60 protein-coding genes, 1 tRNA gene and 1 other RNA gene (1 of these 62 only partly in view) are annotated in these 55215 nt (G+C 58.7%); 15 read left to right on the top strand and 47 right to left on the bottom strand.

All coding sequences use genetic code 11. The features are described from left to right. From ACM62Q_RS04600 to ACM62Q_RS04580, 5 genes are all read left to right on the top strand, one after another. On the top strand, positions 1 to 357 hold the 3' portion of the coding sequence (locus ACM62Q_RS04600) for a malonic semialdehyde reductase (RefSeq protein ID WP_415034040.1). Its footprint begins 234 nt before the window's first position; the window shows 357 of its 591 coding nt (coding positions 235-591); its start codon lies beyond the left edge, outside the window; it ends in the stop codon at positions 355 to 357. A gap of 184 nt (positions 358 to 541) precedes the next feature. After that, positions 542 to 838 carry a DNA-binding protein gene (locus tag ACM62Q_RS04595; RefSeq protein ID WP_415034038.1) on the top strand — a complete coding sequence of 99 codons (297 nt, stop codon included), beginning with the start codon at positions 542 to 544 and terminating at the stop codon, positions 836 to 838. A gap of 1 nt (position 839) precedes the next feature. After that, positions 840 to 1163: a helix-turn-helix domain-containing protein gene (locus ACM62Q_RS04590; RefSeq protein WP_415034036.1), complete on the top strand. Its 324-nt coding sequence runs from the start codon at positions 840 to 842 to the stop codon at positions 1161 to 1163. Positions 1164 to 1386: 223 nt separating this feature from the next. Further along, the gene (locus ACM62Q_RS04585; protein WP_415034034.1) at positions 1387 to 4215 is read left to right on the top strand and encodes a valine--tRNA ligase; all 2829 of its coding nucleotides are present in this window, start codon (positions 1387 to 1389) and stop codon (positions 4213 to 4215) included. A gap of 3 nt (positions 4216 to 4218) precedes the next feature. Beyond that, entirely contained in the window at positions 4219 to 4707 is a 489-nt protein-coding gene (locus tag ACM62Q_RS04580; RefSeq protein WP_415034032.1) for a hypothetical protein, read from the top strand. An 88-nt stretch (positions 4708 to 4795) separates the two neighbouring features. Here the strand turns inward: ACM62Q_RS04580 and ACM62Q_RS04575 are convergent, their stop codons facing one another. The 5 genes from ACM62Q_RS04575 to ACM62Q_RS04555 form a co-directional block, all read right to left on the bottom strand. After that, positions 4796 to 5272: an RES family NAD+ phosphorylase gene (locus ACM62Q_RS04575; protein WP_415034070.1), complete on the bottom strand. Its 477-nt coding sequence runs from the start codon at positions 5270 to 5272 to the stop codon at positions 4796 to 4798. Beyond that, positions 5272 to 5724, bottom strand: a complete 453-nt coding sequence (locus tag ACM62Q_RS04570) for an antitoxin Xre/MbcA/ParS toxin-binding domain-containing protein (RefSeq protein ID WP_415034030.1) — start codon at positions 5722 to 5724, stop codon at positions 5272 to 5274. The genes ACM62Q_RS04575 and ACM62Q_RS04570 overlap by 1 nt, the downstream gene beginning before the upstream one ends. 78 nt (positions 5725 to 5802) lie before the next feature. Next, complete coding sequence (gene pabB, locus ACM62Q_RS04565; protein WP_415034028.1) at positions 5803 to 7452, bottom strand: aminodeoxychorismate synthase component I; 1650 nt, start codon at positions 7450 to 7452, stop codon at positions 5803 to 5805. Positions 7453 to 7556: 104 nt separating this feature from the next. Further along, positions 7557 to 7784 (bottom strand): sulfurtransferase TusA family protein, encoded by a 228-nt coding sequence (locus ACM62Q_RS04560; RefSeq protein WP_415034026.1) that lies wholly within the window; start codon positions 7782 to 7784, stop codon positions 7557 to 7559. A 233-nt stretch (positions 7785 to 8017) separates the two neighbouring features. Continuing rightward, a complete protein-coding gene (locus ACM62Q_RS04555; RefSeq protein WP_415034024.1) occupies positions 8018 to 9511 on the bottom strand; it encodes a M48 family metalloprotease in 1494 nt (497 codons plus the stop codon). A gap of 100 nt (positions 9512 to 9611) precedes the next feature. Here ACM62Q_RS04555 and moaC point away from each other — a divergent pair, with 100 nt between their 5' ends. The 4 genes from moaC to ACM62Q_RS04535 all read left to right on the top strand — a co-directional run bounded on the left by moaC (position 9612) and on the right by ACM62Q_RS04535 (position 12672). After that, complete coding sequence (moaC, locus tag ACM62Q_RS04550) at positions 9612 to 10106, top strand: cyclic pyranopterin monophosphate synthase MoaC (protein WP_415034022.1); 495 nt, start codon at positions 9612 to 9614, stop codon at positions 10104 to 10106. Positions 10107 to 10275: 169 nt separating this feature from the next. Then, positions 10276 to 10740: a thiosulfate oxidation carrier protein SoxY gene (locus ACM62Q_RS04545; protein WP_415034020.1), complete on the top strand. Its 465-nt coding sequence runs from the start codon at positions 10276 to 10278 to the stop codon at positions 10738 to 10740. A 10-nt stretch (positions 10741 to 10750) separates the two neighbouring features. Further along, on the top strand, positions 10751 to 11062 hold the full coding sequence (gene soxZ, locus ACM62Q_RS04540) for a thiosulfate oxidation carrier complex protein SoxZ (protein ID WP_415034018.1): 312 nt from the start codon (positions 10751 to 10753) through the stop codon (positions 11060 to 11062). Positions 11063 to 11250: 188 nt separating this feature from the next. Further along, positions 11251 to 12672: a transglycosylase SLT domain-containing protein gene (locus ACM62Q_RS04535; RefSeq protein WP_415034016.1), complete on the top strand. Its 1422-nt coding sequence runs from the start codon at positions 11251 to 11253 to the stop codon at positions 12670 to 12672. Between the two features lie 137 nt (positions 12673 to 12809). Here the strand turns inward: ACM62Q_RS04535 and ACM62Q_RS04530 are convergent, their stop codons facing one another. The 4 genes from ACM62Q_RS04530 to ACM62Q_RS04515 all read right to left on the bottom strand — a co-directional run bounded on the left by ACM62Q_RS04530 (position 12810) and on the right by ACM62Q_RS04515 (position 16694). Further along, positions 12810 to 13283, bottom strand: a complete 474-nt coding sequence (locus ACM62Q_RS04530) for a copper chaperone PCu(A)C (RefSeq protein WP_415034014.1) — start codon at positions 13281 to 13283, stop codon at positions 12810 to 12812. 10 nt (positions 13284 to 13293) lie between these two features. Then, complete coding sequence (locus ACM62Q_RS04525) at positions 13294 to 13896, bottom strand: SCO family protein (protein WP_415034012.1); 603 nt, start codon at positions 13894 to 13896, stop codon at positions 13294 to 13296. Then, complete coding sequence (locus ACM62Q_RS04520) at positions 13886 to 14356, bottom strand: hypothetical protein (RefSeq protein ID WP_415034010.1); 471 nt, start codon at positions 14354 to 14356, stop codon at positions 13886 to 13888. The genes ACM62Q_RS04525 and ACM62Q_RS04520 overlap by 11 nt, the downstream gene beginning before the upstream one ends. Positions 14357 to 14477: 121 nt before the next feature. Then, entirely contained in the window at positions 14478 to 16694 is a 2217-nt protein-coding gene (locus ACM62Q_RS04515) for a RelA/SpoT family protein (RefSeq protein ID WP_415034008.1), read from the bottom strand. 60 nt (positions 16695 to 16754) lie between these two features. Here ACM62Q_RS04515 and ACM62Q_RS04510 point away from each other — a divergent pair, with 60 nt between their 5' ends. Both ACM62Q_RS04510 and ACM62Q_RS04505 read left to right on the top strand, forming a co-directional pair. Next, positions 16755 to 17639: a DMT family transporter gene (locus ACM62Q_RS04510; protein WP_415034006.1), complete on the top strand. Its 885-nt coding sequence runs from the start codon at positions 16755 to 16757 to the stop codon at positions 17637 to 17639. After that, positions 17636 to 18430 carry a zinc-dependent peptidase gene (locus ACM62Q_RS04505; RefSeq protein ID WP_415034004.1) on the top strand — a complete coding sequence of 265 codons (795 nt, stop codon included), beginning with the start codon at positions 17636 to 17638 and terminating at the stop codon, positions 18428 to 18430. The genes ACM62Q_RS04510 and ACM62Q_RS04505 overlap by 4 nt, the downstream gene beginning before the upstream one ends. A 33-nt stretch (positions 18431 to 18463) precedes the next feature. On the opposite strand, the gene speE is transcribed toward ACM62Q_RS04505, so the two are convergent. From speE to ACM62Q_RS04490, 3 genes are all read right to left on the bottom strand, one after another. Next, positions 18464 to 19405, bottom strand: a complete 942-nt coding sequence (gene speE / locus ACM62Q_RS04500) for a polyamine aminopropyltransferase (RefSeq protein WP_415034002.1) — start codon at positions 19403 to 19405, stop codon at positions 18464 to 18466. Then, positions 19405 to 19818 (bottom strand): adenosylmethionine decarboxylase, encoded by a 414-nt coding sequence (speD, locus tag ACM62Q_RS04495; protein WP_415034000.1) that lies wholly within the window; start codon positions 19816 to 19818, stop codon positions 19405 to 19407. The genes speE and speD overlap by 1 nt, the downstream gene beginning before the upstream one ends. Before the next feature lie 289 nt (positions 19819 to 20107). After that, on the bottom strand, positions 20108 to 20884 hold the full coding sequence (locus tag ACM62Q_RS04490; protein ID WP_415033998.1) for a ferredoxin--NADP reductase: 777 nt from the start codon (positions 20882 to 20884) through the stop codon (positions 20108 to 20110). Positions 20885 to 20963: 79 nt separating this feature from the next. Here ACM62Q_RS04490 and ACM62Q_RS04485 point away from each other — a divergent pair, with 79 nt between their 5' ends. After that, a complete protein-coding gene (locus ACM62Q_RS04485; RefSeq protein WP_415033996.1) occupies positions 20964 to 21911 on the top strand; it encodes a LysR substrate-binding domain-containing protein in 948 nt (315 codons plus the stop codon). A gap of 37 nt (positions 21912 to 21948) precedes the next feature. On the opposite strand, the gene ACM62Q_RS04480 is transcribed toward ACM62Q_RS04485, so the two are convergent. Next, positions 21949 to 22713 (bottom strand): RNA methyltransferase, encoded by a 765-nt coding sequence (locus tag ACM62Q_RS04480; RefSeq protein WP_415033994.1) that lies wholly within the window; start codon positions 22711 to 22713, stop codon positions 21949 to 21951. Positions 22714 to 22785: 72 nt separating this feature from the next. Here ACM62Q_RS04480 and ACM62Q_RS04475 point away from each other — a divergent pair, with 72 nt between their 5' ends. Continuing rightward, positions 22786 to 23598, top strand: coding sequence for an inositol monophosphatase family protein (locus ACM62Q_RS04475; RefSeq protein ID WP_415033992.1), 813 nt, complete (start codon positions 22786 to 22788; stop codon positions 23596 to 23598). A gap of 39 nt (positions 23599 to 23637) precedes the next feature. On the opposite strand, the gene ACM62Q_RS04470 is transcribed toward ACM62Q_RS04475, so the two are convergent. After that, positions 23638 to 24348, bottom strand: a complete 711-nt coding sequence (locus tag ACM62Q_RS04470; protein WP_415033990.1) for a putative metalloprotease CJM1_0395 family protein — start codon at positions 24346 to 24348, stop codon at positions 23638 to 23640. A gap of 156 nt (positions 24349 to 24504) precedes the next feature. Between ACM62Q_RS04470 and ACM62Q_RS04465 the strand changes: the two genes are divergently transcribed. Then, the gene (locus tag ACM62Q_RS04465) at positions 24505 to 24807 is read left to right on the top strand and encodes a DUF3579 domain-containing protein (RefSeq protein WP_415033988.1); all 303 of its coding nucleotides are present in this window, start codon (positions 24505 to 24507) and stop codon (positions 24805 to 24807) included. 189 nt (positions 24808 to 24996) lie between these two features. On the opposite strand, the gene ACM62Q_RS04460 is transcribed toward ACM62Q_RS04465, so the two are convergent. From ACM62Q_RS04460 to rlmE, 31 genes are all read right to left on the bottom strand, one after another. Then, on the bottom strand, positions 24997 to 25359 hold the full coding sequence (locus ACM62Q_RS04460) for a sirohydrochlorin chelatase (RefSeq protein ID WP_415033986.1): 363 nt from the start codon (positions 25357 to 25359) through the stop codon (positions 24997 to 24999). Between the two features lie 3 nt (positions 25360 to 25362). Continuing rightward, positions 25363 to 25770: a ClpXP protease specificity-enhancing factor gene (locus tag ACM62Q_RS04455; protein ID WP_415033984.1), complete on the bottom strand. Its 408-nt coding sequence runs from the start codon at positions 25768 to 25770 to the stop codon at positions 25363 to 25365. Between the two features lie 4 nt (positions 25771 to 25774). After that, on the bottom strand, positions 25775 to 26371 hold the full coding sequence (locus ACM62Q_RS04450; RefSeq protein WP_415033982.1) for a glutathione S-transferase N-terminal domain-containing protein: 597 nt from the start codon (positions 26369 to 26371) through the stop codon (positions 25775 to 25777). 82 nt (positions 26372 to 26453) lie between these two features. Beyond that, positions 26454 to 27173, bottom strand: coding sequence for a cytochrome c1 (locus ACM62Q_RS04445; RefSeq protein ID WP_415033980.1), 720 nt, complete (start codon positions 27171 to 27173; stop codon positions 26454 to 26456). A gap of 13 nt (positions 27174 to 27186) precedes the next feature. Continuing rightward, positions 27187 to 28488, bottom strand: a complete 1302-nt coding sequence (locus ACM62Q_RS04440) for a cytochrome b (RefSeq protein WP_415033978.1) — start codon at positions 28486 to 28488, stop codon at positions 27187 to 27189. A 2-nt stretch (positions 28489 to 28490) separates the two neighbouring features. Next, the gene (petA, locus tag ACM62Q_RS04435) at positions 28491 to 29090 is read right to left on the bottom strand and encodes a ubiquinol-cytochrome c reductase iron-sulfur subunit (RefSeq protein ID WP_415033976.1); all 600 of its coding nucleotides are present in this window, start codon (positions 29088 to 29090) and stop codon (positions 28491 to 28493) included. A gap of 89 nt (positions 29091 to 29179) precedes the next feature. Next, positions 29180 to 29782 (bottom strand): recombination mediator RecR, encoded by a 603-nt coding sequence (recR, locus tag ACM62Q_RS04430; RefSeq protein WP_415033974.1) that lies wholly within the window; start codon positions 29780 to 29782, stop codon positions 29180 to 29182. 1 nt (position 29783) lies between these two features. Then, positions 29784 to 30107, bottom strand: a complete 324-nt coding sequence (locus ACM62Q_RS04425; RefSeq protein WP_415033972.1) for a YbaB/EbfC family nucleoid-associated protein — start codon at positions 30105 to 30107, stop codon at positions 29784 to 29786. 12 nt (positions 30108 to 30119) lie between these two features. After that, the gene (gene dnaX, locus ACM62Q_RS04420) at positions 30120 to 31868 is read right to left on the bottom strand and encodes a DNA polymerase III subunit gamma/tau (RefSeq protein WP_415033970.1); all 1749 of its coding nucleotides are present in this window, start codon (positions 31866 to 31868) and stop codon (positions 30120 to 30122) included. Positions 31869 to 31895: 27 nt separating this feature from the next. After that, positions 31896 to 31994, bottom strand: an RNA gene (gene ffs, locus ACM62Q_RS04415) — signal recognition particle sRNA small type. A gap of 143 nt (positions 31995 to 32137) precedes the next feature. Then, positions 32138 to 33616, bottom strand: coding sequence for an NADH-quinone oxidoreductase subunit NuoN (gene nuoN / locus ACM62Q_RS04410; protein ID WP_415033968.1), 1479 nt, complete (start codon positions 33614 to 33616; stop codon positions 32138 to 32140). Positions 33617 to 33628: 12 nt separating this feature from the next. Further along, positions 33629 to 35113 carry an NADH-quinone oxidoreductase subunit M gene (locus tag ACM62Q_RS04405; RefSeq protein WP_415033966.1) on the bottom strand — a complete coding sequence of 495 codons (1485 nt, stop codon included), beginning with the start codon at positions 35111 to 35113 and terminating at the stop codon, positions 33629 to 33631. A 32-nt stretch (positions 35114 to 35145) separates the two neighbouring features. Continuing rightward, positions 35146 to 37173 carry an NADH-quinone oxidoreductase subunit L gene (nuoL, locus tag ACM62Q_RS04400; RefSeq protein WP_415033964.1) on the bottom strand — a complete coding sequence of 676 codons (2028 nt, stop codon included), beginning with the start codon at positions 37171 to 37173 and terminating at the stop codon, positions 35146 to 35148. A 2-nt stretch (positions 37174 to 37175) separates the two neighbouring features. Then, the gene (gene nuoK, locus ACM62Q_RS04395; RefSeq protein WP_415034068.1) at positions 37176 to 37484 is read right to left on the bottom strand and encodes an NADH-quinone oxidoreductase subunit NuoK; all 309 of its coding nucleotides are present in this window, start codon (positions 37482 to 37484) and stop codon (positions 37176 to 37178) included. 15 nt (positions 37485 to 37499) lie between these two features. Further along, positions 37500 to 38099, bottom strand: a complete 600-nt coding sequence (locus tag ACM62Q_RS04390) for an NADH-quinone oxidoreductase subunit J (RefSeq protein ID WP_415033962.1) — start codon at positions 38097 to 38099, stop codon at positions 37500 to 37502. Between the two features lie 12 nt (positions 38100 to 38111). Further along, positions 38112 to 38600, bottom strand: a complete 489-nt coding sequence (nuoI, locus tag ACM62Q_RS04385; RefSeq protein WP_415033960.1) for an NADH-quinone oxidoreductase subunit NuoI — start codon at positions 38598 to 38600, stop codon at positions 38112 to 38114. Between the two features lie 10 nt (positions 38601 to 38610). Beyond that, on the bottom strand, positions 38611 to 39657 hold the full coding sequence (gene nuoH / locus ACM62Q_RS04380; RefSeq protein ID WP_415033958.1) for an NADH-quinone oxidoreductase subunit NuoH: 1047 nt from the start codon (positions 39655 to 39657) through the stop codon (positions 38611 to 38613). Further along, positions 39658 to 41994 carry an NADH-quinone oxidoreductase subunit NuoG gene (nuoG, locus tag ACM62Q_RS04375; protein WP_415033956.1) on the bottom strand — a complete coding sequence of 779 codons (2337 nt, stop codon included), beginning with the start codon at positions 41992 to 41994 and terminating at the stop codon, positions 39658 to 39660. It lies immediately after the preceding gene. 40 nt (positions 41995 to 42034) lie between these two features. Continuing rightward, positions 42035 to 43363, bottom strand: a complete 1329-nt coding sequence (gene nuoF / locus ACM62Q_RS04370) for an NADH-quinone oxidoreductase subunit NuoF (protein ID WP_415033954.1) — start codon at positions 43361 to 43363, stop codon at positions 42035 to 42037. Beyond that, on the bottom strand, positions 43363 to 43836 hold the full coding sequence (nuoE, locus tag ACM62Q_RS04365) for an NADH-quinone oxidoreductase subunit NuoE (protein WP_415033952.1): 474 nt from the start codon (positions 43834 to 43836) through the stop codon (positions 43363 to 43365). The genes nuoF and nuoE overlap by 1 nt, the downstream gene beginning before the upstream one ends. Continuing rightward, positions 43836 to 45089 (bottom strand): NADH-quinone oxidoreductase subunit D, encoded by a 1254-nt coding sequence (locus ACM62Q_RS04360; RefSeq protein ID WP_415033950.1) that lies wholly within the window; start codon positions 45087 to 45089, stop codon positions 43836 to 43838. Before ACM62Q_RS04360 ends, nuoE begins: the two co-directional genes overlap by 1 nt. Then, positions 45082 to 45687, bottom strand: coding sequence for an NADH-quinone oxidoreductase subunit C (locus ACM62Q_RS04355; RefSeq protein ID WP_415033948.1), 606 nt, complete (start codon positions 45685 to 45687; stop codon positions 45082 to 45084). The genes ACM62Q_RS04360 and ACM62Q_RS04355 overlap by 8 nt, the downstream gene beginning before the upstream one ends. Positions 45688 to 45705: 18 nt before the next feature. Further along, entirely contained in the window at positions 45706 to 46182 is a 477-nt protein-coding gene (locus ACM62Q_RS04350) for a NuoB/complex I 20 kDa subunit family protein (RefSeq protein WP_415033946.1), read from the bottom strand. 9 nt (positions 46183 to 46191) lie between these two features. Beyond that, positions 46192 to 46566 (bottom strand): NADH-quinone oxidoreductase subunit A, encoded by a 375-nt coding sequence (locus ACM62Q_RS04345; protein ID WP_415033944.1) that lies wholly within the window; start codon positions 46564 to 46566, stop codon positions 46192 to 46194. A gap of 58 nt (positions 46567 to 46624) precedes the next feature. Continuing rightward, positions 46625 to 46709 (bottom strand) — tRNA-Leu (locus ACM62Q_RS04340). Between the two features lie 76 nt (positions 46710 to 46785). Next, entirely contained in the window at positions 46786 to 47148 is a 363-nt protein-coding gene (gene secG, locus ACM62Q_RS04335) for a preprotein translocase subunit SecG (RefSeq protein ID WP_415033942.1), read from the bottom strand. A 17-nt stretch (positions 47149 to 47165) separates the two neighbouring features. Beyond that, positions 47166 to 47933, bottom strand: a complete 768-nt coding sequence (gene tpiA / locus ACM62Q_RS04330) for a triose-phosphate isomerase (protein WP_415033940.1) — start codon at positions 47931 to 47933, stop codon at positions 47166 to 47168. An 80-nt stretch (positions 47934 to 48013) separates the two neighbouring features. Continuing rightward, complete coding sequence (gene glmM / locus ACM62Q_RS04325; protein ID WP_415033938.1) at positions 48014 to 49369, bottom strand: phosphoglucosamine mutase; 1356 nt, start codon at positions 49367 to 49369, stop codon at positions 48014 to 48016. Between the two features lie 34 nt (positions 49370 to 49403). After that, entirely contained in the window at positions 49404 to 50231 is an 828-nt protein-coding gene (folP, locus tag ACM62Q_RS04320; RefSeq protein ID WP_415033937.1) for a dihydropteroate synthase, read from the bottom strand. Positions 50232 to 50273: 42 nt separating this feature from the next. Then, positions 50274 to 52154, bottom strand: a complete 1881-nt coding sequence (gene ftsH, locus ACM62Q_RS04315) for an ATP-dependent zinc metalloprotease FtsH (RefSeq protein WP_415033935.1) — start codon at positions 52152 to 52154, stop codon at positions 50274 to 50276. Positions 52155 to 52207: 53 nt separating this feature from the next. Beyond that, a complete protein-coding gene (rlmE, locus tag ACM62Q_RS04310; protein ID WP_415033933.1) occupies positions 52208 to 52825 on the bottom strand; it encodes a 23S rRNA (uridine(2552)-2'-O)-methyltransferase RlmE in 618 nt (205 codons plus the stop codon). 36 nt (positions 52826 to 52861) lie between these two features. Between rlmE and ACM62Q_RS04305 the strand changes: the two genes are divergently transcribed. Next, complete coding sequence (locus tag ACM62Q_RS04305; protein WP_415033931.1) at positions 52862 to 53212, top strand: YhbY family RNA-binding protein; 351 nt, start codon at positions 52862 to 52864, stop codon at positions 53210 to 53212. A 92-nt stretch (positions 53213 to 53304) separates the two neighbouring features. Here ACM62Q_RS04305 and greA read toward each other — a convergent pair whose 3' ends face one another. Beyond that, the gene (greA, locus tag ACM62Q_RS04300; RefSeq protein WP_415033929.1) at positions 53305 to 53781 is read right to left on the bottom strand and encodes a transcription elongation factor GreA; all 477 of its coding nucleotides are present in this window, start codon (positions 53779 to 53781) and stop codon (positions 53305 to 53307) included. Positions 53782 to 53850: 69 nt separating this feature from the next. Further along, on the bottom strand, positions 53851 to 55215 hold a 1365-nt coding region (gene carB, locus ACM62Q_RS04295), incomplete at its 5' end, for a carbamoyl-phosphate synthase large subunit (RefSeq protein ID WP_415033927.1).

The following is a 55215-nucleotide window of genomic DNA, read 5'->3' as shown; positions in this document are numbered from 1 at the left end:
ATGGCCGCCCCGGTCACCGTGATCGTCGCCCGCGACATGGCCTTTTACGAACAGCTGCCAACCCTTTACCCGCAAGTCGATGCGCGCTCCTGGTTTGTCGGCAACACGGCAATGATCGAAGAAACCAGCCTGCGCGACAGCGCCTTGCAAGGGGCGTACCTGATGCTCGCCGCCCGCGCCCTGGGGCTGGATTGCGGGCCGATGGCGGGTTTTGACAAAGCCACCCTGGACGCCGCTTTCTTTGCCGGCACGCCAGTGAAATCGGTGTTTCTGATCAATCTCGGCTATGGCGACCCGAGCAAACTCTACCCGCGCAACCCACGCCTGCCCTTTGACAAGGCTTGCCAGATCGCCTGATCGCTGTTTGCCCGGTAGCTGTTTGCCAACCCTAAAAATCACCCGGCTACCCGGGCAAACTCATAAATGACACCATCGTGGACAGCCAAAAAGTCGTTCACGATCAATAGCTTACAAATGGCGCACGGGGCTTTTTATTTGCAGCATGGCTTGATCAACTACGGAAAACCCGTACAATTCAACCATGCGCACCGTGATCAAAACCCCGACATTCCAGAAGCAGGCCGAGAAGCTGTGGTCAGAAGATGAGCGACTGGCCTTCATTGACTGGATTGCGGCGAACCCACTGGCCGGGGATGTGATTCCTGGTGCGGATGGCGCGCGCAAGGTGCGCTGGAGCCGTGCTGGTTCTGGCAAATCGAGCGGTGCACGGGTGATCTACTTCAACCTGACTGAGCAGGAGGTGGTGCTGTTGGTGGCGGCGTATGCCAAGACTGAACGCACCAACATGCTTCCCGCCGAAATCAAAAAGAGGGTGTGACATGAGCATCAAAAAAATCGACATTGAGAAAGTGGCGACGGCTATCGAGGCCGATGCCGGTGAAGCGCTTCCCGATCTGCGGCAAGCACTCGCGGAAGCGAAGGCAGGGCTTGGACGAGTGACCACGCCCGATCAAATCCTTGTGCGCCAAGCGCGGGAAAAATCTGGCCTGACACAAGCCGCATTTGCCGAGCGTATCGGGACCCCCGTGGCCACCTTGCGCGACTGGGAGCAAGGGCGGTTTGCCCCACCCGGTGGCGTACTGTGCCTGCTTCGACTGATCATCAAGTATCCCGAGTTGTCCCAAGAGTTGAGCGCAGCATGAGATTTTCCGAAGGCGGTGTTTTTCATGGCATAAATTCGCGGCCTTCCAGTCGCTGCCCGTCAATGCCTGTGTTTTTCTGCTGATCTTCTTTCGGTTTTTCGTCGCCCACACTCTGCCGCCCGAACGCTTTCCTCAAGAGTTGTTCCAGGCGCGCTGAGGTGCCACGGCAGGGCCGGCGGCCTCCGGTATAATCGCGCCTTTTCCGATTTTGCCTGCCGCTGCCATGGAACTCGCTAAAGCTTTTGAACCTGCCGACATCGAACGTCGCTGGTATCCCGAATGGGAATCTCGCAATTATTTTGCCGCCGGTGCGAATCCAGAATGCGCCGATAATTTCTGCATCCTGCTGCCGCCGCCCAACGTCACCGGCACCCTGCACATGGGACACGGTTTCAACCAGACGATCATGGACGCGCTCACCCGCTACCACCGCATGCGCGGGGCGAATACGCTGTGGCAGCCGGGCACCGATCACGCCGGCATCGCCACCCAAATCGTGGTTGAGCGCCAACTCGATGCGCAGGGCGTTTCGCGCCACGACCTCGGGCGCGAAAAATTCCTCGAAAAAGTCTGGGAATGGAAAGAATATTCCGGCAACACCATCACCAAGCAGATGCGCCGCATGGGCACCAGCCCGGACTGGACGCGCGAGCGCTTCACGATGGATGCCGGACTGAACAAGATCGTCACCGAAACCTTCGTCCGCCTCTACAACGAAGGGCTGATTTACCGTGGCAAGCGCCTGGTGAACTGGGACCCGAAGCTGCACACCGCCGTCTCCGACCTGGAAGTGGTGCAGGAAGAAGAAGACGGCTTCATGTGGCAGATCCGCTATCCGCTGGCCGACGGTTCGGACAGTCTGGTGGTGGCCACCACCCGCCCGGAAACCATGCTCGGCGACACCGCCGTCATGGTGCACCCGGAGGATGAGCGTTACGCCCACATGATCGGCAAAATGGTCAAGCTGCCGCTCAGCGGGCGCGAGATTCCCATCATCGCGGATACCTACGTCGACCGCGAATTCGGCACCGGCTGCGTCAAGGTTACGCCAGCGCACGATTTCAACGACTACGCGGTGGGCCAGCGCCACAACCTGCCAATGATTTCCATCCTGACGCTGGATGGCAAAATCAACGATCAGGCCCCGGAAAAATATCGCGGCCTGGATCGCTTCGCGGCGCGCCAGGCGGTGGTCGCCGATCTCGAAGCCGCCGGCCTGCTGGTGCAGATCGACAAGCACAAGCTGAAGGTACCGCGCGGCGACCGTACCGGCGTGGTGATCGAACCCATGCTTACCGACCAGTGGTTCGTCGCCATGAGCAAACCCGGCACCGATGGCAAATCCATCACCGAAAAGGCGCTGGAAGTCGTGCATTCCGGCGAAATCAAGTTCTACCCGGAAAACTGGGTGAACACCTACAACCAGTGGCTGAACAACATCCAGGACTGGTGCATCTCGCGCCAGCTGTGGTGGGGCCACCAGATTCCGGCCTGGTACGGCATCAATGGCGAGGTGTTCGTCGCCCGCAACGAGGAAGAAGCCCGCCATCTGGCCGATCAGGCCGGTTACGCCGGGCAGTTAAACCGCGACGAGGACGTGCTCGACACCTGGTATTCCTCCGCCCTGTGGCCCTTCTCGACGCTGGACTGGACGGGCGAGGCGGCGATTGATGCGACCAACCCGATGTTGCAGCAGTACCTGCCCTCCTCCGTGCTGGTCACTGGCTTTGACATCATCTTCTTCTGGGTGGCGCGCATGGTGATGATGACCAAACACATCACCGGCAAGATTCCCTTCAAACACGTCTATGTGCACGGCCTGATCCGCGATTCGGAGGGCCAGAAAATGAGCAAATCCAAGGGCAATGTGCTCGACCCGATCGACCTGATCGACGGCATCGGCCTCGACGCCCTGGTCGAAAAACGCACCTTCGGCCTGATGAACCCGAAGCAGGCCGAAAGCATCAGCAAAAAGACGAAAAAGGAATTCCCCGACGGCATTCCCGCCTTTGGCACCGACGCCCTGCGCTTCACCTTCGCCTCGCTTGCCTCGCCGGGGCGCGACATCAAGTTCGATCTGAATCGCTGCGACGGCTACCGCAATTTCTGCAACAAGCTGTGGAACGCCACCCGCTTCGTGCTGATGAACGTCGAAGGGCAGGATCTGGGCCTGGAGCACGGTGCCGGCAGCCCGAATTGCAGTGATAAAAATTACCTCGATTTTTCCTTTGCCGACCGCTGGATCGCCAGCCAGTTGCAACGCCTGGCGGCAGAACTGACGCAGCATTTCGCCGAATATCGCTTCGACCTCGCCGCGCAATCGCTCTACAAATTCGTCTGGGACGAGTTCTGCGACTGGTATCTGGAAATCGCCAAGGTCGAAATCCAGCAAGGTAACCCGGCGCAGCAGCGCGCCGCCCGCCGCACCCTGGTGCGCACGCTGGAAAAGGTGCTGCGCCTCGCCCACCCGCTGATTCCTTTCATCACCGAGGAGTTGTGGCAGGTGGTCGCGCCGATTGCCGGGCGCAAGACGCACGAATCCATCATGCTCGCCGCCTACCCGCAGGCGCTGGAATACAAGTTTGATGCGGCCAGCGAGGGCAAGATCGAGCGCCTGAAAACCCTCACCCACGCCTGCCGCAATCTGCGTGGCGAAATGGGCATTTCCCCGGCCCAGCGCATGCCCTTACTGGTGGCCGGCGGCGATGAAGAAATCGCTGAATTCGCCCCCATCCTGGCGGCGCTGGCGAAACTGTCGGAAGTGCAGATCGTCGCCGACATGCCGGAAGACACGCCCGCGCCGGTGGCCGTGGTCGGCGAGATCCGGCTGATGTTGCAGGTGGAAATCGACATCGCGGCGGAAAAAGAGCGCCTGAACAAGGAAATCGAAAAGCTGGAAAAGCAGATCAGCATCGCCCAAGGCAAGCTCGGCAACGAAAGCTTCGTCGCCCGCGCTCCGGCGGCCGTCGTCGCGCAGGAAAAACAGCGCGTGGCCGAATTCACGGCAACGCTGGAAAAACTCAAGCCGCAACTGGCCAAACTGGGAGCCTGAACGATGAGCGCACCACAGCACAGCGAACGTTTCAGCAGCATCTTCGCCCTGTTCATGATTTTCTGCGTCCTCGTCTGGGTGTGGGGGCTCATTTTTTTCATGTTCTGGCCCTGGCAAAAGGGCGGCGAATGGCTACCCGATTACCCACTCGCGGTGCACTGCAGCAACGGCCAGGATTGCATCATCCCGGTCGGCGAGCTCGCCCAAGCCCGCGCCGACGGCAAACTGACCGCGCTGCGCCCGCAAGAAGCACGCGGCGAACTCGATTACCGCGACCTGTTCGTGCGCTGGGCCCCATGGGGCGAAGATCTGGAGGTCAAAACCTCTGCCTGGAATTTCCAGACCTCGGTGCACTACCGCATCGATCCCGAAACCCAGCAACCGATTCTGGTCGAATACCAAGAACTGAACGCCAAAATCTTCTTCTACGCCATCCTCGCCGCCCTGGGTTCGCTCGCCGTACTGCATCTGTATCGCCGCCAGCGCGGTTAAGTATTTGTATGTATTGAGTTTTGACCGGGAGCGGCAGTCATTTGCAATAGACGGCTTTGCACTTGTGCTGCAGCGTGCGGTTGGCGCCCTACATAAACTTGCCGAGATTGCGCAGCAACCGGGTATCAGTCTGCAAGGACTGGGCTTCGCCGATCACGATACGCGAGGCGTCGGGGTGGCGTGGATTGATCAGCAGGCTGCGCTCTGCCGGTACGACCGCACTGGGGACATTCAACACAGCGGTCTGCCCACCTTCCAGCCAAGCCAAACCCAAGTCTTGCAGAACATCTCTCGCATCGATGGTTCGCCAGCCCGGCGGCAGCTGATCGACCTCGATACGCGTTTCAGGCAGATCGGCGGGCAGTTGCGCGGGAATCAGCACATAGTGCGCCCGCAGGGGATCGTCCTGCACCATCAATTCGAGCAAGGCCAGGGACTGGGATTCGGTGGTATAGACCACCTCCCAGCCCTTCGGATTCCAGCGTCCGCCGTAGAGCCTGGCACCCTCACCGCTGAAAGCGGTCTGGGCAAAGCGCGCCGTGGTGATGCGCCAGACGGTGCGCATCAAGCAAACACCCCGTGCTCGATCCGCCCCAGGGTGTCGAGCACGCTGTCCGCCCCGATATCCGTATCCAGCAGTGATAGCGGGCTCACCCCAGCCAGTGCCGCATTTGGGCTTTGCAGCCAGTTGAGGGCGCGGTCGGCATTTTCAAAGACGGTCTCGGCACGCTCGACCACGCGGGCAAAGCGCACGAACTTGGCGGATTCCTCGGGCGAGAGCACACCCTCGCGCTTGCGCCGAGCCAGTGTTCGCTCGGGGATGGACAAGGCCTGCGCCAGTTCGTTCTGGGTAATGCGTGTGATGCGCACCACTGCATCGACCGAGGCCGAGGGAAGACCCCGACGGACCAAGGGAATCCAGTCCATAACCACCCGGGGCCGGGTATGGAGCACGGCTTCGCCTCCGAGCAGGTTGACCGCTGAAACAAACGAGGAATGCAGGCGGGCAGTCGTCATGGTGTCCTCCTGTTCAAAAAAAAGCCACTTGGCTTCCAGTTTAGACAAAAATGGCTTCGAAGTCCAAGAAGCCAAAACTCAGAAACGCACCCGCTGCAACCCGCGCAGCGCGTTGCCCAGCCAGAAACCCTCCGCCAGATCGGCCGGCCAGAGCAGCGCCTCGCGCGCCTTGCCGCTGGCCAGCAGATGCGCCCGCAGCACGCCGGGCAGCGCGCCACTGCTCAGCGGCGGCGTCAGGAATACGCCGTCGCGCTCGACGAAAACCGTGCTGCGCGCGCCTTCGGCGACTTCGCCGCGCTCGTTCAGAAATACCGCATCAAACACCGAGCCGTCCGCCGGTAGGGCGGCGAGCGCGGCATCGTAGAGCGGGCGGGCGGTGGTTTTATGGCGGCGCAGAATGTCCTCGGCGAGGATCGTTTCGCTCGCCAGCCGCGCCCGTTTTTCAGCCGACGGCGCGGCATCCAGCGCGGCAGCGGTCACTTCGATTTTCCCGGCATGATCAAGCGTCAGGCGCACCCGCCACAGGCCGCGCATGGGCTGCACCGCCAGCGCCTGCAGCACAGCGGCTTCGTCCAGGGAAAAACCCAGCGCCGCCGCCGAACGGCGCAGGCGGGCGAGGTGACCGGCCCACATCGGGTAGACACCATGCTCGCGGCGCAAGGTTTCGATCAGCCGCAAGCCCGGATCGGCGCGCAGAAAAGCCGCTTTCAGGGCGCATTCGGCCCACTCCGCGCCCGCCTCGGAATCGCTCACGATGCCGCTGCCCACGCCCATCTTGCCGCGCTGCCCGGCGTCCAGTTCGAGCGTGCGGATGGCGACGTTCAGCCGACAATCGCCGTCCGGCGACAGCCAGCCCAAAGCGCCGGTATAGAGGCCACGCGGCTGATCCTCCAGGGTATTGATGATCTGCATGGCACGGATTTTCGGCGCGCCGGTAATGGAACCGCAAGGAAACAGGGCGTGCAGCAGCGCGGCGAAACTTCGCCCCGGCACCTGCGCCGAAACCTGCGACACCATCTGCCGCACCGTCGGATAGGTTTCGAGCGCGAACAGTTCATCGACTCGCACGCTACCGGTGGCGGCGACCCGCCCCAGGTCATTGCGCAGCAGGTCGACGATCATCAGGTTTTCCGCCCGGTTCTTGGCCGATTGCGCGAGAATTTCCGGCGCTTCCGCGAGCGGCGCGGTTCCCTTCATCGGGCGGGTGACGAGGGTGTCGCCCTGGCGGCTGAAAAACAGTTCCGGCGACAGGGACACGAGACCAGTTTCCGCGTTACCAACGAAACCGCCGTAACGCACCGGCTGACGCGCGCGCAGCCGGGCGTACAGCGCCAGCGGCGAACCAAACCATGAAAAATCAAGAGGATAGGTCAGATTGACTTGATAACAATCCCCCGCCGCAATCAGGCGCTGGATGCCCTCCACCGCCGCCCGGTAGCGCGTTTCATCCCAGGCCGCCCGCAGCTCGGCGACACCCGCCGGCACCTCGGAAAATGGCGCCAGAAATGCCTCGGCAGCAGCGGCGTCGAGCGTTTCGCACTGAGCAAAACGCCAGAAACGGGCCAGCGGACGCGCCGCCTCTCCAGTGGACCAGGCGGGCGAGCCGTCACGAGGCGAGGCAGCCGGTTCGAGCAGATAGGCCAGCTCATAATCGAGCGCCATGACTGTCCAGGCCGCGCCCGGTTCGATTTTTTCCAGGGCTGCGGCGAGGCTCGCCGCGTCGGACACGCTCAGGGTGTCGACCAGATCGCTGAAACGCCAAGCGGCAGGCGCGCCTGCCGGGGCCTGCCGGTCTTCAAAAAATGCGGTCAGCCCGCAGGGGTCTGCAGCGTTTATTTGCGCTTCAAATCGAAGATGAAGATGCCGCCCTCTTCTTTTTGGGCGATCAGCTCATTGCCGGTTTGCCGGGCGAAGGCAGGAAAATCCTTCAAGGCGCCGGGGTCGGTGGCCAGCACGCGCAGCACCTGGCCAGAATCCATTTCCGCCAGCGCTTTTTTGGTGCGCAAAATAGGCAACGGGCAATTCAGGCCCTTGACATCGAGTTCGCGATCAAATTCCATGGTCATTTAACAGAATAGTGAAGCGCGCCATTTTAACCCCATTCCTCAACCGTCGGAGAAGCTCCCCTGAACAAAGGGTTTTATGCTGCGCCGCACTGAGCGCCGAAAGCTTCAGATTCCCGGTTTGAATTTTTGTCGACTTTGTTGGCGATGCCTGGCGCGGCAAATCCATTCACAGGCCCATCCACAGGCCCATCCACAAACCCCTGCAAACCCCAAAACAAGCCTGTATATCAGGGGTTTTTTTCTTTCAATTCTTCCAAACGCAGAATTTTCAGCTCACGCAAGCGGGCGTCGATCCCGGATAGTTCGTAAAAATTGGCATCGCCTGCCTTGAGCGCCAGTTCGAGCTGGCCAATCGCCCCCGCCGTCTGCCCTTGCAGGGCGAACACTTCCGCCAGCGCCCGATGCTGCATGGCATTTTTACCCAGCCCGGCATAGGCTCCGGCGCGCTGGCGATGCAGGCGAATGTCCTGCGGCTGCACGCGCAGTTGTTCTTCGGCAAAGCGCAAAGCCACATCGAAACGCCGGCCGCTCAACAGGGCGTCAGCATAGCCATAGATCAAGGCGCGATTTAAGGGATAGCGCTCCATCGCGCTGCGATAAAGGCGCAAAGCCTCCTCGGTTTTTCCCTGCGCCAAGCGTATTTCTGCCGCCAGCCGCTCCAGCAAGGCCGATTGCCCCAAGCGCCGCGCCGTCTCATTGGCGCTTTGCGCGGCATCCCATTCGCGCGCCCGCCAATGCGCATAGGCCATTCCGTACTGCGCGGCCGCTTCATTGACGAATTTACGCTCGGCGATCTGCCCGCCAAACAGTTTCACCGCATCATCAGCACGCCCTTGCAGCGCGCGCAATTTGGCGCGCACCAGATGAAAATCGAGGCTGTCGGGCACCTGGCGATAGTTCAGCCCGGTTTCCCGGTTCTGCATGTCCGCAATGCGCTCACTGGTCAGCGGGTGGGTGCGCAGATAGGCCGTGGCATTGTTTTCGTAAAGACGCGATGCTTGGCGCAAGCGTTCAAAGAAAAGCGCCATGCCGTGTTGATCGAACCCGGCACGCCCCAACATCTCGAAACCGAGGCGATCTGATTCGCGCTCGAAATCACGCGAGTAGGCCAGCTGCGCCGACATCGCCCCGGCCTGGCTGGCGGCAATGGCCGCCGCGCCCACCTGCGGATTGGAACCCGCCGCCAGCAAACCGAGGGCCATGCCGACCATGGAGGCAATGCTGACCCGTTTGGATTGGTATAGCTGACGTGCAATATGGCGCTGCGTGACGTGCGAAATTTCGTGCGCCATGACCCCAGCCAGCTCCGATTCACTCTGCGCTGCCAGCAGCAAACCCGTATGCACGCCGATATAACCCCCCGGCATGGCAAAGGCATTGATACTCAGATCGTTCAGGGCGAAAAACTCAAAGCCGAACCCCGGATCCTTGCTAAAACCCGCCAGCCGCCCGCCCAGCTGGTTGAGATAGCTTTCAACGTCGTAATCATCGAGATAGCTGATTTCCCGCTGGCGAATTTCCTGCATGATCTGCTGGCCGATTTTTTTCTCCAGCATGAGCGGAAAATCCTCACCGGCCACATCGCCCAATTCCGGCAATTCATGTGCCACAGCAGGCAGCAAAGCCCCGGTAAAAAGCAGGAAAAAAGACAACAACGCCCCCGCCCAATGGCGGCATAAGCAAAAACGCAAACTGCGGGGCAAGAGGAAAAGCGTGTGCATAGCAGTGCTATGATAGCGCAGCTTGGCGCGCCCATCCCGGGCCCTGCGCCCAAGGTTTCGCCCCATTGCGCCAGCTTTTCTGCGCAGCCCATGCCCCATCGTGACCACCGACCACTCTCCCCTCACCCATTTCGATAGCGCCGGCCAGGCCCATATGGTCGATGTCGGCGCAAAGCCCCCCACGCATCGCTTGGCCCGCGCCAGCGGCAGTATCCGCATGCAGCCCGCAACCTTCGCACTGGTTGAAAATGGCCAGGCGAAAAAAGGCGATGTGCTGGGTGTTGCCCGTATCGCCGCCATTCAAGCGACCAAGCGCACCGGCGAATTGATTCCCTTATGTCACCCTCTGGGACTCGATAAAGTCAGCGTCGAGTTCACCCTTGATGCCACCCAGCACTGCATCACCTGCACCGTCACCACCGCCTGCCACGGCCGCACCGGGATCGAAATGGAAGCCCTCACCGCCGTTTCCGTCGGCCTCTTGACCATTTACGACATGTGTAAAGCGGCCGATCGCGCCATGCGCATCGGCAACATTCGCCTGATCGAAAAAATCGGCGGCAAATCCGGGCACTGGCAAGCGGCAGACGATTGATACGGTCGATGCAGTTTGAAATTCCCTTCGGGCCGAGCCTGGCGAAAACTTTCGCAAGCCCTCGACATGCTCCGATCGAGCGCCTCACCTCTTGCCGTCACGGCGCAATCCGCCCACTGAAGAAGATCGCTCGGCTCCCCTATCGATTCATTGCATAAAGGACTCCAACATGCACGCACTTCGCCGCAGTTTTCTGCGCGGCAGCACCGCCGCCCTCTTGCTGCCTTTGCTCGGCACCGGCCTGCTGCGCCCAACGGCGGCCTTGGCCGCACCCTGGAAGCGCGAAGCCTTCAGCGCCACGACGACCGGGGCGGGGCTGCAGGCGCTGAACATTCCGCTCTTGAGCGAAACCCGCGACATCATTCTCAACGCCCCGGAAATTGCTGAAAACGGGGCCAAGGTCGATGTCGAAATCAGCAGCAAACTGCCCAATACGCGCAGCCTGCTTCTCTTCGCCGACAAAAACCCCCTGCCGCTGTGTGCCGAACTGGAATTTGGCGAAAACGCCCTGCCTTACGCCAAAGTGCAAATCAAACTCGGCGAAAGCATGCGCATCCGCGCCGTGGCCCGCACTGCCGACGGCAAAAATCACGTCGCTTTTCGCGACATCCAGGTCACCCTGAGTGGCTGCTAAGGAGCCCATCATGAGCGAAGCCATCCGTATCCGCATCCAACGCCAGGGCGAGGGTGCCGAAATCCGTATTCTCATGCAGCACCCCATGGAAAACGGCCTGCGCCGCGAAGACAACGGTAAAACCGTCGCCGCGCACTACATCCAGACCTTCACCGTCAAACTCAACGAGCGCGTCTTGATCAACGGCCAGTTGAACACCGCCATCTCGCGCAACCCGCTTTTCGTCTTCAAGGCCCGCCAGGTCAACAGCGGCGACACGCTCTCGGTGCATTGGCTCGACAACAAGGGCGGCACGCGCCAGGATGCGGTAAAAGTCGAGTAAGGCGACAAGGCCAAAAACCGCCGTCATCCTTGCTGCCTCAGCACCAGGCGCGAACCCTTCGCCTCGCGCCAGGCGCGGGGCGTCACGCAGCGCCGAAAAACGCAGATTGGCGCGATCTTGCGAAGAACGCGCCGGCTACGTCGGCTATAATCGCGGACTTTGCCAAACACCTCCCGCAGGAGCCCCGGTTGACATCGTTTCCCTCCGCCCCCTTGCTGTTGCGTGGCCTGATTGTCTGGGCTGCGGGGATTTTCATCACGGCAGCGCCGCTTCCCGCTGCGGCCGAATTGGATTTTTTCCCGCGCCTGCAAACCTCGCTGCCTAAAAGTTTTCCGGATAACGCGCACGGCGGCTTGAGCGTTACTGAACTGACGCCCCCGCCCGAATTACCGCTGACCATCGATCTCACCTTGCATCAAACCGACCTCTGGGACCGGCTGCGCAACGGTTTTGCCATGACCAACCTGAACGATGATCTGGTCCTGCACTACCAGCAGTGGTACATGAATCGCCCGGAGGCTTTGCGGCGCATGATTGAGCGCAGTCGGCCTTATCTGCACCACATCGTCGAAGCGCTGGAAGAACGCGGCATGCCCAGCGAGCTGGCGCTCCTGCCCATGGTGGAGAGCTCTTTCAATCCCATGGCACATTCGCCGGCCGCCGCCTCCGGCTTGTGGCAATTCATTCCGGCCACCGGCAAGCGCTTCAATCTGGAACAAAACTGGTGGCAGGACGAGCGGCGCGACGTACTCGCCTCCACCACCGCCGCCCTCGATTACCTGCAAACCATTTACGACATGCACGGCGACTGGCATCTGGCGCTGGCTTCTTACAACTGGGGCGAGGGGGCGGTGAAGCGGGCGATTGAAAAAAACGAGGCGCGCGGCCTGCCGACGGATTACCCCAATCTGACCATGCCCAAGGAAACGCGCCATTACGTCCCCAAGCTGCAGGCGCTGAAAAACATCATCGGCAACCCGCAAACCTTTGCCCACCTCAATCTGCCCTTCATCCCCAACCGCGCCTACCTCGCCACCGTTGCCGCCGCCAAACCCATGGATGTCAAAACCGCAGCGCGCCTGGCGAACATGACGCAGGATGAATTCCGCCACCTCAACCCCTCGCACAACCGCCCCATCATCAAGCCGAACACGCCGGTCGTGCTGCCTGCCGACCGGGTCGATACTTTCAAGGAAAACCTGGCCAGCCACGGCAGCGCCCTGACGCAGTGGCAAGCCTACGCCGTCAAATCCGCCGAGCGCCTGGGCGAAATCGCCAGCCGTTTCGGCATCAGCACGAATGATCTGGCGCAAGCCAACGGACTGCCGGGCAATGTGCGTTTGGCAGCCGGTTCCAAACTGCTCGTCCCCGGCAGCGGCGACAACCCGGAAAGCCTGCAACGCCTCCTGCACAGCGACGCCTCGCCCGCCATCATCCAACCCGAACCCAAGGCACGCGGCAAAAAACAGTTACGCAGCAAAACCGGCAAAACCAAAAACACCGCCCAAGGCAGCCGCACGCCCAGCAAGGGCAAACCCAGCGCGCGCAGCGGCAAAACCGAAAAACCAGCAGCAAAAAGCCCCGCCAAAGCGAGTAAAAAACGACGTTAAAAAACCTCGCCGCAGCGGCGAGGTTTTTTAACGGGTTGACCCGGGGTGACACAAAAACCCCTGAAAATGCCGCTGATTCAAAACGGCACATTCAGGCGCTGGCGCAAAAATTCTTGCGCCAAAACTTCTAAAACTTCTTAGTGCTGCCCGTGTTGCACGGGTTGCTGCATGGTTTTTCCGGCCATCACGTTGATCACTTTAGCCTCTACCTGCTTGCTGCTACCGTCTTCAAAACCGAGCGTAATAGGGACGATCTGGCCTTCTTTGAGCGGGGCTTTCATGTCGATCAGCATGACGTGTAGGCCGCCGGGCTTCAGTTCGGCCTGGCCCTTAGCCGGAATGTCGATGCTCGGCACCTGACGCATGCGCATGACGCCTTTGTCGTTGATGTGGTTATGCAATTCCGTCAGATTGGACGTGGGGTTTTCCGCCTTGACGACCTTGACCGGGGTGTCGCCGGTGTTTTTGATGACCATGAAGGCCCCCGTCGCCGGAGCATTGGGCGGGGCGAGGCGGACATAGGGTTCGTGCACTTCGACTTGATCCGCTGCACCCGCCAAGGCGGCGAGGGATACAAACAGGCTGGATACCAGAACGCTCAAACGTTTCATAAAAGACTCCTTATTGCGGGTTTAAATACTGACGAAAAATGGCCACCACCTCGTCCGGCGGTGTGCCGTGGGCGATGCGGGCGCGCACCCGGCCATCGGGGTTAACCAGGAAGGTTTCGGCGGAATGATCCATGCTGTAGGCACCGGAAGAGGCCTCCACAGGTTGTTTGCTGTAAAACACGCCATAACGCTTGGCAATTTCAGCCACTTCCTGCGCCGTACCGGTCAGCCCTATGGCACCCGCATCAAAAAAGGCGAGATAGGCTTTCAGATGCTCGGGCGTATCGCGCTCAGGGTCGACCGACACGAACAACACAGCAAGCTTTTCCCGCTCCTGTGGCGTCAGCTTGGCGAGGCTTTCAGAGAGGGTGATCAGGGTGGTCGGACAAATATCCGGGCAAAAAGTGTAGCCAAAATAAAGCAGCACCGAGCGCCCGGCAAAGCTCGACAAGGCGCGCGGGCCGTCGGCGGATTGCAAGGTGAAATCCCCGCCGGCCGGCAAGGCCGCCGGACGGATCGGGGGCGACTTTTGCGGATGCCAGAAAACGGCCAAGGCGGCGATGAGCAAGGCGATCGCCACGGCCACAATGACTAAGCGGCGCTCATTCAGCAAGTGACTCACCCGTTACGAAACGAAAAGGCAGGGCAATACGTTTTTTACTGGTTTCGACCAGCACCGTCGCTTGCCAGGTCATGCGCCCGGTGATGCATACCGGCAGGGTTGCTTCGCCGGAAAAAACGCCGTCACCTGTTTTTTGCAGAAGCGGACGGTTGTACCCCATGTCCATATCGACGCCGGAAAAGTCGATTTCCACCTGTTCTGCGCCAGGCATTTCAATTTTTACGGCAAAGGGTTTGACCAGCGGTATCGGCTGCGTACCCACAGAAAATGTCAGCCTACCGTACTCCGGTACGTCGACCTGGCAGGCTGTTTTTTGCAAGTCGCAGCTGGCATCGGGCTCTACCGTAAGGTCCGCTTTGGGCAACAAAATGGGGGAAAGTTTGTAGCCCACCAAAACCACCAGCACGATCAGCAACACGCCGACGATGTCGAGCAGAATTTTTCTATTCACTGATTTCTCTCTGAAAGGGCCTGCAAAAACACCGGCACCGCTTCTGTTCTCATGCCCGATTGTGGCACGGGAGCACGCCCCAAGCTTGCGACAAATTGTCGCAGCCGCAGGCGCACCGCCTTTAAGCGCGGCGCACGCCGACCACGCCTTGCACCTCGTGGATCAAACCCAGAGTCCGCTGCAATTGGCGCAAGTTGCTGATTTCAACGGTAAAACTCATATGCGCTTCGCCCTGGCGCGATTGCGTATTGACGCCAATGACGTTGAGTTTTTCACGCGTGAAAATTTCTGAAATATCGCGCAGCAAGCCTTGTCGATCGTGCGCATCGACCACGATGTCGCAGGCAAAAACGCCGCTGGTTTCTTCGCCCCAGTCGGTTTCGATCACCCGCTCCGGGTGCAGGGCGGCGAGATTGGCAAAGTTGGAGCAATCGGCCCGGTGGATGGACACGCCCTTGCCGCGCGTGATGAAGCCGAGAATTTCGTCCGGCGGTGCCGGTTTGCAGCAGCGGGCAAGCTGCGTCAGCAAATTATCGATGCCGACGATCAAAATCCCCTGATTACCATCGACCGCCTTGCGCGGCCGGGTGATGACGGTGTCCGGCACCAGATTTTCCAGGGAATGGTCACCGCGCAAGGCCAGTTGTAGCTGGCGCTGACCGAGTTCACCGCGCGCCGCCGCAATATAGAGATCATCGGCCTTGGCAAAATCCATCTTGCGCGCCAAATCCTCGATATTGGCGCTGGTTTGGCCCGCACGCTGCAATTCCTTGGCAATGAGCGCGCGCCCTTCGCTCAAGGTTTCTTCCAGCGCCTGATGGGCAAACCAGTTGCGCACCTTGGTACGGGCGCTCTTGGTGTGGATGTAGCCCAGTGTGGGGTTGAGCCAGTCGCGCGACGGGCCGCCCAGCTTGACGGTGACGATTTCCACCTGCTGCCCGGTTTCCAGCGGCGTATTGAGTGGTACCAACTGAGCATCGACCTTGGCCCCCCGGCAGCGGTGGCCAAGATCGGTGTGCACCCGGTAAGCAAAATCCACCGGCGTCGAACCGGAGGGCAGATCGACCACCCGCCCCTGTGGCGTCATCACATAAATCGTTTCGTCGAGCGCCGCTTGTTTGTAATGCGTCACCCAGTCGGAGCTGGCGACTTCGTTTTTCCAGGTCAGTAGTTGACGCAGCCAGGCGATTTTTTCGTCGTAGGCATCTGCCCCCGGCGCTTTGGCACCTTCTTTGTAGCGCCAGTGTGCCGCCACGCCCAATTCGGCATGACCATGCATTTCGTGCGTGCGGATCTGGATTTCCAGGCTGCGCCCATCCGGGCAACGCACCGCGGTATGCAGCGAGCGGTAGTTATTGCCTTTGGGATTGGAGATGTAATCGTCGAATTCCTTGGGAATCGGCGTCCACAAATTGTGCACGATGCCCAAGGCGGTGTAACACTCCTTCACATCCTCAAGCACGATGCGCAGGGCGCGCACGTCATAAACTTCGGAAAACTCGACGCCCTTTTTGCGCATCTTGTTCCAGATACTGTAAATATGCTTGGGGCGGCCGTAAATTTCTGCCTTGTAAATACCCGAAGCGGCCAATTCCTCGCGCACGCGCAAAACCGCATTGGCGATGAATTCCTCGCGCTCGCTGCGTTTTTCATCGAGTTGCTTGGCAATCGAGCGATAAATTTCCGGATGAATGAAGCGGAAAGACAAATCCTCCAGCTCCCATTTCAACTCCCAGACACCCAAGCGGTTGGCCAGCGGCGAGTAAAGTTCCAGCGTTTCGCGTGCCACCTGAGTGCGCAGATCATCCGGATTGGCGGCATAAAAACGCAAGGTCTGCGTGCGGCTGGCCAGGCGTAAGAGCACGACGCGGATGTCTTCCACCATGGCGAGCAGCATTTTGCGCAAAACTTCCACCTGCGCCCGCATTTCTACCGGGTTGTTTTCCCCGGCTTCCAGATCAACCGCAACAAAACCTTTGCTGATCGGGCGTAAGCGATTCAAGCGATAAACGCCTTGCACCAGATGCGCCGCCGGCTTGCCGAAACGGGTTTCGATGTGGGAAAGCGCCTGTTCATCCTGCGCCGGGGCGGCAAAAAGCAGCGCGGCGATGCGTGATTCGACATCGAGCTCCAGCCCAGCGATGATCACCGCCATGCCCAGCGCATGCGACCAGATGCGTTCGCCACTCCCCAGCAAACGCTCGCCATAGACTTCCCAAGCATAGGTGACGGCAGCATGCAGGCGCTCGCTTTCAGCGGCAGTCAGCCCGGCCGAAAGCACGGTGAAAAACTGCTCGAAATCGCTTTGCGCGGCGACGGAATGAACGACGGAAACCATGGCGTAATTATACCGGCAAGGCGTCTTGGTCTACCCGGCCTCGGGCATAATGCGGCAACAATGCCTCAGTTCCTGAAAAACCCCTATCTGCTGCTCACCCTGACCGCGCTCTTTTGGTCCGGCAACATGGTGCTTGGGCGCGGCATCCGTGCCGATGTACCACCGCTGGCGCTGGCCTTCTGGCGCTGGTTGATCGCCTTCGTTCTGGTTCTGCCGCTGGCCCTGCCGCATCTGCGCGCACAATGGCCGCTTTTGCGCCGCGCCTGGAAACCGGTGCTGATTCTCGGCCTGCTCGGCGTTGGCGGCTACAACACCTTCGCCTATCTCGCCTTGCAAACCACCACGGCAACCAATGCCGTACTGCTCAACTCTTTCATCCCCATCGCCACCATGGCGATTAGCTGGGGTTTTCTCGGCAAACGTCTCTCGCCTCTGGCGAGCCTGGGCGTGGCGGTCTCCCTGGCCGGGGCGCTGACCATCGTGGCGCACGGAGAATGGAACACGCTCCTCAAGCTCTCGCTGAATCAGGGTGATTTGTGGATGTTGCTCGCCGTGCTCGTCTGGGCGCTGTACACCGTTGGCCTCGCCTGGCGGCCGGCCGGTATCGACCCCATGCTGCTCCTTGCCGCCTTCACCCTCATCGGCCTGGCTGCCCTGCTCCCGGCGTATGTGTGGGAAATGACACAGGGCCGGCATATCCAGCTGCACGCCGCTTCACTTGCTTCGCTCGCTTACGTCGGAATTTTTCCCAGCTTCATCGGCTATATTTTTTATAACCGGGGGGTGGCCGAAGTCGGTGCCAGCCGGGCAAGCTTGTTCATTCATCTGATGCCAGTTTTCGGCACCCTGCTCTCTGCCCTCTTTCTTGGCGAGCAAGCCGCGCTTTACCACTATGTCGGCATCGGCTTGATTTTCCTTGGCATTGGACTAAGTACGCGCCAATGAGCCTCTTCACGGCCCTCGCCCACTGGCTGGGCAAACGCCCGCAGCCCATTCCAGAAAAACTGTGGCGCGACACCTTGGGGCGCTATCCTTTTCTTGGCGCTCTCGATGACGAGGAAAAATCGCGCCTGAAAACTTTGTGCGAGGCTTTTCTCGCCGAAAAAGAATTCTCTGGCGCCGGGCACTTGCAACTGAACGACAAAATTTGCGTTGCCATTGCCGCCCAGGCCTGTCTGCCTATTCTAGAGCTGGGTTTAACGGCCTATCGCGACTGGGTGGGCATCGTGGTGTACCCGGACGAATTCATCGTCAAGCGCAGCGACATGGACGAGGATGGCATCGTGCACGAATACGACGACCTGCTCTCCGGCGAAGCCTGGGAAGGTGGGCCACTCCTCATTTCCTGGCGCGACGCCAAAATGGCCAGTGCCGACTACAACGTGGTGATTCACGAATTCGCCCACAAACTCGACATGCTCAATGGTGCCGCCGACGGCCTTCCGGCACTGCCCGCAGACTGGCGGGCAAAGGATTGGTGGCGCGATTTCACGCCCGCCTACGAAGATTTTTGTCGGCGTGTCGATGCCGGCGAAGACACTTGGATGGACCCTTACGCAAGCGAAGCGCCGGAAGAGTTTTTTGCCGTCAGCACCGAAGTATTTTTTGGTGCGCCGCATCAATTACACGCCAGCTACCCGGCACTTTACCGCCTGCTCGCCCGCTATTACCGACAAGACCCGCTGACACGGCGCGGCCAGGGCAATGCACCTGGCCCAACAAAATTTGCTGTATAAATCACCGTCAGCGCTGCAAATCGCTCTCGTCCATCACTCGTGGTGAAGGTGCAAAGCCTGCTGCTGCGCCGGATCGCACACATCCTGCAATTCCTCGCCGCGGTGAATCGGCGCAGCCTCGGCGCGGAAAATCTCACGCACGAAATTGGGCTGCGCGAGCAAGGCCTGGTGCGTTGCGCCGTTGTAGAGCTTGAGGTCGGACAAGGCGAAAGCGTGCAAACGGGCATCGATTTCAGCCGCCGACAAAGCTAGCGGATCCAGCGTGTCGGAGGCACTGGCCATGCACCACAGGGTGCCGTAAAGCGGCACATACTGCAGATAGGGGCGCACCACATTGAAGTTTGCCGCAAGCGAAGCATGGATGCACGCCATGGTGTCGGCACGATGGATGGGCGAGCCCAGATGCAGGGAGAGCACGCCCCCCGGATGCAAAATACGGCGGCAAGCGGCATAAAACTCGACGGTATATAACTCTGTCGCCGGACCGAAGGGATCGGTCAGATCAAGAATGATCTGGTCAAAACGCGACTCTCCCGCTTCGATCAAGGCGCGCGCATCCCCCAAACGAATCTCCAGGCGCGGATCATCGAAGGCGCCACGGTGAATTTCCGGCAACCAGCGGCGTGCGGTTTCGATGACCGCCCCATCCAGTTCAGCCAACACCACGCGCTGCACACTGGGGTATTTCAACAATTCTTCTGCCGCCCCACCGTCGCCGCCGCCGACGATCAAGGCCGAGCGCACATTTCCGTGGCTGACGGCAGGCAAATGCACCATCGGCTCATGATAAAAAAACTCGTCGCGCTCGGAGGTCATGAAACAGCCGTCGATACGCATCACCCGGCCAAACAGGGGGTTTTCAAAAATCTCGAGGTGCTGCCAGGGCGAATCGACCTGGGCCAACGTCTGCACATCGCGCAGGTAAAAGCCGAAATCCGTTGTCAGCTGTTCCAGGGCATAACGCGGCGCAGCCATCAGGCACGCTCGACGCGATGCAAATGCGGATCGGCCGGATTGAAGGCGGCCAAAATGGTGTCGAACAGTTTCTCCGCTTTCGGGCGGTTATTGGTCGAGTAATTGCACACATACACATCCAGCGTCACGTAACCCGCCTCCGGCCAGGTGTGGATGGACAAATGCGATTCCGCCAAAACAACCACGCCGGTCACGCCATCGCCTTCGCCAAAACTGTGAAAGAGACTGCCCACCGTGCTCAAACCTGCGTCTGCGACGCTGCGCTTGCAGAAATCTTCGAGCGCGCGCGCGTCCAGCATCAAGTGTTGCTCGCAACGACAGGCGTACAAATCACCAATCAAATGTAGGCCGGTCGCGCTACGGGTAATTTTGGCGGTGCTGGTGACAGCAGCGGAAATCGCGGGGGTATTCATGCGCTAGTCTCTCCCTGGTGTTGATCCAACGCGGCCTGCAAATCCTGCTCAAGCCGCTACCTGGGCCAGCGCCGCACAGAGCAGCGCATGCCAAAGAGTGACAAGGAGAAACATGCGCCGGCCTTTGCCGCGCCCTCGCTTCCCTTGTCCGCGCGCTTTGCGCACTCTTCAACACGCCAGGGTCACATAGAACAGCAATCTACCCGGCCGGCCGGGCGATTTTTCAAGCGCGCGATTATAACCTTAGCCGCGCGCCGGGATCAAAAACGGGGAAAAACCAAGCTGCGGCTTACTGCTCGACGAAAGCGCGCTCGATCACGTAATCGCCCTGTACGCCAATGTGCGGGGAAATCTCGAAACCGTAGCCGTTGAGCATCTCGGAGATGTCTTTCAGCATATGCGGGCTGCCGCAGATCATGCCGCGATCGGTCGCCGGGTCGAGCGGCGGCTCGCCAATATCAGCAAACAATTTGCCCGTGGTGATGAGTTCGGTCTGCCGGCCCTGGTTACGGAAAGGCTCACGCGTCACCGTTGGGTAATAAATCAGCTTGGCGCGCACTTCTTCGCCGAGAAATTCGTTATTCGGCAGTTCATTTTCGATGTAGTCACGATACGCGAGTTCGCTCACCCAGCGCACGCCGTGAATGAGGATGATTTTTTCGTACTGCTCGTACATCTCCGGGTCGTGAATCAAGCTCATGAAGGGGGCCAGGCCGGTGCCGGTGGCGAAAAGAAAAAGCCGCTTGCCCGGCTTCAGATCGCGCAAAACCAGGGTCCCGGTCGGTTTGCGGCTGACCAGCAACTCATCGCCCGGCTGCAAATGTTGCAGGCGCGAAGTCAGCGGACCGTCTTGCACCTTGATGCTGAAAAACTCCAGATGCTCTTCGTAATTTGGGCTGGCCACGCTGTACGCGCGCATCAAGGGTTTACCTTCAACACTGATGCCGATCATCACGAACTGCCCGTTGATGAAGCGCAGGGCTGGATCGCGTGTCGTGCGGAAGGAAAACAGGCTGTCATTCCAGTGATGAACGGAGGTGACAGTTTCACTGATAAAGGCGCTCATAGTACGGTTGGCTCAGGATGAAATACGAAAGGGCGCAAGGATAAAGCAAAACGCTTTATCAAGAAAACGGTTAATATCGATGAAACTTATAGATTTTGTCGATATGAAATACTCCTTGCGCCAGCTTGAAATTTTCGTCGCCATCGCCCGCGCGGAAAATGTTTCGCGCGCCGCGCAGCAGTTGAAACTATCGCAATCTGCCGCAAGCAGCGCCTTGGTTGAGCTGGAGCGCATGTTTGAACGCCCTTTGTTCGACCGCATCGGCAAATCGCTCCACTTGAATTCCACCGGGCGCGGCCTGCTCGACAAAGCCGAAGCCCTGCTCATTCAAGCCGGCGACATCGAAACCTATCTCTCCGGCGGTGGCCCCGGCCCCTTGGCCATTGGTGCAACACTCACCATCGGCAACTACCTCGCCACCCTGATCGTGGTCGAATACATGCGCCGCTACCCGGATTCGCCGGTGCGCCTGCAAGTGGCCAATACGGCAGCGATTGCCGAGCGCCTGCTGCGTTTTCAGTGCGATTTTGCCCTTCTCGAAGGTGAATTCAGTCATTCCGAGCTTTTATTGGAGCCTTGGCTGGCCGACGAATTGGTCATTTTCTGCGCACCGCAGCACCCACTGGCCACGGCAACGGCAGTCGATAACGCCACGCTGGCACGCCAGTTCTGGATTCTGCGCGAAGCCGGCTCCGGCACGCGCACCCGTTTCGAACAAGGCATACGCGGACAACTGCACGCCGTGCGGGCCGGGCTGGAGCTGGAACATACCGAAGCCATCAAACGCGCCGTGGAATCCGGCCTGGGCATCGGCTGCCTGTCACGGCTGGCTTTGCGTGAGGCTTTCCGGCGCGGCAGCCTGCAAGAAATTCCCACACCACAGTTTGATTTCAGCCGACAGTTTTATTTTGCCTGTCATGCCAGCCGCCGCGACAGTAACGCCAGCCGCCTGTTTCGCATCCTGTGCCGAGAAATGACAGAAAACACCGCCCACACGGCGCAAATTCAGCTGCCTTACATTCCCTGAGGTTTTTTGCGCCAGGAAAACGAAGCGCAGACCCGAATCAATCCGCCTGCCGTCCGTGTCGGGTGGGCTGCTGCGTGGCACTCAAAATACCGCGCAAGATATTGATTTCTTCACGTTCCAGCGCGGCACGACCAAACAAACGGCGCAATTTCGCCAACAAGCGCCCAGGCTGCTGCGGGTTGTAAAACCCGGTGTCCTGCATGATTTGCGTTAAATGGCTATATAAACCTTCGATTTCTGCGTGCGTGGCCGGCACACCATCCAGGGGCGTCACCCCGGCAGCGGGCAAAGGCGCAGCCCCGGCAAAAGCACTCATGCGGCACTCGTAACACAACAGTTGCACCGCAGCACCCAGATTCAAGGAACTGAATTGCGGATTCGTCGGAATCGTCACCGTCGCCTGACACTGCATGATTTCCTCATTGGCCAGACCACTGCTTTCATTACCAAACACCAAGGCCACCGGACCGTGCGTCGCGTAACGCAATAGCGCTTCAACCCCCGTGCGCGGCGTTCCAAGGCGCGGCCCCAGATCGCGCTGGCGCGCACTCAAGGCGAGCGAAAACACACAGGCCTCCAAGGCTTGCGCCAAACTATCCACCACGAGCGCTTTTTCCAGCACATCCACCGCACCGGTCGCCCGCGTCGATGCTTCTGAATCAGGGAAACGCTGCGGCCTAACCAGGCATAAATCGTGCAGGCCCATGGTTTTCATCGCCCGCGCCGCCGCGCCGATATTGCCGGGGTGGCTGGGACGACAGAGCACCACCCGGATACGGGATAACAGCGCATCAGGCTTCATGGTGTAAAATTCGCGCTTTCCAAAATTTGTATCCCTCGCCGCCGGCGAGCGATCGTTCTTTGCCAAATTGCCATGCATCCCATCATCAATATTGCCGTCAAGGCCGCGCGCCGTGCCGGGCAGATCATCAATCGCGCCTCCAACGACATCGACACACTGAAGGTCAGCAGTAAGCAGCCCAACGATTTCGTGACCGAAGTCGATAAAGCTGCCGAGGCGGCCATTATCGAGGTGCTGAGCGAAGCCTATCCGGCCTACGGCATTCTAGCAGAGGAATCCGGGGCTTCCCCGGCGCGCGATGGCAGCGATGGCGAATACCAATGGGTAATCGATCCGCTCGACGGCACGACCAATTTCATCCACGGCCTGCCGCAATATGCCGTTTCGATCGCCCTGATGCGTGGCAAAACCATCGAACATGCGGTGATTTTCGACCCCAATCGCAACGAGTTATTCACCGCCAGCAAGGGCGGCGGTGCCTTTCTCAACGACCGGCGTATCCGCGTTTCGCGCCGCACCCGTCTGGGCGAAGCCTTGATCGGCACGGGCTTTCCTTACCGCGAATTCGACAAGGTCGATTTGTACCTTTCCATTTTCAAGGAACTGGCCCAAAAAACCGCCGGCCAGCGCCGCCCCGGTGCCGCATCCCTCGATCTCGCCTATGTGGCCTGCGGCCGTTACGACGGCTTCTGGGAATTCGGCCTGGCCCCCTGGGACATGGCGGCCGGTGCCCTGCTCATTTCCGAGGCCGGCGGCTTGATCAGCGATTTGCGCGGCGAAGCGAATTACCTGGAAACCGGCAATGTCATCGCCGGTACGCCAAAAATCTTTTTGCCTTTGCTCAAGCTGATCGAAGAAAAATTGCCGGCCAATCTGGCGGGATAAAGAAAGCGCAAAAACACGGCGCTCGCCGGCGCTGACCCACTAAGCGTAAATGCTGTACGAAGAATTTCCCGGCGCGAACGCCGCAGTGTTTTCTATGCCACTGCCGGCCTGCGCCCGGTAAGCACGGATCGCTGCGGCATTTCCTGTTTTTTGCCCTGCCGGCTCATCAGCCCCCTGCCCTGCCGCTACCTGCCCTGCCGCTACCTGCCCTGCCCTTGCCTCCACCGGCTTTCCGCCAAGATCTTCAACATCTCCCGGGGCATCTTGCTCGCCCCCTTCTTTTTCGCGCACGGCAATTTCCTGACGCGCCTGGGCGGCCATTTGCGACGCTTGCGCGGCAACGCTGCGATCCTGCGGCGAAGGATCGGCGGGGGCCAGAGCGGCCGCTTGGATGCGCTCGGCACGGGCGATGGTTTCTTCTGGCGTGCGTCCCGGCGAAGTATCGATGCCGACCTCACCCGCCACCGCGTAATTCATGCCGTCCGGGCCGCGCGTATAGGTGTAACTCGCCCCCGAAGTCACCATGCCCGCCCCGGCCGCCATGTGCGCCATTTCATGCTGACGGACTTCGCGATCGATTTTTTGCAGTTTATCGACTTCCGCCTGCTGCTCAGCACTCAAACCCTCCCGGGTTTGCGCCTTATCTTCCTTTTCTTCCTTTTCTCCGGCAGACAAACGCCCGCGCCCCAACCCGTCTGCAGCTTGCGGCGTCCAGTATTTGTTGATCGAAGCGGAGGAAATCGAGTCCATTACCGGAAAAAATCTGCCCTCAGCGGGCGGCGATGACGATAACTGCATTCTAGACCATATCCGCCAACACGCCGGCCCGCGTATCCAGCATACACTTCTGCTAGAATGCGCCGAGAGACAAGGTCGTCATCACGATAACGCGCAGAGTGCACAACAATGACAACACCACAAGAATCGACCACTTTCATCATTATTGGCGTCACCAAAGAAGGCCGCAAATTTCGCCCCAGCGACTGGGCGGAGCGCCTGTGTGGCGTCATGTCGGCGTTTGGGGCCGAACGCAAGATGAAATATTCACCCTATGTCGGCCCCGGCGACTACAACGGCGACAAGGCCGTTTTCGTTGACGGCCGCCTTGGCGAAATTGAACCCATGGCCTATCGCTTCATGCTCAATTTCGCCCACGACAACGATTTGCAGATCATTGACGGGGTTTGCCCGATTACCGGCAAGCGTTAAAACAAGCGCCTCGACCGGGGTTTGTGTTCACCGTTCGTCCTGAATTGCTCGGAGAGCTTTGACAAGATCAAGACGAACGAAATTGCAAATGTTATCGAGCAAGATCGATACGCTCGCTCAGCAAGACAATCGAATTAACCAGCCGCTTCATACACCGACCTTAGCGATACTGAGCGCGATACTAAACGCTCAAACCTTCAGTGCCGCCGCCGCCATCGCGCCAATCACCCCAGGGTCTTCACCTATCGCCCGCCCCAGGACAAATTCAACGCCGGGCCACTCTTTCTCCAGCTCAGCGAACAAGCGCGGCAAATCGTACTGCAAGTGGCCGCCCTGGGCGATAAACAGCGGGGCAATGCGAATGCGCCGCGCCCCTTGAGCGATTGCCGCATGGACGCTATCGAGCAATTTGGGGGCGATGAAATCCATGAAGGCGAGGTCGACATACAAATCTTCCGCCATCGCCTGCACCTGCGCCTCAACTTGGCGTAGCGGTGCGGCCCAAGCCGGATCGCGGGCGCCGTGCGCAAAAAGTATCAGGGCCTCGCGCACGACTTATTTGACGACTTGCAGATAGGGGCGACCGCTCGGCGGACGCGGCGGCGGCTCATCCGGATCGGTATTTTCGTTACTCGCTGCCGATGCCGCGCCATCTTCAACCTCGAACGACATGCCGGCTCCGTTTTCGCGGGCGTAAATCGCCAGCACGCGATCGACCGGGATCGATAACTGACGCGGCGTGCCGGCAAAACGTGCCTGAAACTCGATGAACTCATTGCCCATCTGCAAGCGGTTACTCGCATCCGGGCCGATGTTGAGCACGATCTGCCCATCTTGCACATACTCACGCGGGGCCAGCGTGCGCTGGTCCACCTTGACTGCGATATAAGGCGTAAAACCGTTATCGCAGCACCATTCCCAGTGCGCCCGCAGCAGATACGGTTTGGTCGAAGGCAGTTCCATACGCTTACTTACGCATGGCTTTTTCAGAAGGCGTCAGCGCTTCGATGAAGCCTGGACGGCTGAAAATGCGTTCGGCGTATTTCATCAAAGGGGCGGCAGCCTTGCCCAGATCGATACCATAGTGATCCAGACGCCACAAAAGTGGCGCAATGGCCACATCCAGCATGGAGAATTCATCGCCCAACATGTATTTCTGCTTGCTGAAAATCGGCACGATTTCGGTCAGGCGCGCCTTGATTTCCTGGCGTGCCTTATCGGCGCCCTTGCCATTCTTTTCAAGAATTTCCATGTGCGAAAAAATTTCCCGCTCCATGCCGACCAGCAACTGGCGGGCGCGGGCGCGCATGATGGGGTCCGCCGGCATCAGCTGCGGGTGCGGGAAACGCTCGTCGATATATTCATTGACGATATTGGGTTCAAACAAAACCAAATCGCGTTCAGCGAGCACCGGCACCCGGCCATGCGGATTGACCGCGGCGATTTCATCGGCTTTGGAGAACAGATCAACATCGATAACCTGAAAATCCATGCCTTTTTCGTACAAAACGATGCGGCAACGGTGACTGAATGGGCAGGTTGTCCCAGAGTAAAGATTCATCATGATTTTTTGTCCTTAAAACGAGATTCGGCACCGCAGCCCGGAAAACCCGGAGCCGCGATGCCGTGGCGTGATCAGGAAAGGATTAGTGGATATCTTTCCAATATTCCTTCTTCAGCGCATAAGCAACGACGAAGAGCACGGCCAGGAAAGCCAGCACGATATAACCCAGCGTCTTGCGGTATTCCTGTTGCGGCTCGGACATCCACACCATGAAGCCGACCAGATCCGATACCGCCTTGTCGTACTCGGCCGCGCTCAGCTTGCCCGGAACGGCCAGGGACAGCTTGTGCGTGGTCGGATCCATCACCTGGGTGCCTTGCAATTCCCACAGCACATGCGGCATACCGACGGCTTCGAACGCCACGTTATTCCAGCCTGTGGGGCGCTGTTCATCCTGGTAGAAGGTGCGCAGGTAAGTGTAGAGCCAATCCGCACCGGCACCGGCATTACCGGCTTCGCCACGGGCACGGGCAACGATGGTCAGATCCGGCGGCATTGCACCGAACCACTTTTTCTGCTCATCGTGACGCGCAGCAACCATCATCAAATCACCGATTTTGTCGCCGGTGAACATCAGGTTTTCTTTCACTTGCGCTTCAGTCAAGCCCAGATCCATCAGGCTCTTGTAGCGAATGAAAGAGGCACCATGACAATTCAGGCAGTAATTCACGAACAGCTTGGCACCGTTTTGCAGCGCAGCCTTGTCGGACACCGTGCCCGGCCATTTGTCGAGGTGCACATTGCCTCCCGAAGCAAAGGCCAGAAGCGGCGCAAAAAATAGAGCGATCAGAAATTTTTTCATTTTATGCATCCTCTCACTTCGTGGTCACGCGCTCGGGAACCGGTTTGAACTTGTCCATCCGGGACCACCACGGCATACCGAGGAAGAAGGCAAAGTAGAACACCGTGCACACCTGCGAGACCAGTTCACCCATGGGCGACGGCGACAGGGTGCCGAGGTAACCCAGAATGAAGAAGCAGATCACGAACAGGGCAATCATCACCTTGGTGATCGGGCCGCGATAGCGGATCGAACGCACCGGGCTGCGATCCAGCCAGGGCAGGAAGGCAAAGATGACGACCGAGGCACCCATGGCAACGACACCCCAGAACTTAGCGTCGAGACCGAAGAAGTTCCAGACCATGGCACGCAGAATCGAGTAATACGGCGTGAAATACCAGACCGGCGCAATGTGATTCGGCGTTTTCAGCGGATCGGCCGGGTAGAAGTTCGGCGTCTCCAGGAAGTAGCCGCCGCCTTCCGGCGCGAAGAACATGATTGCCGAGAAAGCCATCAGGAAGACGACCACACCGACGATGTCCTTGACCGTGTAGTAGGGGTGGAAAGGAATGCCGTCGAGCGGGATGCCGTTGGCGTCCTTCTTTTCCTTGATGTCGATACCGTCCGGGTTGTTCGAACCGGTTTCGTGCAGCGCCAGAATATGGGCCGCGACCAGACCGATCAGGATCAGCGGGAAGGCAATGACGTGGAAGGAGAAGAAGCGGTTCAGCGTTGCGTCGCCGACCACGAAGTCACCCCGGATCAGAATGGACAGGTCATTGCCCACCACCGGAATGGCCCCGAACAGATTGACGATCACCTGCGCGCCCCAGTAGGACATCTGGCCCCAAGGCAAGAGGTAGCCAAAGAAGGCTTCACCCATCAGCACCAGGAAAATACCCACACCGAATAACCAGGTCAGCTCGCGCGGTTTGCGGTAAGAACCGTAAATCAGACCACGGAACATGTGCAGATAAACGACGATGAAGAAGGCGGAAGCCCCGGTCGAGTGCATGTAACGGATGATCCAGCCGCCCGGCACGTCGCGCATGATGTACTCGACGGAAGCGAAGGCTACCGGCACACCAGCGGCGTTGAGCGAGCCGTCCGGCTTGTAGTGCATGACCAGGAAAATACCGGTGACGATCTGGATGACCAGCACCAGGAGGGCCAGCGAACCGAAGAAGTACCAGAAATTGAAGTTTTTCGGCGCGTAATACTCGGACAAATGCCCTTTCCACATGGAGGTTGCCGGGAAACGTGCATCCACCCACTCCAGAACGTTACCGCCCAAGGAGCCGTCCGACTTGTATTTTTCGTAAGTTCCACCCGCCATGATCATGCCCCCTTCTTGTCTTCGCCGATCAGGATGCGCGTATCGGTCAGATACACGTGCGGCGGGACTTCAAGATTGGTTGGTGCCGGCTTGGCCTTGAAGACGCGGCCGGCAAAGTCGAAGGTCGAACCGTGGCAGGGGCAGAGAAAACCGCCCAGCCAATCACCGCCCATGCCTTCTTCGTTACCCGTTTTGAACTTATTCGACGGCGAGCAACCCAGGTGGGTACAAATCCCCACGACCACCAGAATTTCGGGCTTGATCGAACGCGTCGCATTGGCCGCGTAAGTCGGCTGCTGCGTGGCGACTTCCGATTTTGGATCAGCCATTTGCCCATCCAACTTGGGCAAGGTATCCAGCATGGCCTGGGTGCGGTTGATGATCCACACCGGCTTGCCACGCCATTCGACGGTCATCATCTGACCGCTTTCCAGCTTGCCAATATCGGCTTCGACCGGTGCACCGGCTGCCCGGGCACGCTCAGATGGAAGCAAGCTGGACACGAACGGCACCAAAGCGCCCACCGCGCCAACACCCCCGACGGCCGCCGTAGCGACGACTAAACGCCGCCGACCGCAGTCCATCTTCCCTTGATTGCTCATAACGCTGACCCCTAAAGGAATTGAATGGGTAAAAAAACAAAGGCGGAATTATAAGGCAAGGCCGCCGTCGATAGAAGATGTAATTTTTCTTATATTTCAACCAGACGCCGCCGCTCCCGCAAGGCTTGCGCCAAAGTACCGCTGTCGACGAACTCCAACTCGCCGCCCACCGGCACACCGCGTGCGATACGCGTCACGCTGATGGCGTGCGCCTTGAGCATTTCACTCAAATAATGCGCGGTCGCTTCGCCTTCATTGGTGAAATTGGTGGCCAGCACCACTTCCTTGACCACACCATCGAGCGCACGCGAGAGCAAAGCTTCCAAGCCAAGCTGGCGCGCACCCAGACCATCGAGCGGGGAAATACGCCCCATCAGCACGTAATACAAGCCGTTGTAAGCGTGCGTTTGCTCCATCATGTTCAGATCGACGGGGGTTTCGACCACGCACAAGAGACTAGAATCCCGGTGCGGCGAGGCGCAACATTCGCATAGCTCAAGCTCCGTCCAGGTATTGCAGCGACGACATCGATGCACGACGCAAAGGGCACGCCCCAGCGCCTTTTCCAGGCGCTGCGCCCCTTCGCGATCATGTTGCAAGAGGTGGTAGGCCATGCGCTGCGCCGATTTTGGCCCGACCCCCGGCAAACAGCGCAAAGCCTCCGTCAATTCGACGATGCTGCTGGTCGGCACGTCAGAAGGGCAGCTTGAAACCCGGCGGCAAATTCAGACCGGAGGTAAAACCGGCCATTTTTTCCTGACTGAGCGCCTCGCCCCGGCGCACGGCATCATTGACCGCTGCCGCCACCAAGTCTTCGAGCATTTCTTTATCGTCGAGCACGGAAGGATCGATGCTGACCCGGCGCACATCGTGGGCGCAGGTCATGATGACCTTGACCATGCCGGCACCGGATTGCCCTTCGACCTCCAGTTGCGCCAGCTGATCCTGCGCTTTTTTCATGTTTTCCTGCATCATCTGCGCCTGCTTCATCAGGCCACCCAAACCACCTTTGATCATTTACATACTCCGTCAATCGATCGGTTTAATGGAAGCTTCTACAACCTTGGCAGCGAATAAATCGGCCACTTCGCGTACAAAATCATCGTTCTTGATCGCCGTTTCCGCCTGCGCCTGCCGCTCCTGGCGCTGACGGCCCTGGGCGGCAGCCGGCGTTTCACCCAGCGCCTCGCCCGCTTCAATCGTCAGAATGAGGGGGCGTCCAAAATGCGCCGCCAGTGCCTGCTGCAATTTTTCCGGGTTCGGCTTCATCTGCAAGTGCGAAAACTCGGCGGGCAGACACAGACGGCACTGGCTTTCACTTAATTCACGCAGCTCACAGTGTGCTGCCAAAGTGCGCACCAAACCGCTGATGGGCAACACAGTCAGTAAATTTGGCCAATCCTGCGCCAAACCACCTGGCGCTTGCCCGGCGGCAGCGGCCTGCGCCGGAGCCGCGAGCTCTGGCTGTTCATCAACAGCTACCGTTGCGGGCGGCGTCACAGGAGGCGAAATGGACGGCGGCGTGGGCGGCGAAGGCGCTTGCGCTGCAAGCGGCGCAACAGCCGATGCCGCACCAACTCTGGTGGCCGTATCGGGAGCGGCGCTCATCGATGGGCGTGCCGGTACTGCTGCCGCCCGAGAGTTCTGCGGCGCGGCAGGCGGCGGTCGATAGGCCGCGACGATATCGCCCACGCTGCGCGGTCGGAAAGTATGCAAACGCAACAAGGTCATCAGAAAACCGGCGTATTCGTCCGGGGCGAGCGAGAGTTCGCTGCGCCCGACGGTGACGATCTGGTAGGCCAGCTGAATGAATTCAGGATGCAAAGCTTCCGCCAGCGCCTGGGTCCGCACCCGGTCGGGGTCATCTTCGTCGGCCGCCGTCGGCACACACTGCAATACCTGAATGCGCGTCAAAAGTGCCGCCAGCTCCTGCAAGGCGACGGCAAACGACAGCCCGCGCTGGGCAAGATTCGACGCCACTTGCAACAAACCTCCGGCATCGGCAGCGTGCAGCGCTTCCAGAATGGTAAACAAATGATCTTGGTCGACACTGCCCAGCATGCTGCGCACCTGCGCCTCGTCGACCTGACCGACACCGTGCGCAATCGCCTGATCGAGCAAGGACAAGGCATCGCGCATGCTGCCGCCGGCCGAACGAGCAATCAAACCGAGCGCCGCCGGCTCGCTGACAATGCCTTCCATCTGCAGGATATGCGCCAGATGCCCGGCAATCGCCGGCACCGGCATCTGCTTGAGGTTAAATTGCAGGCAGCGCGACAACACGGTGACCGGGATTTTTTGCGGATCGGTCGTCGCCAAAATGAATTTGACGTGCTCGGGCGGCTCTTCCAAGGTCTTCAACATCGCGTTGAAGGCCGAGGTGGACAGCATATGCACCTCATCGATCACATACACCTTGAAGCGCCCGCGCGTCGGCGCATAGGTGGCGTTTTCAAGAAGCTGACGCATCTCATCGACACGGGTATTGGTCGCCGCGTCGACTTCCAGCAGATCGATGAAACGCCCGGCATCGATTTCCTGGCAGGCGCTGCACTGGCCGCAAGGCAGCGCGGCAATGCCGGTTTCGCAATTCAATGATTTGGCGAGGATGCGGGCGATGGTGGTTTTTCCCACCCCGCGCGTGCCAGTGAAAAGATAAGCGTGATGCAGGCGCTGTTCGGTCAGCGCGTGGGTCAGCGCACGCACCACGTGCTCCTGGCCGACCAAAGTCGAGAAGTTGCGCGGCCGCCACTTGCGCGCGAGAACCTGATAACTCATGCGCCTCACATCAAAGCAGAAAATGAAAGTGGCGAGCCTAACCCCCGGCACTTGCAGTTAATGGCTGTGGCTGCTTCCTTCCGGACCTGACCAGGTTCACCACCCTGCAATGCGGGGAGACCCGCCGGCGCGAATCATAGCACAGGCCCTGCCTTTACCGAATTCTTTACCGAATTTTGTTGGCGATTTTTATGTGCAGCGCGCAGCAAAAACGCCGATGCCCCGCACAGGCGGGGCATCGGCAGCTGGTTTATTGAGTTACTACGTGATCAAAGCGACGTCATCAAGGCGTAAGCGCACAGGGTCATGATCACCTGCGGGAAGATCCCCAGCAAGGCCACCGCCACACCGTTGGCCGAAAGGAGCAGGCGCAGATGCAGACCGGCCTCGATCGGTGCTTCGCTTTCCGGGGCGTCGAAATACATCAGCTTAACGACACGCAGATAGTAGAACGCGCCAATCAGGGAGAAAATTACCGCAACAATCGCCAACCAGATTTCGCCCGTGGCAACCACTGCCTGCAAGACCGAGAATTTGGCGAAGAAACCAATGAAGAAAGGTACGCCCGCCATGGAGAACATGATCATCAGCATGATCGCCGCAAACCACGGACTGCGCTTATTCAAGCCTTTGTAATCATTCAACTCTTCCGCCTCGAAGCCGGCACGCGACATGAGCAGAATGACGCCGAAAGCACCCAATGTCATCAGCACATAGGCGATGACGTAGAACATCGCCGAGCTATAGGCATTCAAGGCATAACGCGGGTCGCCGCTGACCACCCCGGTAACGATGCCCAGCAGCATGAAACCCATGTGCGAAATTGCCGAATAGGCCAGCATGCGTTTGATGTTGCTCTGCGCAATGGCGGCCAGATTGCCAATTGCCATCGACAACACCGCCATGATGATGAGCATGGCTTGCCAATCCTGTGCGAGCGGCAGCAAACCGCTCACCAAAAGGCGCATGACCAGAGCAAAGGCGGCAAACTTGGGCGCAGAGCCGATCAGCAGGGTAACGGGCGTCGGCGCGCCATGATAGACGTCAGGGATCCACATGTGGAAAGGCACCAAACCCAGCTTGAAGGCCAAACCGCTGACCAGAAAGACCAGGCCGAAGACCAGCACCGTGCGATTACCGTCCGCTGCGCCAAAGGATTGAGCGATTTCGGAAATTTCCAGGCTGCCGGTTGCGCCGTAAATCATCGACATGCCGTAGAGCAGCAGGCCAGAAGCCAGAGCACCCAGCACGAAATACTTCATCGCCGCCTCGGTCGCGCTCAAGGAATCGCGGTTCATTGCCACCAGGGCATACAACGACAGCGACAACAGTTCAAGACCGACATACACGGTGATGAAATTATTGGCTGAAATCATCACCATCATGCCCAGAGTCGCCATCAGGGCGAGAACGTAGTACTCCCCTTTGTTCATCTCCGGGCGCTCGAGCAGGTAAGTGCGCGAGTAAAAGAGCACGACGATCATGGTCAGATAAACGAAGATCTTGAGCAGGTCCGCCAGGCTGTCATCGACAAAGGTGTTGCTAAAGCTGTACACCACGCCCGGTGTGCTGGTATAGACCTGCAAGAAAGCGCAGCCCAGCAGGGTCAGTTGGGCCAGCCAAAAAGCGAGCGAGTGGCGCGCATCCTTGGCAAACAAGTCGATCATCAGGATGAGCATGGCCAGGGTGGCCAGGAACATTTCCGGCGCCGCCGGCAGAAAATCAGGAATCGCGAAATTTTCGAACATGACGGCTACCGTTTATTGAATCTTGCTGACGGCGACATGGCGCAGCAGGTCGTTGACCGAGGTGTGCATGACTTCGGTGAAAGGCTGCGGATACAAACCCATCCACAGGGTACACAAGGCCAGCACAGCGAGAATCAGGAATTCGCGCCCACCGATATCGGTCAATTCCTTGACGTGGTCGTTGGCGACATCGCCAAAAATCACCCGTTTATACATCCACAGCGAATAAGACGCGGCAAGAATCAGCGAGGTTGCGGCAAGGAAAGCCACCCAGAAATTGAATTTGACGGCAGCCAGAATGATCATGAACTCGCCCACAAAGCCAGAAGTTGCCGGCAAACCAGCATTAGCCATGGTGAACAACATGAAGAGCGCGGCAAATTTCGGCATGGTATTGACCACACCGCCGTAATCGGCAATTTGGCGGCTATGCACACGGTCGTACATGACACCGATACAGAAGAACATCGCGCCCGACACGAAGCCGTGGGAAATCATCTGCACCAGCGCACCTTCAACGGCGAGCGGGCTGAACATGAAGAAGCCCAGGGTGACGAAACCCATGTGCGCCACGGAAGAATACGCCACGAGTTTTTTCATGTCAGCCTGAATGATCGCTACCAGACCGATGTACACCACTGCAATCAAGGAAAGCGTGATGATCAAGCCGGCCAGCTCATGCGAAGCATCCGGGGCAATCGGCAGTGAGAAGCGCAAGAAACCGTAGGCACCGAGCTTCAGACCGATCGCCGCCAGCACGATGGAGCCGCCGGTCGGCGCTTCGACGTGGGCATCCGGCAACCAGGTATGGACCGGCCACATCGGCACCTTGACGGCAAAGGCGACCAAGAAAGCAAGGAAAACCCAAATCTGCGGTGTCAGATCGAGCGGCAACTGATGCCAGTCGAGAATCGAAAAGCTGCCGCCCGACTTGAAAAACAGATACATCTGGGCAACCAGAAAGAGGAGGGAGCCAAACAGGGTGTAAAGAAAGAACTTGATTGCCGCATAGACGCGGTTCGGGCCACCCCAAACGCCGATGATCAGGTAAAGCGGAATCAGCGAAGCTTCGAAGAAAACGTAAAAGAGAATACCGTCCAGGGCGGTAAAGATGCCGTTCATCAAACCCGACATGATCAAGAAGGCCGCCATGTATTGCGCCACCTTGGTTTGAATCACTTCCCAGCCGGCGGCCACGACAATGATGGTGATGAAGGCATTCAAAACCACAAAGAGCATGGAAATACCATCAACGCCCAAGTGGTAATTGATGTTGAAGCGAGGAATCCAGGTATGCAGTTCGACAAATTGCATGCCGGAGTGCGCAACATCAAAACCTGTCCACAGCGGGATGGTCACGAGGAAGCCGGCAACGGCACCCAGTAAGGCCAGCATCCGGGCCAGCGGAGCATTACGGTCGCCTCCGGTCATCAAGACGATGACGCCGGCCAAAATAGGCACCCAGACGGCGAGAGAGAGCAGCGGGTAATTCGACATGTTGTTCCTTGCTTTTCTGCGAACGTTTCAGCTTATACGCGGTTCAACCACAGCGTCATCAGCGCCAGGAGGCCAATAATCATCGTGAAGGCATAGTGATAGACATAGCCCGTCTGGAACAAGCGGCTGATGGTAGCCACCCAACCAACCAGCTTGGCCGAACCGTTGATGATGAGTCCGTCGATCAAGCCGACATCACCGCCACGCCACAGCGCCTTGCCCAAAACTCGGGCTCCGCCGGCAAAGACGAATTCGTTGATCTTGTCGAAGTAGTATTTGTTTTCCAGAAGCTCATAGACCAGGCCAAAGCGGCGCTGGATGGCTGCCGGGATATCCGGGCGTTTCATATAGAAAAACCAGGACAAGACCACCCCCGCCAGCGCCAGATAGAACGGCGGCGTCGAGAAGGCGTGCAGGCCCATCGCGGCCGCGCCGTGGAAATGCTCGAGGAACTGCGCCAGCGCCGGATGCGCAGCGGCGTCGACGTAAATCACATCCTTGAAATACTCCCCGGCGACCATCGGGCCGATCCCGATATAACCAATGATCACCGACGGAATCGCCAGCAGCACCAGCGGCAGGGTCACCACCCAAGGCGTTTCGTGCGGCTTCTGACCGGGGGCCAGGCCGTGGTGGTGGTCGTGCGAGGTTTCTTCGTCATCGTGATCACCGTGATGGTCATGATGATCCCCCTTGCCGAAACGCTCCTCGCCATGGAAGACCAGGAAATACATACGGAAGGAATAGAAAGCAGTGACGAAAACACCGGCCAGCACAGCAAAATAAGCGAAACCAGAACCCGGAATATTGGAGAACTTCACCGCCTCGATAATCGAGTCTTTGGAGTAGAAACCCGCCATGAACGGGGTGCCGATCAGCGCCAGCGAGCCAATCAAGGAGGTAATCCAGGTTATCGGCATGTATTTGCGCAGCCCGCCCATGTTGCGGATGTCTTGATCGTGGTGCATGCCAATGATCACGGAGCCGGCGGCAAGGAAGAGTAGCGCTTTGAAGAAGGCGTGCGTCATCAGGTGGAAGATGGCCACCGAGTAGGCGGACGCACCGAGGGCAACCGTCATGTAGCCCAGCTGCGACAGGGTCGAATACGCCACCACGCGTTTGATGTCGTTCTGGATGATGCCGAGAAAACCCATGAACAAGGCGGTAATTGCCCCGATCACGATAACGAAGGAGAGTGCCGTGGTGGACAATTCAAACAACGGCGACATGCGCGACACCATGAAGATGCCGGCGGTCACCATGGTTGCCGCGTGGATCAGCGCCGAAATCGGCGTCGGGCCTTCCATGGAGTCCGGCAGCCAAACGTGCAATGGCACCTGCGCCGATTTACCCATGGCGCCGATGAACAGGCAGATACAGGCAACCGTCATCAAAGACCATTCTTGCGCACCCCAGATGTTGATGGTGGTGTTGGCAAAGTCCGGTGCCTGCTTGAACACTTCGGCGTAATCGAGCGAGCCAAAGTGGGCCAGAATCAGGCCAATACCGAGAATGAAGCCAAAGTCACCGACACGATTCACCAAAAAAGCTTTCATGTTGGCGAAAATCGCCGTCGGCCGCGTATACCAGAAACCGATCAGCAGATAGGACACCAGGCCCACCGCCTCCCAACCGAAGAAAAGCTGCATGAAATTATTGGCCATCACCAGCATCAGCATGGAGAAGGTAAACAAGGAGATGTAGCTGAAAAAGCGGTTATAGCCCGGGTCTTCCTGCATGTAACCGATAGTGTAGATATGCACCATCAAAGACACGAAAGTCACCACCAACATCATGGTGGCGGTCAGGCTGTCGATCAGAAAACCCACTTCGAAGTGATAGTCCCCGCTCGTCATCCACTGATAGACCGGGCCGTTATAGGTGTTGCCGGCCATGACGTCCTGGAAGATCAACACGGACGCGCCAAAAGCGGTCGCCACGCCGAGGATGGTTGCCGTATGGGCAAGCCAGCGCGGAATCACGCGGCAGAACAGACCGGCAATGATGGAACCCAGCAAGGGCGCCAGCGGAACGAGAAGATAGAGCGATTTCATGTCCATGTTTAACCCTTCAGGCTGCCCAGGTCATCCACATGGATGCTCTTGAGATTGCGGAACAAGACGATCAGTATGGCCAGGCCAATCGCCGCTTCGGCCGCAGCCACGGCGAGAATGAAGAAAACGAAAACCTGCCCGTTGAGATCCCCGAGGAAATGAGAGAAGGCCACGAAATTCATATTCACCGCGAGCAACATCAGTTCGATCGACATCAGAAGCACGATCAGATTCTTCCGGTTGAGGAAGATACCGACCACGGCAATGGCGAACAGAATCGCGCCGAGAATCAGGAAATGGGAAAGAGTCAGTGTCAGCATGGTTATCCCGGATTAATCTTTTTCAACCGGCATCTGCAGGACGTGCACACGGTCCTGGGCCTTGACGAAGAGCTGCGTGCTCGGATTCGGCACCTTGGAACGCTTCGGTCCGCCACGGAAAGTGAGCACCACGGCGGCGATCATCCCCACCAGCAAAATGACGGCGGCGAGTTCAAAGGCAAAAACATAATCCGTGACGAGCAGGGCACCCAGTTCGCGGGTATTGGAAATCCCCGGCTCAACCGCCGCTTCGGCCAGCGGTGCCTGGAAATATTTGCTGCCCAGCACGAGGCCCATCTCCAGCACCATCACCAGACCGACCATGGCCCCCAGGGGGAGATAGCGCCAAAAACCTTGACGCAGCTGGTCAAAGTTCAAATCGAGCATCATCACCACGAACAGGAACAGCACCATCACCGCGCCGACATAGACCACGATCAAGGCGATGCCGAGAAACTCGGCCTGCAGCATGAGCCACAAACCGCCGGTGGTGAAAAAAGCCAGCATCAGGTGCAGCACGGCCGTCACCGGATTGCGCGCGGTAATCACGCGCAGGCCGGCATAGATCAGGATGGCCGAAAGAAACAGGAAAACTACGGTTTGAAATTCCATCACATGCCCCTGTCAGCGGTAGGGCGCGTCGAACGCGCGGTCTTCGGCGATTTGTGCTTCGTAGCGCTCGCCATTGGCCAGCAGCATCTCTTTGGTGTAATAGAGATCGCCGCGCTTCTCGCCGTGGTATTCGAAAATGCGGGTTTCGACCACCGCATCGACCGGGCAGGCTTCTTCACAGAAACCGCAGAAAATGCACTTGGTCAGATCGATGTCGTAGCGCGTGGTGCGGCGCGAACCATCGTCGCGCGGCTCGGCCTCGATAGTGATCGCCATGGCTGGGCAAATGGCTTCGCACAGCTTGCAGGAAATGCAGCGCTCTTCGCCGTTCGGATAGCGGCGTAAAGCATGCAAACCACGAAAACGGACGCTTTGCGGCGTTTTTTCCTCAGGATATTGCACGGTAATCTTGCGGGCGAAGAAATACCGCCCCGTCACCGCCATGCCTTTCAACAGCTCTTTGAGGAAGAGGCTGCCGAAGATTTCCTTCATCGAACCCATGCTTCTCTCCTCAATTCCAGATGGTCAGCGGTGAAATCATCCACGCGCCAACGATGATGACCCAGAAGAAACACAGCGGCAGGAAGACTTTCCAGCCCAGGCGCATCAAAAGGTCGTAACGGTAACGCGGGAAGGTGGCGCGGAACCACAGGAAGAGGAAGAGGATGAAGACCATCTTGGCAAACATCCACCAGATGCCATCGGGCAGAAAGCCCACCGGTGACAGCCAGCCACCCAGGAAAAGAAGCGTGGTCAGCGCGGCGACCAGAATCATGTTGGCATATTCAGCCAAGAAGAAGAGCGCGAAGGCCATGCCCGAGTATTCGACGTGGAAGCCGACGATTTCCGATTCGCCTTCGGCCAGGTCAAACGGCGCGCGGTTCAGCTCCGCCGTACCGGAGATCAGATAGACGAGGAACATCGGCAAGAGCGGCAGCCAGTTCCAGGAAAGGAAACCCAAGCCCCAATCAGCAAAACGCCCTTCTGCCTGACCTTGAACGATATCGACGAAATTCAGGCTGCCCGCGATCATCAAAACGGTGATCAAGGCAAAGCCCATGGCAATTTCGTAGGAAATCATCTGCGCGGCAGAGCGCATGGCCCCCAGGAAGGCGTATTTCGAGTTGGAGGCCCAACCCGAAAGAATGATGCCGTACACCCCGATCGAGGTCATGGCCAGAATGTAGAGCAGGCTCGCATCGATGTTGGCCAGCACCAGGGTATCGGTGAAAGGCACCACCGCCCAAGCCGCCAGCGCCGGCGCGATGGCCAGCATCGGCGCAATGATGAAGACTGCTTTGGAAGAGTTGGTCGGCACCACCACTTCTTTGAGCAAAAGCTTCAAACCGTCGGCAATCGGCTGCAACAGCCCCCACGGCCCCACCCGGTTGGGGCCGATACGCACGTGCATGTAACCGATAACCTTGCGCTCGAACCAGGTCAGATACGCCAAGCCCAGCATCAGAGGCGCAACGATGCAAACAATTTTGAGTAAGGTCCATACCGCCGGCCAGGCACCACCGAACAGACCTTGTCCGAAATTCATCAGGGCATCCATTTATGCACGCTCCACAGAGATTTCGCCGAACATCGCACCCAGTGTTGCTGTGCTTGCATGCGCTGCAGCCACACGCAAACACTGATCCGGCACGGCGGCATCGAGGGCGACGGTGAGGACAGCCGAACCGCTGCCCTGACTGACTTTGGCTTGCGCACCAACAGTCAGCCCAAGCTGCGCCAGCGTCTGCGCGTTTGCTCGCAGCTGTGGTGCGCGGGCGTCCGCCGTCTTTTGCAACGCCGGCGCGCGACGTGCCATGGCATCAGCAAAGTGAATCGGCACATCGGCAATACGCTGCAAAGCCGGCGATTGCGCGGCCGGCAACTGGATCGCCACGCCGTTCAAGGCGTTATCCAGACCGGCGGCAAACTCGACACCGGCTTGCTTGAGCGCTATATCACGCACCTCTTCGCTGGTTTGATAATCAAACCCTGGCAAATTCAACACGTTACCCAAGACACGCAAGAGCTTCCAGGCTGGACGAGTTTCGCCGCGCGGTTTAACGACACCATTGAAAGACTGCACACGGCCCTCGATATTGACGAAGGTGCCGGCGGTTTCGGTATAGGGCGAAATCGGCAGAATCGCGTCGGCGTACTGCAAAGCAGCTTCGCTTTTGAAAGGCGACAGGGAAACCACGAAAGCGGCTTGTGCCAGTGCCGCCATGGCCGCCTGCGGATTGGCGCAATCCAGCTCCGGCTCCACGCCCAGGAGGACATATCCCTTGCGCGGTGCTTCGAACAGGCTGCGCGCATTCGCGCCACCTTGCAACAGACCGCTCAAATAGCCGCCCACGGTGTTGGCCGCTTCGCCGAGGAAACCCACCGTAGCGCCCGTGATACGGCCCAACTCGAGCGCCAGGCGATGAATTTGCGCGGCATCCGGCGATTGGGTGGCGACATTGCCAAGGAAAATTGCTTTTTTCTCGCCCGCCAGCAGGCTCTCTGCCATTTTGCGGCAGCCTGCGCATGCGGCAACATTTTCCAGACCGGCCGGAATCGCCTCACCCTTGGCTTCTGCGGCGGCGCGCACGACACCAGCCAGTGCGCCAAGCAGTTGGGCAGGGGCGACCGTCTTTTGTGCATGCAAGGCAATCAGCGGATCATCGGCCGTTACCGAGAGCAGACTGACGGCAGTATCTTTCTTCGCCGCTTGCCGCAAACGCTGGGCAATCAGCGGATGATCCTTGCGCAGGAAGGAGCCGACCACCAAGGCGGCATCGAGCGTTTCGATCGCGGCCAGAGGTAGGCCCAACCACGGCGCGCCGGCACGCTGGGTATCGGCCGAAAAATCGCTCTGACGCAAGCGGAAATCAGTGTTTTTGCTGCCCAATCCTTGCATGACCTGGGCCAGCAGATACATTTCTTCCAAGGTCGAAGATTGCGCCGCCAGTGCCGCCAGCGCGTCGCCGCCGTGTTCGCGGGCGATGTCTTTGAGCGCATGCGCCACGTAATCGAGCGCCACGTTCCAATCCACTTCCTTCCATTCACCGCCCTGCTTCACCATGGGTTTGGTCAGGCGCGCTTCGGAATTCAATGCTTGATAGGCGAAACGTTCCTTATCGGAAATCCAGCATTCATTAACCGCTTCGTTTTCGCGCGGCAGAACGCGCATCACGCTGTCGTGCTTGACCTGCACGACCAGGTTGGCCCCCACGGAGTCGTGTGGGCTGATCGATTTGCGGCGCTGCAATTCCCAGGCGCGCGCCGTGTAGCGGAAAGGCTTGGAGGTGAGCGCGCCGACCGGGCAGAGGTCGATCATGTTGCCGGAAAGCTCGGAATCCACCGAACGGCCGACGAAGGTCATGATTTCAGCATGCATGTTGCGATTGGCCATGCCCAGTTCCATCACCCCGGCGATTTCCTGACCAAAACGTACGCAGCGCGTGCAGTGAATGCAGCGGCTCATTTCTTCCATGGAAATCAGCGGCCCGACATCCTTGTGAAAAACGACACGTTTTTCTTCGGTATAGCGGCTTTGCATCGGCCCATAACCGACCGACATATCCTGCAACTGGCACTCGCCGCCTTGGTCGCAAATCGGGCAATCCAGCGGGTGGTTGATGAGCAGGAATTCCATCACGCCTTTTTGCGCCTTGACGGCGAGATCGGAGTGAGTGAATACCTTCATCCCGTTGGTGACCGGCGTCGCGCAAGCCGGCAAAGGCTTCGGCGCTTTTTCGACTTCGACCAGACACATGCGGCAGCTCGCCGCGATGGAGAGTTTTTTGTGATAGCAAAAGTGCGGGATATACACCCCCAGCTGCTGCGCGGCATCCATCACCGTGCTGCCTGCGGGTACCTGCCCCTTCTTGCCGTCGATTTCGATATCTAGCATGTCGCTACCTTGTAGCCAGTTTTCTTAACAAATCAGGTGATTAGCCCGGAATTTTGTGGAACCCGCTGCCTGCCCACTGCACATCTTTGGGCACCAGACAGGTTTTGTGTTCAATGTGATGCTCGAATTCAGCGCGGAAATGCTTGATGAAGCTCTGCACCGGGAAAGCCGCGGCATCGCCCAAGGCACAAATGGTGCGCCCGGCGATGTTACCCAGCACGCTGTTCAACAAATCCAGATCTTCTGGCTTGCCGCGCCCATTTTCGATACGTTGCACCACCTTGTACATCCAGGCCGTGCCTTCGCGGCAAGGCGTACATTGCCCGCAGGATTCTTCATGGTAGAAGTAAGACAGACGTTCTAGCGCTTTGACCATGCACACCGTTTCGTCCATCACGATGACCGCGCCAGAACCCAGCATCGATCCGCCTTTGCTGATCGAGTCGTAATCCATGGTGCAATCCATGATGACCTCGGCCGGCATGACCGGGGCCGAGGAGCCGCCTGGAATCACCGCCTTCAGCTTGCGCCCGCCGCGCATGCCGCCGCACATTTCGAGCAGCTTGGAGAACGGCGTGCCGAGCGGAATCTCGTAGTTGCCGGGGCGATTGACGTGGCCGGACACCGAGAAGAGCTTGGTGCCGCCGTTGTTCGGTTTGCCCAGATTGAGGTATTCCTCGCCGCCCATGTTCAAAATGAAAGGGATGGAAGCGAAGGTTTCCGTATTGTTGATCGTGGTCGGCTTGCCGTACAGACCAAACGAGGCCGGGAACGGCGGCTTGAAGCGCGGCTGGCCTTTTTTCCCCTCGATCGACTCGAGCAGGGCGGTTTCTTCGCCACAGATGTAAGCGCCGTAACCATGGTGCGCGAACAGCTCAAAACCAAATTCCGTGCCGAGAATCTTCTGGCCGAGCAAGCCGGCGGCGCGGGCTTCGTCCAGCGCTTCTTCAAAACGCTTGTAAATCTCCCAGATTTCGCCATGCACATAGTTGTAGCCACGCGTGGCCCCCATGGCAAAGCCGGCGATGATCATGCCTTCGATGACGGCATGCGGGTTGTAGCGCATGATGTCGCGGTCTTTGAAGGTACCCGGCTCGCCTTCGTCGGTGTTACAGACGACGTATTTGTCGCCCGGGAAGGAGCGCGGCATGAAAGACCATTTCAGACCGGTCGGGAAACCCGCGCCGCCGCGACCGCGCAGCACCGATTTCTTCACTTCGCCGATCACATCTTCCTGGGTCAGCCCATTTTGCAGAATGCGCTTCAACTGTTCGTAACCGCCGCGCGCCACATAATCCTTCAGCCGCCAGCTGTTATCGCCATCCAGACCGGCCATCAGAACCGGGTTGATTGCCCCCATCATGGCCATTATTTGCACTCCTCGAGCAACTTGTCGATTTGTTCCGGCTGCATGTGGCTGCACATCGAGCGGTTATTGACGATGAACACCGGCGCATCACCGCAAGCCCCCATGCACTCGCCTTCTTTCAGGGTGAACTTGCCGTCCGCCGTGGTTTCGTTGAAGCCGATGCCCAACTTCTGCTGCACGTACTGTGCCGCGTGATTACCGCCGGACAAGGCACAGGGCAGATTGGTGCACACCGTGATCTTGTATTTACCGACCGGTTTCAAGTCGTACATATTGTAAAAGCTCGCCACTTCATAGGCAGCAATCGACGGCATCCCGAGATAAGCGGCGACTGCTTCGATCGCCTCGGGCGGCAGCCAGCCTTTTTCTTCCTGAGCGTGCGCCAGACAGGCCATGACGGCAGATTGCTTCTGGTCGGCCGGATATTTGGCGACCTCGCGGGCAAATTTTTCTAAGGTGTCAGCGGAAAACATCAGCGGTCGATCTCGCCAAAAACGATATCTTGAGAACCGATGATCGTGACGACGTCGGCCAGCATGTGCCCCTTCGCCATCTCGTCCATCGCGGCCAAATGGGCATAGCCCGGAGCGCGGATCTTCATCCGGTAAGGCTTGTTGGCCCCATCGGAAATGAAATAAATACCAAACTCGCCCTTGGGATGCTCGACCGCAGCATAGGCTTCGCCCGGCGTGACGTGTATCCCTTCACTAAAGAGCTTGAAGTGGTGAATCAGCTCTTCCATATTCGACTTCATCGCCTCGCGCTTGGGCGGTGCCACCTTGAAGTTGTCGGTGATGACCGGCCCCGGATTCTTGCGCAACCAGGCGATGCACTGCTTGATGATGCGATTGGATTGCATCATCTCCTCCATGCGCACCAGATAACGGTCGTAGCTGTCGCCATTGACACCGACCGGCACGTCGAAGTCGACCTTATCGTAAGCGGCGTAGGTTTGTTTCTTGCGCAAATCCCAGGCGATGCCGGAGCCGCGCAGCATGGCGCCGGTGAAGCCAAGTTGCAGGGCGCGTTCCGGGCTAACCACCCCGACGCCGACCAAGCGCTGCTTCCAGATCCGGTTATCGGTGAGTAGCGTGTGATATTCGCCGTGATATTTGGGGAAGCGCTCGGTGAAATCTTCCAGAAAATCGAGCAAAGAACCGCTGCGGTTTTCGTTCAGCGATTTTGCCTTGCTTGCGCTGGTCCAGGTCGATTCACGATACTGCGGCATACGCTCGGGCAAATCGCGATAAACGCCGCCCGGACGGTAATAGGCCGCGTGCAGACGAGCTCCGCTGACCGCCTCGTAGGCATCCATCAAATCTTCGCGTTCCCGGAAGGTGTAGAGCGCCATGGCCATCGCCCCGACGTCCAGCGCATGACAGCCGATCCACAACAGGTGATTGAGGATGCGCGTGACTTCGTCAAACATGGTGCGGATGTACTTACCGCGCTCCGGAACTTCGATTTGCAGCAACTTTTCCACGCCCAAACAATAGGCGTGCTCGTTACACATGGGCGAAACGTAATCCAGGCGGTCCATGTAGGGCATGGCCTGTACCCAGGTGCGGTGTTCGGCGAGTTTTTCCGTACCGCGATGCAGCAGACCAATGTGTGGGTCGGCGCGGCGCACGACTTCGCCGTCCATCTCCAGCACCATGCGCAACACACCGTGCGCGGCCGGGTGCTGCGGCCCAAAGTTCAGGGTGTAGCTCTGAATGTCAGCCATGTTTCGGATCCCCGTAGGTCTCTTCGCGCACAACGCGCGGGGTATTTTCACGAGGCGCGATGGTAACGGGCTGATACACCACCCGTCCTTGATCTGGGTCGTAACGCATCTCGACATGCCCGGTAATCGGGAAATCTTTGCGGAAAGGGTGACCGATGAAACCGTAATCGGTCAGCAGACGGCGCAAATCGTGGTGACCGGTGTAGGCAATACCAAAAAGATCGAAGGCTTCTCGCTCGAACCAGTTGGCTGAGGTCCACAATGCCGTCACCGAAGCGGTGACCGGGAAAGTTTCATCATCAGCAAAAACGCGCACCCGCAGACGCAGGTTATGCGCCACCGACAACAGATGTACCACGGTGGCGTAACGCTTACCCTGCCAGGCACCGTCGCCATAGGTGGAATAATCGACCCCGCAAAGATCGATCAATTCGGCAAACAAAAAATCCGGTTCATCGCGCAACGCCTGCATCGTGGCAAAGTAATCTGCGGCGGCGACCTCGATGGTCAATTCGTTCAGGGCAAGTTTCGTCGATTGAAGCTTGTCCGCGAAACGGTCCTGCAATTTTTGGCAAAGCGCTTCCAGCTTGGCTGACATAGGGATCGGCCTCGAAATTTAGCGAGCAATGGTATTGGTGCGACGGATCTTGTTCTGCAGCTGAATCAGCCCGTAGAGCAAGGCTTCTGCCGTTGGCGGGCAACCCGGAACATAGATATCGACCGGCACCACCCGGTCGCAGCCGCGCACCACGGAATAGGAGTAGTGGTAATAACCGCCGCCGTTGGCACAAGAACCCATGGAAATCACCCAGCGCGGCTCCGGCATCTGGTCATACACCTTACGCAAGGCCGGGGCCATTTTATTGGTCAGCGTGCCGGCCACGATCATCACGTCGGACTGGCGCGGACTGGGGCGAAAAATGATGCCGAAACGGTCCAGATCGTAGCGCGAACACCCGGCATGAATCATTTCCACCGCGCAACAGGCCAAACCGAAAGTCATCGGCCAGATCGAGCCAGTGCGCATGTAGTTGATGAGCTTGTCTGCCGTAGTGGTGACAAAGCCCTCTTGCAGAATTCCTTCAATCGCCATGACGCAACCTCATTCCCAATCCAGCGCGCCCTTGGCCCAGGCGTAAATATCGCCCAGCGCCAGAATGGCGATGAAAATCAACATCTCGACAAAACCAAATACTTTCAAGGATTCATTAGCCGCCATGTCCGCAAACACGGTTCCCCAGGGAATCAGAAAAGCAATTTCGAGATCGAAAAGAATAAACAGGATTGCAATGAGGTAGTAACGCACATCGAATTTCATGCGCGCATCTTCGAAAGCTTCGAAACCACACTCGTAGGGGGAGAGTTTCTCAGGGTCCGGACGCCGCGGCGCCAACAAAAAACCCATGGTGATCGGCAACACGCCAATCGCCACCCCAACCAACACAAACATCAGGATCGGAAAATACGCTTCCATCATCCGCCGCCAAATTGTCAGTTTTTATCAGGCCGGATGAATATACCAACCAACCCCGTTATGGTGCCGACGGCGAGACTCGAACTCGCACAGCTTGCGCCACTACCCCCTCAAGATAGCGTGTCTACCAATTTCACCACGTCGGCTTTTATTGCTCTTTTACTGCTTTTTTACCACTTTTTACCCACCGGCAAAAAATGCATTTGCCAGCGGAATAAATTTTTATTTCGGCACATCCTGCGCCTTGGAACCCGCAGCTGCCGGTTCATTCGCCACGCCAGCAGGGGCCGGCGAGACAGTCTGCGATTGTACCGAATCCTGCATCAGACTGCCAGACGTTTTTGGCTTATCAGAGGCAAAATACGCCAGCGACAGGCTGGTCAAAAAGAATACTGCCGCCAGAACACCGGTCGTCCGACTCAAAAAATTGGCTGAGCCCGAAGCGCCGAACAGGCTGCCCGAAGCGCCGCTGCCAAAGGCTGCGCCCATATCCGCACCTTTGCCGTGCTGCACCAGAACCAGGCCGATAATCGCCAGCGCCACCAAAATATGTACCGTCAAAATCAAAGAGAACATCCAGCTCATGTTTACCTATCCGTGTATTACTGCAATGAAGACGCTCTGTCGGCTGCCCGACAAATCGCCAGAAAATCTTCTGCCACCAAGGCGGCACCACCAATCAAACCACCGTCGATATCGGCCTGGGCAAACAAAGCGCCGGCATTTTGCGCCTTGACGCTGCCGCCATAGAGAATGCGCAAATTCGCTGCCACTGCGGCATCACTCGCCGCCACGCGCTGCCGAATGAAACGATGCACAGCCTGCGCTTCTTCCGGTGTCGCCGTCTGCCCGGTACCGATCGCCCACACCGGCTCATAGGCTACGACCCCCTGCCCTAAGGCAGCCGCACCCAAACGCGCGAGCACGGCATCGAGCTGCCGCCCGACCACCGCTTGCGTTTCACCGGCCTGCCGATCCGCCAGCGTTTCACCGACACACAGCACCGGCACCAGACCGCCCGCCAGAACGGCTTCAAATTTTGCAGCGACGCTTGCATCGCTTTCGCCAAAAATCGCCCGCCGCTCGGAATGCCCAAGCAAAACGTAGCGGCAGCCAAATTCTTGCAACATAGCCACCGCCACTTCGCCGGTATATGCGCCCGCAGCATGCTGAGATCCATTCTGCGCCCCCAGCTGCAAGACCGAGCCCTGCAGCAATTGCTGCGCCTGCGGCAAATACACGAAGGGCGGACACACCGCCACTTCGCAGGAGAAGGTGTCGGCTTCGGCCAAAAGCGCCGTCAACAAAGCCGCATTGGCCGCCAATGAGCCATGCATCTTCCAGTTACCAGCAACGAGCTTACGGCGCACGCGCTTATCTCCGTGGGGAAAACCTCGGGATTATATCGATAACGACCAAAGCCGGTCAATGCAGCGGCGGCACAACACGGCTAATCCTCCGCCGCCTGGCGCACGGCTGCCGCAATATTTTCGGCGGCGGCTTTGACCAGCGCCGCATCTTCGCCTTCCACCATGACCCGCAGCAAAGCTTCCGTGCCCGAAGGGCGCAGCAGGATTCTGCCGCGTCCGGCGAGCCGTACTTCGGCTTCCTGGCGCGCCGCCTGGATCATCGGTGAATCCTGCCAGGCAAAACCACGCGCGACGGGCACGTTGATCAGAACTTGCGGATAAAGCTGCAAATCCCCCAAAAGCTTTTCCAGCGTGCCGCCGCTCTCGCGTAAAGCAGCCAAAACCTGCAGCCCGGCGATGATGCCATCGCCGGTGGAGTGCCGGTCGAGCGCCAGGATATGGCCGGAGTTTTCGCCGCCAAAAAGCCAGCCATTTTTATGCAGCATTTCCACCACATAGCGATCACCGACAGCCGCCCGCACGAAGGGAATATCCAGCTTGGCAAGCGCATGCTCCAAGGCCAGATTGGTCATCAAGGTACCCACCACGCCCGCCACCTTGTTTTTTTGCGCCCGATGCTTGACCAGCGCGTAAAGCAGTTGGTCGCCGTCGTACAGCGTACCGGCCGCATCCACCATTTGAATGCGATCCGCATCGCCGTCGAGCGCCATACCGAGATCGGCGCGCTGCGCCAGCACGGCTTGCACCAAGGCTTGCGGAGCCGTGGCACCGACACCGTCGTTGATGTTCAGGCCATTGGGCTGCACGCCGATGCTGACGACCTCAGCCCCCAACTCATGCAAAACGTCGGCCGCGATGTGGTACGCCGCCCCGTGCGCGCAGTCGACAACGATTTTCAGGCCGCGCAAATCAAGCTCATTGGGAAAGGTGCTCTTGCAAAATTCGATATAACGCCCGCGCGCATCCTCGATGCGCCGCACTCTGCCCAGCGCCGCCGAATCCACACAACGCATTTCCTGATCGATGCCGGCCTCGATCGCCTGTTCCAGCGCGTCCGGCAGCTTGCTGCCTTGCGCCGAGAAAAATTTGATTCCGTTGTCGTAGTACGGATTGTGCGAGGCAGAAATAACGATGCCCGCCTGCAAACGCAAGGCGCGCGTAAGATAGGCAATGGCCGGCGTCGGCATCGGTCCAACCAGGCAAACATCTACACCGGCGGCCGAAAACCCCGCTTCCAGCGCGGATTCCAGCATGTAACCGGAAATTCGCGTGTCCTTGCCGATCAAGACGCTGGGGCGCTCGCCCGGCGGCATCGGATATTGCTCAAGCAAGACTTTGCCGGCGGCGTAGCCTAGGCGCATGACGAAATCCGGCGTAATAGGCGCTTGTCCAACGCGTCCGCGCACACCATCCGTGCCAAAATATTTTCTACCCATTTTGCCTTCCCTCTTTGCGTTTTTATTTATCGAATCAAGTGTTCTCGACGGCCGCCCACACCGCCAGCGCATCGCGCGTGGCCGCCACATCATGTACGCGCAGCATCGCCGCACCGCGCTGCGCAGCCAAAAGTGCTGCGGCAATGCTGGCAGCCTGACGCTCATGCACTGGCCGCCCGGTAATTTCGCCCAGCATACGCTTGCGCGAAACACCGACCAGTAGCGGCAAACCCTGCCAAATATCGTCTTTGAGTGCGTTAAACAAAGCGAGATTGTGCGCCAAGGTTTTGCCAAAGCCGAAACCAGGATCGAGCAACAAACGCTCACGGGCGATCCCGATATTTTGGCAATCGCTTGCCGCATGGCGCAGCCAAGTACTGACCTCAGCACACACATCGGCATAGACCGGCGCATCCTGCATGCTGGCCGGCGCACCCTGCATGTGCATCAGGCATAGCGCACAATCAGAGGCCGCAATCAGGGCACGCGTTTCATGGTCACGCGCCCCTCTGATATCGTTGATCATGCTCGCCCCCGCCGCCAAGGCCGCCTGCATGATTTTTGGTTTATAGGTATCGACCGATACGGGAATACCCCAGCGGCACACTTCCTGCAGCACCGGCAGCAGGCGACGTAATTCTTCGTCTTCCGGCGTCGCCTGCGCCCCTGGTCGGGAAGATTCCGCACCGATGTCGAGAATATCTGCTCCGGCTTGCCATTGCTGTTGTGCATGTGCAATCGCCTGGCGGGTGTTGGCGGCCAGACCATCTCCGGAAAAAGAGTCCGGCGTCAGATTGACGATGCCCATGAGCAAGGGGCGATCGAGCCTCAGGCGGTAGGTGCCGCAGTGGAGTTCGCGCATGGAAAAATGCCGGAAGCGTGCGCTTCCGGCAATCCAAATGACTTAAGCGGTGGCCGGGGCGCTGGGTTCAGCCCCCGGGGTTTCATCCGGCGGCATGGGTTTGGCCATGCTTTGCACCGGCTTGGGGGCGCGCGGCGCTTTACCGGCCATGATGTCATCGATTTGCTCGGCATCGATGGTTTCCCAGTCGAGCAGCGCGCGGGTCATGGCTTCAACCTTGTCGCGATTGTCTTCCAGAAGCTGCCGGGCAAGGGCGTATTGCTCGTCGAGAATGCGGCGAATTTCAGCATCGACTTTTTGCATCGTCGCTTCCGAGACATTTTTGTGCTGCGTTACCGAACGCCCAAGAAAGACCTCGCCTTCATTTTCGCCATACACCATGACCCCCATATCAGACATGCCGTAACGCGTGACCATATCGCGCGCCATGGACGTCGCCCGCTCGAAATCGTTCGAGGCGCCGGTGGTCATCTGGTTCATGAACAGTTCTTCGGCAATGCGCCCGCCAAAAAGTACGGCGATACGCGACAAAAGATACTGCTTGTCGTACGCGTAACGGTCTTGCTCTGGCAACTGCATGGTCAAACCGAGGGCGCGCCCACGCGGGATGATGGTGACTTTATGCACCGGATCCGACTTCGGCACCAGTTTGGCGACTACGGCGTGGCCGGACTCGTGGTAAGCCGTATTCATCTTTTCTTCTTCGGTCATGACCATGCTGCGCCGTTCGGCCCCCATCATGATCTTGTCCTTAGCCTTCTCAAAATCCTCCATATCGACCAGGCGCTTGTTGGCGCGGGCTGCGAACAAGGCCGCCTCGTTCACCAGGTTGGCGAGATCGGCACCGGAAAAACCGGGCGTGCCGCGGGCGATGATGTCGGCCTTGATGTCGCTGGCGATCGGCACCTTGCGCATGTGCACCTTGAGAATTTCCTCCCGCCCACGAATATCGGGCAAAGGCACCACAACCTGCCGGTCGAAGCGCCCCGGGCGCAGCAACGCCGGGTCGAGAATATCCGGACGGTTGGTGGCAGCGATGACGATGATGCCGGAGTGGCCTTCAAAACCGTCCATCTCGACCAGCAACTGGTTCAAGGTCTGCTCGCGCTCGTCGTTACCGCCCCCCAAGCCGGCACCGCGATGACGACCGACGGCATCGATTTCGTCGATAAAAATGATGCACGGCGCGTGCTTCTTGGCGTTCTCGAACATGTCACGCACGCGCGCCGCGCCGACACCGACGAACATTTCGACGAAATCGGAACCGGAAATCGAGAAGAACGGCACCTTGGCCTCGCCGGCAATTGCCTTAGCGAGCAAGGTCTTGCCGGTGCCGGGATTGCCCACCATCAGCACCCCCTTCGGGATGCGCCCGCCGAGCTTCTGGAATTTGGAGGGATCGCGCAGGAAGTCGACGATTTCCTGCACTTCCTCTTTCGCCTCGTCACAGCCGGCAACGTCGACGAAGGTGATGCTGTTTTGCGCCTCGTCCATCATGCGCGCCTTCGATTTGCCAAAGGAGAAAGCACCGCCCTTGCCGCCGCCCTGCATCTGCCGCATGAAAAAGACCCAGACGCCGATCAGAAGCAGCATCGGGAACCAGGAAACGAAGATGCTCATCAGGAAAGACGGCTCTTCATCCGGCTTGGCCTCGACCTTGACGTCATACTTGAGCAGGTCGGAAACCAGCCACAAATCGGGCGGCGCGTAGCTGGTGATGCGCTTGCCGTCATTGGTGGTGGCTTTCAGGGTGCGCCCCTCCATCACCACCTTGCTGATCCGCCCCTGCTTCACTTCGTCGAGAAATTGCGAATATTCCATCGCCCCCGGCGCAACCTGACGGGTATTGAACTGGTTGAACACCGTCATCAAGACCAGACCGATCACCACCCATACGGCGAGATTTTTGAACATGTTGTTCAAGCGACTACTCCTTTGCCTGCGACCTGCGATAAAACCCGCATTCTAAACATTTTTTAGCGCAAACCGCGCCCCAACAGATAAACCTCTGGGCTACGATCGCGCGACGCTTCCGGTTTACGTACCTGCACGCTGCAAAACGTCTCGCGCATGGTTTTGACGAAGGCCTCGTAATCGCGGCCCTGAAAGACTTTGACCAGAAAAGCACCGTCCGGTTTCAGGTGGGCGCGGGAGAATTCCAAGCCCAGCTCCGCCAGATACATCATGCGCGCCTGATCCGTGACCGCCATGCCCGATATATTGGGGGCCATGTCGGACATCACAAGGCCAACTTGGCGCGCTCCGAGCAGATTTTCCAATTCGGCCAATACGGATTCTTCGCGAAAATCCCCCTGAATGAAGTGCACACCGCGAATCGGGGCCATTTCGAGCAGGTCGAGAGCAAAGACCAAGCCGCTGTCCCCGACACGCTCCACCGCCACCTGCGACCAGCCGCCCGGCGTCGCGCCCAAATCGACCACGACCTCACCACGCTTGAGCAGTTTATCTTTGTCGTCGATCTCCATCAGCTTGAAGGCCGCGCGCGAGCGCCAGCCGTCTTTTTTGGCCTGTTGCACAAAATGATCGTTCACATGCTCTTGCATCCAGGCCTTACTGGTTCTTGTTCGCTTCATTCTTCGGTAAAATGCCGTTTTTGAAAGGTTTTACACATGCCGCCACTGACTTCTTCCCAGGTTCGCGAACTACGCGCCCTTGCCCACGGGCTCGACCCGGTCGTTTCCATTGCTGAAAACGGTTTGAGCGAAAGCGTCCTGAAAGAAATCGACACCTGCCTTAACGCCCACGAATTAATCAAAATCCGCGTCTATGGCGACAGCCGCGACAACCGTCTGCGCTATCTTGCCACCGTCTGCCAGGAACTTGGTGCGGCGGCGGTACAGCATATCGGGAAATTGCTGGTGGTGTACCGGGAAAACCCGGAAAAAACTGCAGCCAAAGCCAAAAAGTCTGCGCCGCCCAAAGCGCCCGCTCGGCGCACCAAACGCAGCTTTCAAGGCTGAACGAATGATTTCAGGCCGCCAAAGTCACAGCGGCCTGGATTCACTCTGCCTTTGTCTATCGCCGCCGCCCCCCGCGCCAGCTTGCCGGCAATTCAGACATAGCGCACGTCGATGATTTCATATTCACGGATACCGCCCGGGGCCTGCACCTGCGCCACATCGCCGGCATATTTGCCGATCAAGGCGCGCGCCACCGGCGAATTGACGGAAATTTTGCCGGCCTTGATGTCGGCTTCGTCCTCGCCGACGATCTGGTAGCTCACGCTGGCGCCGGAATCCTGATCTTCCATTTCCACCGTCGCGCCAAACACGCAGCGACCATCAGCATCGAGCAAGGCCGGGTCGATGATCTGGGCGTTCGAGAGCTTGCCTTCGACTTCCTTGATGCGCCCCTCGATAAAACCCTGGCGCTCCTTGGCGGCGTCGTATTCGGCGTTTTCCGACAAATCGCCGTGCGCCCGCGCCTCGGCGATGGCGGCGACCACCGCCGGACGTTCGATGGTTTTCAGACGCTGCAATTCTTCGCGCAACTGTTCAGCACCTTTGACGGTCAATGGAATCTTGTTCATTTTTCTCCCCAAAAAGCAAAACCGCCGGCACCCACAACGAGGCAAGGCCGGCGGCGAATTAGTGTTGGATCAGGCGAGTGCGGCGTGTAAATCCTGTATCGGATACACCACGATTTCGCCCAGATTACGAATACCTTCCGCAGCGGCTTCCGCCCCCCAGATCGTGGTGTAGATGGTGACACGCGCCTGCAAACCAGAGGTGCGGATCGAACGCGAATCGTTGATGGCACCGCGTTTTTCTTCCACCGTGTTGATGATCAAGGCAATTTCATTGTTCTTGATCATGTCGACGATGTGCGGACGCCCTTCGGTCACCTTATTCACTACCTGCACCGGCAAACCCGCGGCTTCGATGGCGTGCGCCGTGCCGCGCGTGGCGACCAGCTGAAAGCCAGCTTCGGCCAAATGGCGGGCAATATCGATGACTTTTTGCTTGTCGCTGTCCTTCACCGACATGAACACCTTGCCACTTCTTGGCAGACGCACGCCCGCCGCCAGCTGCGACTTGATGAAAGCCTCGGCAAAGGTCTGACCGACCCCCATCACCTCGCCGGTGGACTTCATTTCCGGGCCAAGAATGGTATCCACGCCGGGGAATTTGACGAAGGGGAAAACGGCTTCCTTGACCGAGAAATACGGCGGAATCACTTCCTTGGTCACGCCCTGCGCGGCCAGACTCTTACCGGCCATGCAGCGGGCAGCGATCTTGGCGAGCTGCAGGCCGGTGGCCTTGGAGACGTAAGGCACGGTGCGCGAGGCACGCGGATTGACTTCGAGCACATAGACGTCGTCATCCTTGATCGCGAACTGCACATTCATCAAACCGCAGACGTTGAGCGCCTTGGCCATGAGCTTGGTCTGGCGGCGCAATTCGTCCTGTACGGCAGGGGTCAGCGAGTAAGGCGGCAGCGAGCAGGCCGAATCGCCCGAATGCACGCCGGCCTGTTCGATGTGTTCCATGACGCCACCGATCAAAACCTCTTTGCCGTCGGAGAGCGCATCGACGTCGCACTCGATGGCGTCGTTGAGGAAGCGGTCGAGCAGCACCGGCGAATCGTTGGACACCTTGACCGCCTCGCGCATGTAGCGCTCCAGATCTTTCTGCTCATGAACGATTTCCATCGCCCGGCCGCCCAGCACATAGGAGGGGCGCACCACCAGCGGGTAGCCGATTTCCTGCGCCAGGCGCAGGGCTTCTTCCTCGGTGCGGGCGGTGCGGTTGGGCGGCTGCTTGAGGCCGAGGTCGTGTAGGAGCTTCTGGAAACGCTCGCGGTCTTCGGCAACGTCGATGGATTCCGGCGTCGTGCCGATGATCGGCACGCCATTGGCTTCCAGCGCCAGCGCAAGTTTCAGCGGAGTCTGGCCGCCGTATTGGACGATGACGCCTTCCGGCTTCTCGATGGCGCAGATTTCCAGCACGTCTTCCAGCGTCAG

The sequence above is a fragment of the Azonexus sp. genome (assembly GCF_047638095.1).
Lineage (GTDB): Bacteria > Pseudomonadota > Gammaproteobacteria > Burkholderiales > Rhodocyclaceae > Azonexus.
This window is presented reverse-complemented; position numbering and strand designations above follow the sequence as displayed.

What these genes read in the sequence shown, in the direction of transcription:
- ACM62Q_RS04595 (WP_415034038.1), top strand. Translation starts at nt 542, where the DNA reads ATGCGCACCGTGATCAAAACCCCGACATTCCAGAAGCAGGCCGAGAAG.
- ACM62Q_RS04590 (WP_415034036.1), top strand. Translation starts at nt 840, where the DNA reads ATGAGCATCAAAAAAATCGACATTGAGAAAGTGGCGACGGCTATCGAG.
- ACM62Q_RS04585 (WP_415034034.1), top strand. Translation starts at nt 1,387, where the DNA reads ATGGAACTCGCTAAAGCTTTTGAACCTGCCGACATCGAACGTCGCTGG.
- ACM62Q_RS04580 (WP_415034032.1), top strand. Translation starts at nt 4,219, where the DNA reads ATGAGCGCACCACAGCACAGCGAACGTTTCAGCAGCATCTTCGCCCTG.
- ACM62Q_RS04575 (WP_415034070.1), bottom strand. Translation starts at nt 5,272, where the DNA reads ATGCGCACCGTCTGGCGCATCACCACGGCGCGCTTTGCCCAGACCGCT.
- ACM62Q_RS04570 (WP_415034030.1), bottom strand. Translation starts at nt 5,724, where the DNA reads ATGACGACTGCCCGCCTGCATTCCTCGTTTGTTTCAGCGGTCAACCTG.
- ACM62Q_RS04560 (WP_415034026.1), bottom strand. Translation starts at nt 7,784, where the DNA reads ATGGAATTTGATCGCGAACTCGATGTCAAGGGCCTGAATTGCCCGTTG.
- ACM62Q_RS04555 (WP_415034024.1), bottom strand. Translation starts at nt 9,511, where the DNA reads ATGCACACGCTTTTCCTCTTGCCCCGCAGTTTGCGTTTTTGCTTATGC.
- ACM62Q_RS04545 (WP_415034020.1), top strand. Translation starts at nt 10,276, where the DNA reads ATGCACGCACTTCGCCGCAGTTTTCTGCGCGGCAGCACCGCCGCCCTC.
- soxZ (WP_415034018.1), top strand. Translation starts at nt 10,751, where the DNA reads ATGAGCGAAGCCATCCGTATCCGCATCCAACGCCAGGGCGAGGGTGCC.
- ACM62Q_RS04530 (WP_415034014.1), bottom strand. Translation starts at nt 13,283, where the DNA reads ATGAAACGTTTGAGCGTTCTGGTATCCAGCCTGTTTGTATCCCTCGCC.
- ACM62Q_RS04515 (WP_415034008.1), bottom strand. Translation starts at nt 16,694, where the DNA reads ATGGTTTCCGTCGTTCATTCCGTCGCCGCGCAAAGCGATTTCGAGCAG.
- ACM62Q_RS04510 (WP_415034006.1), top strand. Translation starts at nt 16,755, where the DNA reads ATGCCTCAGTTCCTGAAAAACCCCTATCTGCTGCTCACCCTGACCGCG.
- ACM62Q_RS04505 (WP_415034004.1), top strand. Translation starts at nt 17,636, where the DNA reads ATGAGCCTCTTCACGGCCCTCGCCCACTGGCTGGGCAAACGCCCGCAG.
- speE (WP_415034002.1), bottom strand. Translation starts at nt 19,405, where the DNA reads ATGGCTGCGCCGCGTTATGCCCTGGAACAGCTGACAACGGATTTCGGC.
- speD (WP_415034000.1), bottom strand. Translation starts at nt 19,818, where the DNA reads ATGAATACCCCCGCGATTTCCGCTGCTGTCACCAGCACCGCCAAAATT.
- ACM62Q_RS04490 (WP_415033998.1), bottom strand. Translation starts at nt 20,884, where the DNA reads ATGAGCGCCTTTATCAGTGAAACTGTCACCTCCGTTCATCACTGGAAT.
- ACM62Q_RS04485 (WP_415033996.1), top strand. Translation starts at nt 20,964, where the DNA reads ATGAAACTTATAGATTTTGTCGATATGAAATACTCCTTGCGCCAGCTT.
- ACM62Q_RS04480 (WP_415033994.1), bottom strand. Translation starts at nt 22,713, where the DNA reads ATGAAGCCTGATGCGCTGTTATCCCGTATCCGGGTGGTGCTCTGTCGT.
- ACM62Q_RS04475 (WP_415033992.1), top strand. Translation starts at nt 22,786, where the DNA reads ATGCATCCCATCATCAATATTGCCGTCAAGGCCGCGCGCCGTGCCGGG.
- ACM62Q_RS04470 (WP_415033990.1), bottom strand. Translation starts at nt 24,348, where the DNA reads ATGGACTCGATTTCCTCCGCTTCGATCAACAAATACTGGACGCCGCAA.
- ACM62Q_RS04465 (WP_415033988.1), top strand. Translation starts at nt 24,505, where the DNA reads ATGACAACACCACAAGAATCGACCACTTTCATCATTATTGGCGTCACC.
- ACM62Q_RS04455 (WP_415033984.1), bottom strand. Translation starts at nt 25,770, where the DNA reads ATGGAACTGCCTTCGACCAAACCGTATCTGCTGCGGGCGCACTGGGAA.
- ACM62Q_RS04450 (WP_415033982.1), bottom strand. Translation starts at nt 26,371, where the DNA reads ATGATGAATCTTTACTCTGGGACAACCTGCCCATTCAGTCACCGTTGC.
- ACM62Q_RS04445 (WP_415033980.1), bottom strand. Translation starts at nt 27,173, where the DNA reads ATGAAAAAATTTCTGATCGCTCTATTTTTTGCGCCGCTTCTGGCCTTT.
- ACM62Q_RS04440 (WP_415033978.1), bottom strand. Translation starts at nt 28,488, where the DNA reads ATGGCGGGTGGAACTTACGAAAAATACAAGTCGGACGGCTCCTTGGGC.
- petA (WP_415033976.1), bottom strand. Translation starts at nt 29,090, where the DNA reads ATGAGCAATCAAGGGAAGATGGACTGCGGTCGGCGGCGTTTAGTCGTC.
- ACM62Q_RS04425 (WP_415033972.1), bottom strand. Translation starts at nt 30,107, where the DNA reads ATGATCAAAGGTGGTTTGGGTGGCCTGATGAAGCAGGCGCAGATGATG.
- dnaX (WP_415033970.1), bottom strand. Translation starts at nt 31,868, where the DNA reads ATGAGTTATCAGGTTCTCGCGCGCAAGTGGCGGCCGCGCAACTTCTCG.
- nuoN (WP_415033968.1), bottom strand. Translation starts at nt 33,616, where the DNA reads ATGTTCGAAAATTTCGCGATTCCTGATTTTCTGCCGGCGGCGCCGGAA.
- ACM62Q_RS04405 (WP_415033966.1), bottom strand. Translation starts at nt 35,113, where the DNA reads ATGTCGAATTACCCGCTGCTCTCTCTCGCCGTCTGGGTGCCTATTTTG.
- nuoL (WP_415033964.1), bottom strand. Translation starts at nt 37,173, where the DNA reads ATGGACATGAAATCGCTCTATCTTCTCGTTCCGCTGGCGCCCTTGCTG.
- ACM62Q_RS04390 (WP_415033962.1), bottom strand. Translation starts at nt 38,099, where the DNA reads ATGGAATTTCAAACCGTAGTTTTCCTGTTTCTTTCGGCCATCCTGATC.
- nuoI (WP_415033960.1), bottom strand. Translation starts at nt 38,600, where the DNA reads ATGGGTTCGATGAAGGAAATCTTCGGCAGCCTCTTCCTCAAAGAGCTG.
- nuoH (WP_415033958.1), bottom strand. Translation starts at nt 39,657, where the DNA reads ATGGATGCCCTGATGAATTTCGGACAAGGTCTGTTCGGTGGTGCCTGG.
- nuoG (WP_415033956.1), bottom strand. Translation starts at nt 41,994, where the DNA reads ATGCTAGATATCGAAATCGACGGCAAGAAGGGGCAGGTACCCGCAGGC.
- nuoF (WP_415033954.1), bottom strand. Translation starts at nt 43,363, where the DNA reads ATGGCCATGATGGGGGCAATCAACCCGGTTCTGATGGCCGGTCTGGAT.
- nuoE (WP_415033952.1), bottom strand. Translation starts at nt 43,836, where the DNA reads ATGTTTTCCGCTGACACCTTAGAAAAATTTGCCCGCGAGGTCGCCAAA.
- ACM62Q_RS04360 (WP_415033950.1), bottom strand. Translation starts at nt 45,089, where the DNA reads ATGGCTGACATTCAGAGCTACACCCTGAACTTTGGGCCGCAGCACCCG.
- ACM62Q_RS04355 (WP_415033948.1), bottom strand. Translation starts at nt 45,687, where the DNA reads ATGTCAGCCAAGCTGGAAGCGCTTTGCCAAAAATTGCAGGACCGTTTC.
- ACM62Q_RS04350 (WP_415033946.1), bottom strand. Translation starts at nt 46,182, where the DNA reads ATGGCGATTGAAGGAATTCTGCAAGAGGGCTTTGTCACCACTACGGCA.
- ACM62Q_RS04345 (WP_415033944.1), bottom strand. Translation starts at nt 46,566, where the DNA reads ATGATGGAAGCGTATTTTCCGATCCTGATGTTTGTGTTGGTTGGGGTG.
- secG (WP_415033942.1), bottom strand. Translation starts at nt 47,148, where the DNA reads ATGAGCTGGATGTTCTCTTTGATTTTGACGGTACATATTTTGGTGGCG.
- glmM (WP_415033938.1), bottom strand. Translation starts at nt 49,369, where the DNA reads ATGGGTAGAAAATATTTTGGCACGGATGGTGTGCGCGGACGCGTTGGA.
- folP (WP_415033937.1), bottom strand. Translation starts at nt 50,231, where the DNA reads ATGCGCGAACTCCACTGCGGCACCTACCGCCTGAGGCTCGATCGCCCC.
- rlmE (WP_415033933.1), bottom strand. Translation starts at nt 52,825, where the DNA reads ATGAAGCGAACAAGAACCAGTAAGGCCTGGATGCAAGAGCATGTGAAC.
- ACM62Q_RS04305 (WP_415033931.1), top strand. Translation starts at nt 52,862, where the DNA reads ATGCCGCCACTGACTTCTTCCCAGGTTCGCGAACTACGCGCCCTTGCC.
- greA (WP_415033929.1), bottom strand. Translation starts at nt 53,781, where the DNA reads ATGAACAAGATTCCATTGACCGTCAAAGGTGCTGAACAGTTGCGCGAA.